Raw genomic sequence first — 57,671 nt, forward strand, 5'->3', positions numbered from 1 at the left:
GGCCATCGAGAGGATCAACGGAAGCGCATGACGCCGTAGGGGTGCGGTGGTTCGGCGGGCGCGGGTTCGTTGTGGCAGGTCGCGCCCACGCGGCGGAGCCGCATATCGATACAGCCCCGCGCCCCTAGGGGGTTACCCGCGCCGCCCTTACGAGGTTGCGGCATTCACTGCTTTCGATGCCTTGCGAGCTGCCACCAGAACCGGGTCCCACACCGGTGAGAACGGGGGCGCGTAACCCAGGTCCAAGGACACCATCTGCTCCACCGTCATCCCGGCCGTCAACGCCACCGCCGCGACGTCGACCCGCTTGCCCGCGCCCTCCCGGCCGACGATCTGGACGCCCAGCAGTCGGCCCGTGCGGCGTTCCGCGAGCATCTTGACCGTCATCAGTGCCGAGTCGGGGTAGTAGCCCGCGCGGCTCGTGGACTCGATCGTCGCCGTCACGTACTGCAGGCCCGCCCTGCGCGCGTCCTTCTCGCGCAGGCCCGTGCGGGCGATCTCCAGGTCGCAGACCTTGCTGACGGCCGTGCCGACCACGCCGGGGAACGTGGCGTAGCCGCCCGCCGCGTTCGTGCCGATGACCTGGCCGTGTTTGTTGGCGTGGGTGCCGAGCGCGATGTGGCGTTCGCGGCCGGAGACCAGGTCGAGGACCTCCACGCAGTCGCCGCCGGCCCAGATGTTCTCGTGGCCGCGTACGCGCATGGCCAGGTCGGTCAGCAGGCCGTCGTGGTCGCCGACGGGGAGGCCGGCGTCCCGGGCCAGGGTGGTTTCCGGACGGACTCCGATGCCGAGGACGACCACGTCGGCCGGGTACTCGGCGTCCTCCGTGGCCACCGCGCGGACCCTGCCGTCGTCACCCGTGAGGATCTTGGTGACCTCGGCGTCGTTGACCATCGTGATGCCCAGGCCCTCCATGGCCTCGTCAACCAGTCGGCCCATGTCCGCATCGAGCGTGGACATGGGCTCGCTGCCGCGGTTGACGACCGTCACCTCGTAGCCGCGGTTGATGAGCGCCTCGGCCATCTCGACGCCGATGTAGCCGGCGCCGACCACCACCGCGCGCCGCCCAGGCGTGCGTGTCAGCGTGTCGATGAGGGCCTGGCCGTCGTCCAGGGTCTGCACTCCGTGGACACCGGGGGCGTCGGCGCCCGGCATGTCGGGGCGGATCGGGCGGGCGCCGGTCGCGATCACGAGTTTGTCGTACGACGTCCAGGACTCGGCACCGGAGTCGACGTCACGCGCGCGTACCCGGCCGCCGGCCACGTCGATCTCCGTGACCTCCGTCCGCATGCGCAGGTCGATGTCCCGCGCGCGGTGCTCCTCGGGCGTACGGGCGATCAGCCGGTCGCGGTCGGGGACGTCGCCGCCCACCCAGTACGGGATGCCGCAGGCCGAGAAGGAGGTGAAGTGGCCGCGTTCGAACGCCACGATCTCCAGCTCCTCGGCGCCCTTCAGGCGCCGTGCCTGCGACGCCGCGGACATCCCCGCGGCGTCGCCGCCGATCACGACCAGTCGCTCTCGCGTACCCGACACATCCCTCGCAGCGCTCATGCTCATGCGAACACGCTACGAGCGCCGGGCATTTCAGTCCTGCCCGCCACCCTGCTCGCGGCCGCCCTCGTCCCCCGCGCGCGTGGGCCGCGGTGCCGGGTGTGCGGTCGGCAGCGGGCCCATCGCGGTCGTCGCGGGCGCGGTGGCCGGGCGACCGGGCAGACGGGGCCGCAGGACCTTCAGCCACAGCAGCACGATCAGCGCCGCCACCGCCGCGAAGGGCAGCACCGCGCCGAACGCCACCGCGATCCAGCGCAGCATCGTCACGAACGCCCCCCAGCCGCCCGCGAGCGCGTCCAGGAAGCCGGGGTCGTCGTCCTTCGCGACCTTCTTCACCGGCGTCTCCGACAGGGTCAGGGTGATCGTCGCCAGACTGGTGCGGTCCTTCAGGGACGCCTGCTGGGCGAGCAACGACTCCAGGTCGGCCTGACGGGTGCTCAGCTCGCCCTCCAGCGTGACCACGTCGCTGAGCTTGGTCGCCTGGTCCATCAGCTCACGGATCCGGGCGACGCTGGCGCGCTGCGACTTGAGACGGCTCTCCACGTCCACGACCTGGTCGGTGACGTCCTGCGCCTTGGCGCTGCGCTCGACCAGCTTGCCCGCGCCCTCCAGTTCGGTGAGCACGTCGGCGTACCTGTCGACGGGCACGCGCAGGACGACGCGGGTGCGCTCGTGGCCCTCCTCGTCGCGTGTGGTGGTCTCGTTGCCGACGTAGCCACCCGCGTTCTCGGTGGTGGCACGGGCCTCGTCCAGGGCCTTCGGCACGTCCTTGACCTGCACGGTCAGCGAGGCCGTACGGATGATGTGGCTCGGGGCGACCTTGGCCGGCGCGGCCTTCCCGCCGCCGAAGCCGCTGTCCGGGGCGCCCTGCCCCGCACTCGCCTGTGGCTCCGCCGCCTGGGCGGCCTCGTCCCCGGCGGCCTTGCTGTCGCCGGCCGAGTCGTTCGCGCCGCTGCATCCGGTGAGCGCGAGCGCGGCGGCCAGCGCGAGGCCGGCCAGGGCCTGGACGGGTCGTACGGAACGTCGTGTGCGCATGTGGCTGTACCCCCGAGGGTCGTCGTCGCGACTGATGCTCCTTCGACGCCGGGGGCAGGCAGAACGTTGGAGGGAAACGGTCCCGATGCGGTCACGGTCGGGACTCGGAGCGGGCACACGGGATGGCGCGCAGCGTGAGCGGTACGGCCCCGGCGGCGCTGTCAGTGGCGTTTGAGAGAGTGGGATCATGCGCGAGCACAGCGAGGACACACGCACCGCGGACGGCCCTGCGGGGCACGGCCATGTCGTCGTCATCGGCGGCGGGATCGCCGGGCTGGCGGCCGCCCACCGGCTGCTGGCCGACGGCAGACGCGTGACCGTCCTGGAGGCCTCGGAGCGGGTCGGCGGCAAGCTGCTGCCCGGGGAGATCGCGGGCGCGCGGGTGGACTTCGGCGCCGAGTCGATGCTGGCCCGCCGCCCCGAGGCCGTCGCCCTCGCCCGCGTGGTGGGCCTCGACGAGCGCCTCCAGCCGCCCGCCACCGCGACCGCTTCGATCTGGACCCGCGGTGCCCTGCGCCCCATGCCCAAGGGGCATGTCATGGGCGTCCCCGGCACCGCCGCCGCCCTCTCCGGCGTCCTGTCCGACGAGGGCCTGGCCCGCATCGAGCGCGACGCCGACCTGCCCCGCACGGAGGTCGGCGACGACATGGCGGTGGGTGAGTACGTCGCGGCGCGCCTCGGCCGCGAGGTCGTCGACCGCCTGGTCGAGCCCCTGCTGGGCGGCGTCTACGCGGGGGACGCGTACCGCATCTCGATGCGCTCGGCGGTCCCGCAGCTCTTCCAGGCCGCGCAGACCCACGACTCGATCACCGAGGCCGTCCGAGAGATCCAGGCCAGGCTCGCGGCCAACCAGCAGACCGGGCCGGTGTTCATGGGCATCGAGGGCGGGGTGGGCTCTCTCCCGCTCGCCGTCGCGGAGTCGGTCCGCGCGCGGGGCGGCGAGATCGTCACCGGGGCCCCGGTGACGGAGCTGCGCCGCGAGGCGCCCGCCGGGTGGCGCGTCGTCGCCGGCGACCGGGTGCTGCACGCCGACGCGGTCGTCGTCGCCGTACCCGCCCCGGCCGCCGCCGGCCTGCTGCGCGCCGAGGCCCCCGAGGCCGCCGCCGAGCTCGACGGCATCGAGTACGCCTCGATGGCCCTGGTCACCCTCGCCTACCGGCGCATCGGCACCGACCTCCCCGCGGGCAGCGGCTTCCTGGTGCCGCCGGTCGACGGGCGCACCATCAAGGCGTCGACGTTCGCCTCCCAGAAGTGGGGCTGGATCGCCGACGAGAACCCGGACGTCGTCGTCCTGCGCACCTCCGTGGGGCGCTACGGCGAGACGGAGATCCTGGAACGGGACGACGCCCAGCTGGTGGACGTCTCCCGGCACGACCTCAGGGCCGCGACCGGCCTCGACGCCACGCCCCTCGAAACCCGTGTCACCCGCTGGACCGACGGCCTGCCCCAGTACCCCGTCGGCCACCACGCGCGCGTGGCCCGCATCCGCGAGCACGTCGCCAAGCTGCCCGGCCTCGCGGTGTGCGGCGCGCAGTACGACGGCGTGGGCATCCCGGCGTGCATCGCGAGCGCGTACGCCGCGGTGGACCAGATCCACGGCGATCTGAGCGCTGTGCAGGAGCTCACCGCCAACCCGGTGCAGAGTCTGCACGGCGGAGCGGGAGAATAGGGGACATGAGTGACGACGCCTCCACCACCGAGTCCGGCAGGATCCCGAACAAGGGCAAGCTGGCCAAGGACCTCAACGAGGTCATCCGCTACACCCTCTGGTCCGTCTTCAAGCTGAAGGACGTGCTCCCCGAGGACCGCGCGGGCTACGCCGACGAGGTCCAGGAGCTGTTCGACCAGCTCGCCGCCAAGGACGTGACGGTCCGCGGCACGTACGACGTGTCCGGGCTGCGCGCCGACGCCGATCTCATGATCTGGTGGCACGCCGAGACCAGCGACCAGCTGCAGGAGGCGTACAACCTCTTCCGCCGCACCAAGCTGGGCCGCGCCCTGGAGCCGGTCTGGTCGAACATGGCGCTGCACCGCCCCGCCGAGTTCAACCGCTCGCACATCCCGGCGTTCCTCGCCGACGAGACGCCGCGCAACTACGTCAGCGTGTACCCCTTCGTGCGCTCCTACGACTGGTACCTGCTGCCCGACGAGGACCGCCGCCGCATGCTCGCCGACCACGGCAAGATGGCCCGCGGCTTCCCGGACGTCCGCGCCAACACGGTCGCCTCGTTCTCGCTGGGCGACTACGAGTGGCTCCTGGCCTTCGAGGCCGACGAGCTCTACCGCATCGTCGACCTCATGCGCCACCTGCGGGCCTCCGAGGCCCGGATGCACGTCCGCGAAGAGGTGCCGTTCTACACCGGGCGCCGCAAGTCCGTGGCCGAGCTGGTCGCCGGGCTCGCCTGATCAGTGCGGGAGCCGGGCGGCGGTGGCCTGAGGACGGCCGCCCGGCTTCGTCTCGGTCTGCTTGGTCAGCTTCTTCGCCCTGCGGTCCTCCGGGCGCTCCGGCTTGGGCTCAGGGTGCCCCTCGCACGCCGCCCGCCGCTCCGGGAGACGCCCCGACAGCAGATACGCGTCGATGTAGCCGTTGACGCAGGCGTTCGGGCCGTACGCGATGCCGTGCGTGCCCGAGTCCCGTTCGGTCACCAGGACCGAGCCCGACAGCCGCCGCTGCATCTCCAGCGCCCCCTCGTACGGCGTGGCGGCATCCCGCTCGGCCGCCAGGATCAGCACCGGCGGCACCTCACCCGGCCCGGTCCGCACATCGAGGGGCTTCTGCCGGGGCATCTGCCAGTAGGCGCACGGCAGGTTCATCCACGCGTTGTCCCAGGTCTCGAACGGCGCCACGCGCGCGAGCCGGGTGTTGTCCCGGTCCCAGACCGCCCAGTCCGTCGGCCAGGGCGCGTCGTTGCACTCCACGGCGGTGTAGACCGCGTTCGTGTTCTCCTCCTCGGCCGCCGACTCCGTCGCCGGCGCGGCCAGCTCGATCAGCGGCTTCGGGTCGCCCTTCAGATACGCCGACAGCACCTGCGCCCGCGCGGGCCAGTAGTCGTCGTAGTACCCGACCTGCAGGAACGCCTCCTGCAACTGCCCGGTCCCGACCTTCCCGCCGGCCGGCTCCACGGCCAGCCGCGCCCGCACCTTCTCGTAGGTGCGCAACACCTCGTCGGGGGTGGCGCCGAGGCCGTACACGGCGTGGTGCTTGGCGACCCACTGCCGGAAGTCCGCCCACCGCCCCTCGAACGCGGCCGACTGCAGGAGGTTGCTGCGGTACCAGATCTGCCCCGGGTCCGGGTTCACCGCCGAGTCGAACACCATCCGCCGTACGTGTGAGGGGAACAGGGTCGCGTACAGCGCGCCGAAGTAGGTGCCGTACGACGCGCCCATGAACGTCAGCCTGTCCTCGCCCAGCGCGGCGCGCAGGACGTCCAGGTCACGGGCGTTGTTGAGGGAGTTGTAGTGCTGCAGCGCGCTGCCGGTGCGCTCGGCACAGCCGCGCGCGTAGGCCTTCGCCTGCGCGATGCGCTCCCGCTTGTAGGGCTCGGAAGGGTACGTCGGCAGGTGCGTGGCGCCCTTGAAGAACTGCTTGGGGTTCTCGCAGGAGATCGGCGCGGACGGTCCCACCCCGCGCGGGGCGTAGCCGACCAGGTCGTACGCCCCCGCCAGCCGCTTCCACGCGGGCAGGACACCGATCAGCGGGAAGTGCAGGCTGGACGCGCCCGGCCCGCCCGGGTTGTAGACCAGGGCGCCCTGTCGCGGGACCCTGCGCTTGCTGTTGTTCGGGTCCTTGTGCGTGGCCCGCATCCGGCTGACGGTGAGTCGGATCTGCTTGCCGTGGGGATTCGCGTAGTCGAGCGGGACGGACACCGTGCCGCACTTCACGTCGTCCGGCAGCTCCAGCTTCTTGGGGCAGGCGCCGAAGGCGATGCCGGCCGCCGCGGCGCGCGCGGCGGCCACCGCCGTGCCGTCCCGCACGTCCGCACGCGGGGCCGCGGCCGTGGTGCTGCCGGCCGGGGCGGTGGAGAGGGCGGTCAGGAGCAGGGCTCCGGCAACCGAGTAGAGGGCTGGAGCTCTCATCGCGTATCCCTTCAGTGCACGGCAGCAACAAAAGGGATATTTCGTTCGTCTGTTGATGAAGGCAAGCACCGCCTGCCGGTGTCGGCGTCAATGCCCCCGATGCGTCATCGACTGCCGGTGCCGTCGTCATCGACCGCCGATGCCGTCGTCATCGACTGCCGTGCCGTCAGCCGCGCCGGTGGAACGCTTCTTGGTGCGGCTCGCGGTGCGCGAAGGCCGCGCGCAGGTCCGGCTCGCCGATCGCCCGTACGCCCCGGACCGCGACGGAGGTGAGATACGTACGGTCGTCCCCGCCCCCCGAGCGCCGGACCAGGGTGCTGAGCAGCCGCTGTCCGGCCGGGGAGGCCCACTGCGCGTACGGGTGGATCTCCATCCGGGCGATGGCGAGGCAGCTCAGCGTGACCACGAAGGGGAGCGCGAACCAGAGGGCGACCAGATGCGCCGGCATGTCCGACGGGGCCGGCGCCAGCAGGGCGACCGCCCCCAGCGCCAGGACGAACAGCGCGGCGAGCCGCACCTGCCGGATCGCGGACGCGACGCCGCCGCGCGCCCCGTCGGGCACGGCGAGCCCCGCGCTGACCAGCCGGTCACCCAGGCTGCCCACCGCGTCGGCGGCGGCCGCCGCGTCCCGCACCGGCTCGATCCGGGACTGGCCCTCCGGCCCGATGGCCCCTATGACCGAGCGCTCCATCTCGTCCCGGCCGCGCGGATCGACCACCGTCGCCCAGCCGGTGTGCGCGAGCAGCAGCCGCCGCTGCCGCGCCATGGAGACGAGCGTCAGGTCGGCGACCCGCCGGGGGCCGCCGGACAGGAACGCGGCCTCGTACAGCGTCAGATCGTGTCCTCGGCCTGCCGTCGCGCCTTTCGTGTCTTTCGCGTCCATGGCCGCGGCGTGTACGGCTGCCAGGCACAGCCGTGTACACGCCGTGCCCGCGACGGCCCAGGCCAGCAGCAAGAGAACCACCCAGAACATGCCGCGTTTCTATGCCAATGGCTCGGCGGAACGCCATGCCTTGTTCACAATCCGGACGGAGAGTTGCCGGTATGTGACGTTCCGGATCGGCGAGTCCGGGACCTCAGGAGCCCTCGGTGTCCTCCGGGCGCGGGCTGGTGGCCGCCGGTGGCAGTGTGTACGTCGGTGACGGGGGCGGGGTCACCGGGACGGCCGGAGCGGGGTCGAGGGTCGGGCCGGGCGGAGCCGGGGCGGGGGTGAGCGGAGGGGTGCTGCCCGCGACCATGTCCTGGGCCAGGGCGTCGAAGTCGACGTAGCCGGTGGCCTCCAGGACCGTGATGTGGTCCAGCACGGTGGAGTTGGCGTCGTCGGCGAGTTCGCGGACGAGGGAGTTGCGCGTACTGGCCCGCACCTGGGCGACGACGGAGAACACCTTGCCGTGCGCCAGCCGCAGGATGTTGGCGAACTGCCGGTCGTACTCGACGCCTTGGGCCGAGTCCAGGGTCGCCAGCCACTCCTGCTGCTGTTCGGTGGGCTCGTTGGGCAGTTGGAGGCTGAGCTTGGCGGCGACGTCGCGCACCCGCTCGTCCAGGAACGTGTGCCCTTCGATGAGGTGCTCGCCGGCCGTCCGTACGGCCGGAGTCGTGCCCTTCTGCCGGGCCTGCTGACCGGCGGGCAACTCCCACAGCCCGGCCAGCCGGACCTTGGTGATGAAGTCGCGGTCGAGGGCGGACAGCGGCCCGTAGCCGGTCGAGACGGTATCGGCGTTCAGCACGTCGAAACCGGTCCCGGACCGGTCGGCGTACGACCAGATCGGGAAGATCATCGCCAGCAGCGTCGCCGTCAGCCCCGTGATGATGAGCCCGGTGCCGCTGAAGATGCCTCGGCCTTTGATGGGTGGTCGCGGTCGCATGGTGCCTCCTGTTGCGGCACCGCACGTTAGTGCGCTTCGAGGGTTGGGTTGGCATATTACTTCGGGGTACTCCGGGTGCTACGCCAACTGCCGTACAGGAGTGAATGGTTGTAAACGGGGGTCGATGCGGGCGAATAGGGGAGTGGGCGTGGGTGCCGTCCCGGGGCAAAGCCGGGCGAAGCGGTCGCTTCGACCGTGCTGAGTCACCGTGGTGTTAATCCACGCACACTCGCAGGGCGACGGCGTCCGGTCGGGGAGGGGCGGAAGGCGTACGCGCAGTGCGCTCAGCGCCGCAGCAGTACCCGGCGCGTGGCCCGCGCCAGCCGTACCCCCGGTCGCCGCGACCGCGGCCTCGGCCCCGACCGCTCCAGCCACCACTCCCGCAACTCCGCCCGCACCCGCGCGTCTTCGAGCCGTCCCTCGGCCAGCAGATACCCGGCGAAGTCCAGCGCGTCACGCCGATAGCCGTCGGTCATCGGGTGCCCGTGCGTGTAGGCGAGGAACGACCGCCGGTACCCGCTCCCCAGGATCACCGGCAACTCCGGCGCGACCTTCGCCACGACGTCCGCCCGCTTCCCGGCGAGCGCCCGCGCCTGCACCCCCAGCCGCACCCGGTCGAACCCCTCGGGCACCGGTGTCCCGGCGACGAGGGCGGACAGCAGGGCGGCCTGTGCGAGGGCCAGTCGCTGCCGGGCGGGGTCGGTGACGGCACCGGTTTGCGCGGCGCCTTCCTTGAGTGACGCCTCCGGTTCCTTGAGCGCCGCCTCCGGTGAGGTTCCCTGGGCGGAGGTCCTTTCGGCGGAGGGTGCTTCCTCCGCAGCGGCGGCCCGTTCCCCGGCCCCCTTCTCCAACGCCCCCCGAATCGCCCCCAACTCCCGCTCCAGCTCAGCCGGTTCGGGGAAGTTCTCGTCGCGCTCCAGCAGGACCCCCGGCGGGGAGACCCGGGACGCGAGGTCGGTCAGGACGTCCAGGACCGGCTGGGGGACCGGGTGCGCGTGGCTGTCGTGCCAGACGCCGTCGCGTTCGAAGCCGCCCGCGACATGGACGTACGCGATGGCCTCCAGCGGCAGCTCGGCGAGCGCCTTGGCCGGGTCCTCGCCCCGGTTGACGTGGTTGGTGTGCAGGTTGGCGACGTCGATGAGCAGCCGTACGCCGGTACGGTCGGCGAGTTCGTACAGGAACTGTCCCTCGGTCATCTCCTCGCCCGGCCAGGAGATGAGCGCGGCGATGTTCTCCACGGCGAGCGGCACGGGCAGCGCGTCCTGGGCGATGCGGATGTTCTCGCACAGCACGTCGAGGGCGTCCCGGGTGCGCGGTACGGGAAGCAGGTGTCCCGCCTCCAGCCGCGGGGACGCGGTCAGCGGGCCCCCGGCCCGTACGAACGCGATGTGCTCGGTGACCAGCGGCGACCCCAGCGCCTGAACGCGCTCGGCGAGCGCGGCCAGCCGCCCGGCGTCGGGCCGCTCCGCGCCGCCCAGGCCGAGCGAGACGCCGTGCGGGATCACGGTCACGCCACGTTCCCGCAGCCGTACCAGCGACTCGGGAAGATGCCCCGGACAGACGTTCTCGGCGACGGTCTCGACCCAGTCGATGCCCGGCATGCGCTCCACCGCGTCCGCGATCTCCGGACGCCACCCGATCCCCGTGCCCAGTCGCTCCATCGTCCCCTCCTCGGCCTCTTCCGTACCCGCTGTCCCGTCTCTCGGACGTGCCGGACGTGACGGGGGTATGGCCCCGCAGGATCGGCCCGAACCCCGGGGCGGACACCTTCAGAGCAACATTTGAGGTTTGCAGGGTCGTACGCGCAGCACACCGGGGATGTTCAAACCGAGCGCCATCGCTGTGAGCCTTGGGGTGGCCGGTCTCGGGCATCGGAGGCCCCGGCCGCGCCCGATCCCCGGAGACTCCTCCTCCGGCCCGAGCGTCGACGTCCGCAGCGAACCGCGTCCCGGCGCCGGGCGATCGAGGCCCGTCGCTCAGCGGAAGGCCAGCGGCCGTCGTACCCGCGGCGGCAGCGAGCCCACACGGTGGTGTCCTTCGGCCACCAGGGTCGGCCCGGGGGCGATCTCCGTGAACCCGGCGTCACGCACCAACGGCAGCCCGGAGGTGGTCAGTTCACGCCAGTGCTCCGGCCGCGCGGTGCGCACGGCCAGCGGAAAGCCCGCCTCGCGCCAGGCGTCCCGCTCCTCGTCGGACAGCTCCCACCAGGCGAGCTGCGCCGCGTGCCCCGCCTGCGCCATCGTCTTGCCGGCCGACATGTCGAGTTCGGGATTCACCCAGAGCACCGGCGCCGACGGATCGGCGGCCGGAGGCGGCTCGGGATCGTCGAGGTCGGTGCCCGAGACCTGCAGTTTCGCCAGTTCCTTGGGCCACCCGTCCAACGGCACGGGAGGAAACACCCGTACCTCGGCCGACCCGCCGGTGACGGTGATCCCCGGCAGCCCTTCCGCCCGCCGCCACTCGGCCCCGCGGGCCCGCCGCACGACCTTCCGGATCCGCGCGTCCTGCCAGTCCCGCATGGCCTGCGCCCACTCGCCGTCGCCGACGGACCGCTCGTCGCTGAGCATGATCAGCACAGCGCGGGCGGCGGTCTCCAGCGCGTCCGTCCGGGCGGGAGGATCCGCCCGCTCGATGCGCACGACGAGGGGCAGCACGAACTGCGGTGCCTGATCGCGGTCATCGGATTCGGACCGGAACGGGCTGTCCTGGGTGGTGGGGCTGTCGGAACTCACGGGGTCCAGTCTGCCAGGACGAAGATCTGAGCGAGGATGTGCTCATGCAACGCGATCTTCGTCTGGACAACGTGGGCCGCCGCTACGGCCTGCGCGGCCCATGGGTCTTACGAGGCGTCCATCTCACCGTGCCCCCCGGCACCCTCATCCGCATAGAAGGCCACAACGGCACCGGCAAGTCCACCCTCCTGCGCCTCCTGGCCCGCATAGACGCACCCTCGGAAGGCCGCATCAGCGGAGCGCCCCGCACCGCGTACGTCCCCGAACGCTTCCCCACCGCCCTGCCCTTCACCGCCCTCGGCTACCTGACCCACCTCGGCGCGGTCCACGGCCTCTCCCGGCCGGCGGCGACCCGTGCCGCCCTGGAGTGGCTCGACCGCTTCGGCGCGGCCGCGTACGCCCGTACGCCGATGGCCCAGTTGTCGAAGGGCAGCAGTCAGAAGGTCGCCGTGGCCCAGGCCCTGCTCGCCGAACCGGAACTGCTCGTCCTGGACGAGGCCTGGACCGGGCTCGACTCGGCCGCCCGCGCGGAGTTGGAGCGAGCCGTCGCCGAACGGACCGCCGACGGCACCGCGGTGGTCTTCGTCGACCACGACCCGCGCCGCCTCGCCGGGGCGCCCGACGCGACGTACACCGTGCACGACGGTGCGCTGAACGTCCGTACCGGCCAAGGGACTTCCCCATCCACCGGCCCGCACGCGACCGTCGTCGTCCAGGGCCCGAGCGGTGCCAGCCTCCCCGCCGAGGCGACCCGCACGGCCACCGCCACGGACGAGCCGACCCCCGGCACCCACCGCCTCACCGTCCCCGCATCCCATTCGGACGTCGTCCTGCGCGCCCTGCTGGCCGCCCACCCGCCGTGGCACGTGGTGAGCGTGAGCCAGGAGACGACCGCCCCTTCCGATCCCTCCGCCCCTTCGGATCTTTCCGCCCCTTCCGCCCCTTCCGAAGCCGAGAGTCGCCGATGACGTCGATGAGAGCCCTCCTCCGCTACCAGGCCGCCCTGCTGGCCCGCTCGCAGCGCTGGCTGCCGCCGTTCATCCTGTACGCCGGCTTCCTCGCCGTCGGCGTGCAGGGCGGCCAGCCCATCCTGGACTCGCTCGGCTACGCGGCCGCGGCCCTGCTGCCCGTCGCCGCCTGGCTGGTGCGGATCTGCGTCACCAACGAGCCGCCCGCCGCCCGCAGTTGCGTCGCCGCGGCCGCCGGTCCGGGGCGGGCGCACCTCGCCGCGCTGCTGGTGGCACTGGCCGGCGCGGCGGCGCTCGGTACGGCGGCGATCGTCGTCCTCACCCTGATCAGCGACCCGGCCAGCGCCGACCACCAGATCCGGGTGCCGCGGCTGCCCGCGGGCGCCGCCGGTCTGCTCGCCGCGCTGGCCTGCGCCCTGCTGGGCACCGCTGTCGGCGCCCTGACCACCTGGCCGGTGCTGCGCTCGACCGGCCGTGCGGTTCCCGCGATGCTGCTGGCGGCCCTGCTGTCCGTGGTGGTGACGGGCTCCCCGGCCCAGGCCGCGGTCAACGGCCTGGTCACCGGCTCCCGGTCGGGCGCGGTCCCCACGCCCCTCCTGCCCCTGGTGGCGGCGGCCGTGTTCACCGCGGCGGCGATCGCCGTGGCCTGCGCCCTGACCTCCCGCAGATCACCCTGATCGCCGGATCACCCGGAACAGGCCGTGCGCTGCGCCTCCTGCCACTCACACACCGGGCAGAGCGTGATCCCCTTGTACGACTCCGGGTACTCCGTGGGCTCCCGGCACAGCACACACTCCGCGTACGGCGGCCCGTCTGCCCTGGGCGGCCTCGTCGCGTCGATCAGGCAGTAGTCGGTCGTGGGCTGCTCCTCACTCATACGTCCAGCGTACGAGCCTCAGCCCCGCCCACCCGCGGCCCCGATCAGCTCGGACACCTTCACGAACCGAAAGCCTCTCTCACGCAGCTCGGGCACGATGCGCCGGACCGCCCGCTCGGTCGTCGGAGCGGCACTGAGCGTGCAGTGCATGACGACCACGGACCCGGCGCGCACCCCGTCCAGCACCTCCTGGGCGACCGCATCGGCATCCGTGGCGAAGGCGTCCCCGCTCACCACGTCCCACTGCACGGCCGTGACGCCGACCGCGGCCAGCGCCTTCAGGGCACGCCGGTCGGAGCAGCCGCCGGGAAACCGGAAGTACGGCATCGCGTCCCGCACGCCCACCTTGCGGAACACGTCGTACGCCCGCTCCACGTCGGCCCGCATCCGTTCCTCGTCGATGGTCGGCAGCCCGTAGCAGTCGTCGGTGAAGGCGTAGTGGCTGTACGAGTGGTTGGCGACCTCGAACAACGGGTCCCGTCCGATGGCCCGGGCCTGCCCCGGATACTCCTCCGCCCACCGCCCCGTCATGAACACGGTCGCCGGCACCTTCAACTCCCGAAGTGCCGCCACAAGCCCCGGATTGTCGAACCGCTCCCCACGATCCGCGCGCGGCCCCTGGTCGGCGGTCATGTCGGCGTCGAAGGTGAGCGCGACGGTCCTGTCCCGGGTCCGGGGACCGTGCTCGAAGACCGGCGCCAGACCGGCCGGGCCGGGAGCGAGGGTCGGTGGCCTGGACAACGGGGCGGCCGGAGACACGGCGGAGGCGCTGGGTGCGGGACGGGGAGCGCGGGACTCGTCGGCCGGGGCGCACGCGGCGAGCACGGCGAGGGCCGCGCCCAGGGCGCAGCCGGCGGTGACGCGTCGTACAAGAGTGATCACCGCAGGAAGATATGAGGATCAAAGGAACAATCCGATGTTCCGACGGGTGTGCCGGGCCGCTGTCACCCGCCCGGCGGGGCCGGCCTGCTCAGTCCGTGCGCGTGCAGCGGCCCGTCGGAGCCGTGGCCGGTGGGCGGCACTGGAAGGCGACGTCGGACGCGTTCGTGCTCAGGTAGCGGCCGATGCAGGTGTTCGGGGTGGTGCGGCCGCGCTCGGCGCAGAAGGCCAGGGCGGCGCGGCCGTCGGTGAAGGGGCCGGGGGCGTAGAACACCCAGTAGCCGGGGCGCAGGGAGGCGTAGTCGCCGCTGCGTACGACGGCCGCCTCCGGCACCGTTCGGCGGATCGTGGCGAGTCTCTGGTCCCGGACGGCGGTGCCCGTGGCGATGGGTTCGGAGTGGAGCTGGGCGATCCAGCGGCCGTCCGGGGTGGGGGAGGCGGTTGCGGTGGTGGGGGTCGGGCTCGGTGGGGGAGTGGTGGGCTGCTGTCTCGTCGGGGTGGGGGCGGATGTCGAGGCTTTCGGGCTGGGTGTGACAGCTGCCTTGTCGTCGCCGTCGGTGCCGCCGGGGCGCAACGCGAACACCAGAGCCGCGGCCGCGCCGATCGCCAGCGCCGCGGTCGCGGCCACCACGAGAGGTGTACGGCGTCGTCGGCCGGGCACCTGCTGCGGCGTCGTCGGACGCGGGGTGTCCAGTTGGGTGGGCGTGGGTGACGGCACCGGCGTCGGCTGCGGGGCGACGGCCGTCAGCGTCGGCAGGGTCCAGTGCGGTGTCGCCCCTGTCTCGACCTGCGCCAGCATCGCGTCCAGCCGGGCGGCGTCCGGGCGGGCCGCCGGATCCCGTACCAAAAGGGCCTCGAGCACCGGCGCCAGCGGGCCCGAGCGGGCCGGTGGCGGGAGCGGGTCGTCGATCACGGCGGCCAGGGTGGCCAGCGTGGTGGGGCGGCGCATGGGGCTGACGCCCTCCACGCACACGTACAGGACCACGCCCAACGACCACAGGTCGGCCGCCGGATCGTCCTCGTGACCGCGGATCCGCTCGGGCGCCATGTACTCGGGCGAACCGACGAGTTCGCCGGTGGCCGTGAGGCCGGTCGTGCCCTGCAGGGCGGCGATGCCGAAGTCGGTGAGGACGGCGTCGCCGTCGGGGCGCAGCAGGATGTTGGCGGGTTTGACGTCCCGGTGGTGGATGCCCGCCGCGTGTGCGGCACGCAGCGCGGCGAGCACCTGGCGGCCGACGCGGGCCGCCTCCGCCGGGGTCAACGGGCCCTCGCTCAGCCGCTGCTGGAGCGAGGTGCCCGGCACCAGCTCCATCACGATCCACGGATGCGGGTCGGCGTCCACGATCTGATGGACCGTCACCACATGCGGATGGCTGAGCCGGGCCAGCGCCCGCGCCTCCCGCATCACCCGCTCGCGCACCACTCCGACCGTGTCCGCGTCGGACCGCACCGCCTTGAGCGCGACCTCGCGGTGGAGCACCGTGTCGCGAGCCCGCCACACGGTGCCCATTCCTCCGCTGCCGAGCCGCTCCACCAGCTCGAAACGGCCGTCGACGAGGTCCCCCGGTGCGTTCATGCCGCACAGGTTAGAGGACGCACCGCAAGGACCGGAGAGGAGGCTTCCGCTCGGCGGCCCTGAGGCGGAACGCCTACCTTCGCCAGGGTCCCGTCACCGCGAACGTCGTCCCCGGCGTGTAGCAGTTGACGTACATCGTCCCGCCGTCGGGCGAGAAGGTGACGCCGGCGAACTCGCCCCACTCCGGATCCTCGGGCGTGCCAAGGTTCTGGGCGTTGCGCGCCATCGCGTACACCTCGCCGCGTCGCGTCACGCCGTAGACGTGCTGGGCGCCGTTGCCGTCCTCGCACACCATCAGGCCTCCGCTGGGGGCGAGGCAGATGTTGTCCGGGGACTCGCCGGGCAACTGGACGTCCGTGTCCGGGCCGAAGACGATCACCAGGGTCAGGCGGCGCGCGGCGGGGTCGTAGCGCCAGATCTGGCCGTAGTGGTCCGCCGCCGAGCCGTCCGAGCTACGGGCGAAGGAGGACACGAAGTAGACGCTGCGGCCGCCCCAGTAGCAGCCCTCCAGCTTCTGCGCGTGGGTGATGCCCTTCGGGCCGAAGTCCTGGAAGCGGATCGGGGTCTGGGCGGCGAGGGGGTCCGGTACGTCGACCCACTCGATGTTCTCGAAGCTCGCGCCCGTCTCCTGGATCGAGGAGAGGTCGGGTACGCCCGGCACGCGCATCGCCTGGAGGCGGCCGCCCGCACGCAGCGAGCCGAGACCGCCGTGCGGCGCGTGGGGCAGGAAGCGGTAGAAGAGGCCGAAGGGCTTCTCGAAGGCGTCCTCGGTCTCGTAGACGATGCCGTTCCGTGGGTCCACCGCGATCGCCTCGTGCTGGAAGCGGCCCATCGCGGTCAGCGGGACCGCGCCGGAGCGGTAGGGGTTCGCCGGGTCGACCTCGAAGATGAAGCCGTGGTCCTTGGTGTAGCCGTTGGTGCCGGCCTTGTCCTCGGTCTCCTCGCAGGTCAGCCAGGTGCCCCAAGGCGTGGGGCCGCCCGCGCAGTTGACGGCCGTACCGGCGATGGCGACGCGCTCGGACAGGACGTGGTTACGGGAGTCCAGCGTCAGCGCCGTACAGCCGCCCTTGCCCGCCGGGTCGTAGGTGAGGCCCGCGACGGTCGGGACGGGGATCTTCGCGGTGTTGCGGTTCTCGTGGTTGCGCACCAGGTGGACGCGGCGGCCGTGGCCGCCGGCCGAATACCCGGCGAGGGCGGTCATGCCGTCGTGGTTGGAGGGGACCGGGCCCTCCCCGGAGCGGAGCCGGTCGCCCTCGCGGGAGAGGACGCGGTAGCGGAAACCTTTTGGCAGATCGAGCAGACCGTCCGGGTCGGGGATCAGCGGGCCGTACCCGGTGTGGCCCAGGTTCTGCGCGGCGGCGGTGCCCGCGAAGAGTTCGGAGAGGTTTCCGGCGAAGGCGATCGAGACGCCCAACGCGCCGGTACGGGCTAGTAGCTGACGACGCGTCGACGCTGTTTCGGACATGGGACAACCTTCCTGCTGGCGGACAGGAACTGTGATCCCGCCGTGTCTATCACCTGGTGCGGGTCCCGTGAACCACGCGCGTAGCGTGTGTCACTTCCGCTCGGGCCGCCCGTCGGTGTCCACGGTGGACTCCTCGACGGCGACATGCCCGGAGAGGGGATCGACGGCGGTCTGCTCGGGAGCCGGTTCGACGGCGGTCTTCTCGACGGCGGTCTGCCTGCCGGCCTGCTCGGCCGCGTGGTCCTGCGGCGGCTGGGCGGCCCCTCTCTCCAGGAACCGCAGCAGCTCCACCGGGATCGGCAGCACCAGCGTGGAGTTCTTCTCCGCCGCCACCGCCATCACCGTCTGCAGCAGGCGCAGCTGGAGGGCGGAGGGCGCGTCGGCCATCTGGTGCGCGGCCTCGGCCAGCTTCTTGGAGGCCTGGAGTTCGGCGTCGGCGTTGATGACCCGGGCCCGCCGCTCGCGGTCGGCCTCCGCCTGTCGGGCCATGGAGCGCTTCATCGACTCGGGCAGCGACACGTCCTTGATCTCGACACGGTCGATCTGCACGCCCCAGCCCATGGCCGGACTGTCGATCATCAGCTCAAGGCCCTCGTTGAGCTTCTCGCGGTTGGACAGCAGATCGTCCAGATCGCTCTTGCCGATGATCGAGCGCAGCGACGTCTGCGCCATCTGGGAGACCGCGAAACGGTAGTCCTCGACGTTGATGATCGCGGCCGCGGCGTCCACGACCTTGAAGTACACGACCGCGTCGACCCGCACGGTCACGTTGTCGCGGGTGATGCCCTCCTGGGCGGGCACGGGCATCGTCACGATCTGCATGTTGACCTTGTGCAGCCGGTCCACCGCGGGAACGATCAGCGTGAACCCCGGCGGGCGCACGGTGCCTCGCAGACGTCCGAGCCGGAGGATCACCCCGCGCTCGTACTGCTTGACCACGCGTGCGGCGGCCGCGAGATACACCAGTCCCGCCGCGCCGACACCCACGGCCACGCCCAGCAGCTCCTCGACCATGACGACCTCCTCGCCGAGAGGCCCGTTCCGTATGCACCTGTAACGATATGCCCGGTGTCTGGTCCGGGGCCATGGACGGCCCCGGACCAGGGGTCATACCTCAGCAGGTGTCATACGCCGGTCAGGGCGCCGTGACCCGCACCGGGTCCGTGCCCGCCGCGCTGTGCCGCTCGGCCCAGTTCTCCAGGGCCGTACGGCAGGCGTGGTCGAGGTGGTGCAGGCCGGACAGGTCCAGCTCCACCGGGCGGTCCTGCGGGAGGGCCTCCAGGCTGTCGAGGATCTTCGGCAGCCTGAGGAAGGTCGCGTTGCCCGACAGGTACGCCTGGATGGGACCCGCGCCCTTGTCTATGATCTCCAGCTTTATGTGCGAGGCCTCCCAGGCGGTCTTGGCGATGGACAGGGCCAGACCGATGAGCACGCCCTCGAACATGTTCACCGCGACGATGGAGAGGGCGGTGACGACGAGGATCAGGGCCTCGCCCCGGTGGCCCCGCCACAGGGAGACGATCCCGCGGAAGGGGATCAGCTTCCAGCCCGAGTAGACCAGGATGCCGGCCAGCGCGGGTATCGGGATGAGCGCCAGCGTGGCCGGGAGCAGCGCCGCGAACAGCAGCAGCCACACGCCGTGCATGACCCGGGACGCCTTGGTCTTGGCACCCGCCTGGACGTTGGCGGAGCTGCGCACGATGACCGCGGTCATCGGCAGCGCGCCGAGCGCACCGCAGACGGCGTTGCCCGCGCCCTGCGCCATCAGCTCCTTGTCGTACTCGGTGCGCGGCCCGTCGTGCAGTCGGTCCACGGCCGCGGCGCTGAACAGCGACTCGGCCGAAGCGATGAGCGTGAAGGCGATGATCGTGCCGATCACCCCGACGTTCGCGAGCTCGCCGAAGGCGCTCAGGGACGGCGGCTGGATGGAGCCCAGCAGGCCCTTGACCTCAACGGTGGCGACGGGCAGCGAGAACGCCGCGGCGGCGGCCGTCGTCAGCCCGACCGCGGCGAGCGGACCGGGGATGGTGCGCACCTTGCCCGGCATCCGCTTCCACAGCACGAGGACGGCGATGGTGCCGGCGCCGAGTGCGATCGAGGCGAGCGCCCCGGTGTTCCCGACGGCCTGGACGAGTGCGCTCGGCAGCCCGGCTATTTTCTCCAGACCGGAGGCGGGCGCCTTGGCGTCCGCGACCGAGTAGAGCTGTCCGGCGATGAGCACCAGGCCGATACCGGCCAGCATTCCCTCGACGACCGAGACCGAGATGGCCCGGAAGTAGCGCCCCAGCTTCAGGGCACCCATGAGGAGCTGGAGCAGGCCGGTGGCGAGCACGAGCACACCGAGGACCGGCAGCCCGAACTCCTGCACGGCCTCGAAGACCAGCACGGTCAGACCGGCGGCGGGCCCGGAGACCTGAAGGCTGCTGCCGCGCATCAGCCCGGTGACGATGCCGCCCACGATGCCGGTGACGAGCCCGAGCTCGGCCGGGACACCGGAGGCGACGGCCACGCCCACGCACAGCGGCAGCGCGACCAGGAAGACGACCAACGAGGCGGCGAAGTCCTGCCGCAGGTGAGGGTATTTGGTCATCATGCCGATCACAGCGCCTCGAACGCGTCGGTCTCGGCACTGTGGGCGCGCACGGCGCCCTTGTGCACCTCGTAGTACCAGCCGTGCAGGGTCAGTTGACGTTCCTTCAGCTTCTTCTCGATGAACGGGTACGAGCGCAGCCGCAGCAACTGCGTCAGCACATGGGCCTGGACGCCCTCGGCGACCTCCGGGTCCTCGACGGCACCGGTCGGGCGCGGGGTGGCGTGCGAGAGCCAGTCGCGCACGGCCGGTACGGCGTCCAGGTCGTCGCCGCGCACCAGCGCGCCGACGGCCCCGCAGTGGGAGTGGCCGCAGACCACGATGTCGCTGACGCCGAGGACCTCCACGGCGTACTCGATGGTGGCCGCCTCGCTGGTGGGGTGCTCGGAGGCGTACGGCGGAACGATGTTGCCCGCGGTGCGCAGCTCGAAGAGCTCGCCGGGACGGGCGCCCGTGATCAGGGCCGGAACGACCCGGGAATCGGAGCAGGTGATGAACAGAACCTGGGGGGACTGACCGGCGGCCAGCTGGGCGAACTCCTCAGGGCGCTGTCCGAACGAACGGGCGTTGTCGATGAGGGGCTGCATATGTGGTGACTCCTCCTGGCGCGCCGCAGTGGCGCGTCGGGGCTTACATGACAGAGGTGGGGGGTGTGACTGCTCTGCTTCTCAGCAGCGGAAGACCTGAAGTGCGGCCGGAGTGTGGGACACCGGGGGTCTCGACGTGCGCTGGTTCGCGGCGCCGGTTCCGGCCGGCTCGTGCGTGGCCGCGGGGTCCCGGGTGAGCAGGGGCCGACAGGGCGCCTCGGGCCCGGAGTCGGCGATACGCAGACGGTCGCGGGTGCGCAACGGATCGGTCGGGTCCCCATCGCCCGACGGTATGCAGTGGCGGGACGTGAGGGTTTCGTCGCGCAGCGCCTTCCCGGAGAGCTTGAATCCGGGCTGGGCTTTGGCCTCTGCCTGACTGACTGTGTGCGCGTCTGCGAAGTACGCGGTAGGTGCGAAGAACTGGAGGGCGAGCAGGACGGCGGCGAGGATCGAAACCACGGCCCGGGCCGTCGTACCTCGGAACATGCGCCCCCCTCCCGTCAGTCCACACCTCTTGCGCGAGCCAACACTTGGTCAACCGTTGGTCAAGAAACACATTAGCCCGGCAAAGTTGTTTGCAGGGTTAACTTAACGTTTCAAGCTGAAGAGAGCCTGAAACGCGTGGGTGGGATGGCCAAAACTCCCCCTTGACCAGGGGGAGTTGGCGGGTTAGGGCGTCAGGCGCCGACGACACCCTTCGCGTCGCGCGCGAGGGCGGTGAGGCGCGAGATGGCGCGGAAGTACTTCTTGCGGTAGCCGCCCTTCAGCATCTCCTCGCTGAAGAGCTTGTCGAAGGGCATCCCCGAGGCCAGGACGGGCACTTCGCGGTCGTAGAGCCGGTCGGCGAGGACGACGAGACGCAGGGCCGTCGACTGGTCGGGAATCGGCTGCACGTCGGTCAAGCAGACCGCCTTGAGCCCGTCGGTCAGCGCGCCGTAGCGGCTGGGGTGGACCCGGGCCAGGTGGTCCAGCAGGTGCGGGAAGTCGTCGAGCGAGGCGCCCTCGGTGGCGTACGCCGCCTTCGTCACCTGTTCGTCGGAGTACGGCGCCGGCGCCTCGGGCAGGCCGCGGTGGCGGTAGTCCTCGCCGTCGATGCGCAGCGTGCGGAAGCGGGCCGACAGGCCCTGGATCTCGCGCAGGAAGTCGGCCGCCGCGAAGCGGCCCTCGCCGAGCTTGCCGGGCAGGGTGTTGGAGGTGGCGGCGAGTGCGACGCCCGCGTCGACCAGCTTGCCCAGCAGGCTGGAGACGAGGACGGTGTCGCCCGGGTCGTCCAGTTCGAACTCGTCGATGCACAGGAGGCGGTGACCGGAGAGGGTCTGCACCGTCTGCTGGAAGCCGAGGGCGCCGACGAGGTTGGTCAGCTCCACGAAGGTGCCGAACGCCTTGAGGGACGGCTCGGCCGGGGTGGCGTGCCAGAGGGAGGCGAGCAGGTGGGTCTTGCCGACGCCGTAGCCGCCGTCGAGGTAGACGCCGCGGGGCCCGGCCGGGGTCTTCGGCGCCTTCGACCGGCCGAACCCGAGGAAGCCGCGCTTGCCGGCCTTCCCGGCACCGCTGGCGTGCGCACCGCCGAGCCCGCCCGCGAAGGTCTCCAGCACACCGACCGCCTCGGTCTGGCTGGGCTGGTTCGGGTCCGGTATGTACGTGCTGAAGCGGACCGAGTCGAAGCGCGGCGGCGGCACCATCTCGGCGACCAGCCGGTCCGCGGGGACGTGCGGCTCGCGGGCGCACAGGGACAGCGGGCTCGCTTCGGCTATCGGGTGCGTACCGGAGGCGGCGGAGGAGGACGACACGGTTCACCATGCTAAGCGCCGTGCCACACTCCATGACATGCGACGCCTGTTCCCTGTGACCGACGAAACAGCAGCGAGGGCCTCCGGCGGTTCGGCCGGGGATGACGGGTCCGGAGTTGTCGAAGGGGGGCCTGTGGCCGGAGCCCCCGGTGGAGGCGGTGTGCGTGGGGATTCCGTTGATGCCGCAGGTCCCGGCGTGGCCGGCGGAGCTCGTGAGGAGCGAGGGGCGGGAATGGGTGCGGCGCGTCCCGTCTCCGCGGGCACCGGAGGAGCGGGACGGACCGACGGCCGTCGGGAGGAAGCCGGGGGCGCTGGGTCGGCCCCTGCGGGCGGTCGCCCGAGCGGCGAGGCCGGCGGCGGCGCATCCGGTGGCGGCCCGGCGGGCGGAATGGTCGAGGGCGGTGCCCCGGCGGACAGGTTGGCCGGGGGCGGTGGCCCCGCGGGCGGGGTGGACGAGAACAGTGGCCCGGCGGTCGGGGTGGCCGGGGGCGGTGGGCAGGCAGGTGTGGCGGCCGGGGGCGGTGGTCCCGCGGGCGGGGTGGCCAGGGGCGGTGGCCCCGCGGACGGGACGGCCGAGGGCAGTGGCCCGGCTGACGTCGGCGCCGAGGGGTTCGGTGGGTCCGAGCGCGGGGCTCGCCGTGACGCCGTTGCCGGAGCCGGCTTCCCCGGCGCCGATCTGGTCGACCGGGAGTGGAGTCTCGCCGAGCTCGCCGTCGCCTATGCCTACCCCCGCCCGGCGCCCGGCGGCCGGCAGCCGTGGTTGCGGGCCAACATGGTGTCCACGCTGGACGGCGCCGCCCAGCACGACGGGCGTTCGCAGCCCATCTCCTGCGCGGCCGACATGCGGATCTTCGGCACGCTGCGGGCGCTGGCGGATGTCGTGATCGTGGGTGCCGAAACGGTCCGTCAGGAGGGGTACCGTCCGGCACGCGCGCGTGCAGAGTTCGCGGAGGCGCGCGAGGCGGCGGGGCAGGGGCCCGCACCGGCCATCGCGGTGGTCAGCGCGAGCCTTGAGCTGGACTACACCCTTCCGCTCTTCACCTCGCCCTCGGTGCCGACCCTGATCCTCACGGGCGCCGCCGCGGCCCCGGATCGGATCGCGGCGGCGGAGAAGGCGGGCGCGCGGGTGGTGATCGCCGGTGACGGCGTCGGCGTGGACCCCGTCCGTGCCGTCCAGGCCCTCGCCGAGCTCGGCCACACCCGGTTGCTGACCGAGGGCGGGCCGCGGCTGCTCGGCCAGCTGGTGGCCGCCGGTGTGCTTGACGAGCTCTGTCTGACGATCTCCCCGATGCTGACCGCCGGTGACGCCCAGCGCATCGCCGGCGGGCCGTCGGTGGCGGTCCCCGAACGGTTCGAGCTGGCGTCCTTGCTGGAGGAGGACGGCTTCCTGTTCGGCCGGTACCGGCGGAGGTGAGGTTGGTCCGGACTGGGTTCTCTGGACGCCGTGGTCCTGAAAACGGCGGAATCCACCGTTCCGTTTAGCTTCCGCCGGGCACACTAAAAATCGCAGTCCCCGTGCGAGCACGGGGCAGGATGGTTTCCGCAGAAGGGGCGCCCGGTGTTCACAAGCGTTTTGATGATCGAGAAGGCCCTGACGTCCGCCGACGTGGAGTTCGTCACCACCTTGCACGGGGACGAGGAGGTCTCCTTCCACGTGCTGCTCCAGCCGCGGGGCGAACAGGCCGACCGGCTGTTGCGCGCCATCGACGACATCGCGCTCGGCGAGCTGGACGAGGCCGTACGGGAAGGGAAGACACCCGAGGGCGAGGAGGCGATGAGTACGGGGGAGCGGGCGCTGGAGGTGTCGCTCACGGCCCTGCGCGGGGCCGGGGCGGAGGCCGAGGGGCGGCTGCTGGAGGATCATCCGCTCGACGCGCTGAGGGCCGTGGTGGACGAGGTCGGTGCGGATGAGGTCATCGTGTTGACCGACCCCCACTACGTGGAGGAGTTCTTCCATCGGGACTGGGCGTCGAGGGCTCGGCACAAGGTGGGGGTGCCGGTGCTGAAGCTGTTCTCGCACAGCAAGGCGTAGGGGTCTGCGGGGGAGCGCCGTAGGAGGTGAGGAGGGTTGCCGGCCGCGGGCTGTCCGTGGCTGGTCGCGCCCACGCGGCGGAGCCGCAAATCGATACAGCCCGCGCCCCTGGGCGTTGCGGTCACCGCCAGCTAATAGGCTGAGGGCTCATCGTCGTACCGCATCTGGGGAGAACACACATGGCACCCGGCATTCCCTCCGCCATGGACCGACCGCACTTCATCGGCATCGGCGGGGCCGGGATGTCGGGGATCGCGAAGATTCTCGCGCAGCGCGGGGCCGCGGTGGCCGGCAGTGATGCCAAGGAGTCCGGGACCGCCGAGGCGCTGCGGGCGCTGGGTGTGACCGTGCACATCGGACATGCGGCGGAGCACCTCGCCGACGACGCGAGCTGTGTCGTGGTGTCGTCGGCGATCCGGCAGGACAACCCCGAGCTGGCCCGCGCCGCCGAGCTGGGCATCCCGGTCGTGCACCGGGCCGACGCGCTGGCCGCGCTGATGGACGGGCTGCGTCCGATCGCGGTCGCCGGTACGCACGGCAAGACGACCACGACGTCGATGCTGGCGGTCTCCCTGACCGAGCTGGGCCTGAAGCCGTCGTACGCCATCGGGGGCGACCTGGACGCCCCCGGCTCGAACGCCCTGCACGGCGACGGGGACATCTTCGTCGCCGAGGCGGACGAATCGGACCGCAGCTTCCACAAGTACGCGCCCGAGGTCGCGATCGTCCTGAACGTCGAACTCGACCACCACGCCAACTACGCGTCGATGGACGAGATCTACGAGTCCTTCGTGACGTTCGCCGACCGGATCGTCGACGGCGGCACTCTGGTGATCTCGGCCGACCAGGACGGGGCGCGGGAGCTGACCCGGCGGGTGTCCGGGACCGTGCGGACGGTGACGTACGGCGAGGCGGAGGACGCCGACGTCCGCGTCCTGTCCGTGCTGGCGCAGGGGCTGAAGAGCCAGGTCACCGTCCTGCTGGACGGCCAGGAGATCACCTTCGGGGTCTCGGTCCCCGGCCGCCACTACGCCCTCAACGCGGTGGCCGCCCTCGCGGCGGGCGCGGCCCTGGGCATCCCGGCCGCCGAGCTGGCCCCGGCGCTGGCCGCCTACACGGGTGTGAAGCGGCGGCTCCAGCTGAAGGGCGAGGCCGCGGGAGTCCAGGTCATCGACTCCTACGCCCACCACCCGACCGAGATGACGGCCGACCTGGAGGCCATGCGCGCGGCCGCCGGGGACGCCCGGATCCTGGTCGCCTACCAGCCCCACCTCTTCTCCCGCACCCAGGAACTGGGCAAGGAGATGGGCGAGGCCCTCGCCCTCGCCGACTCCTCGCTGGTCCTGGACATCTACCCGGCCCGCGAGGACCCGATCCCCGGCGTCACCAGCGACCTGATCATCGAGGCGGCCCGGGTGGCCGGCGCCGAGGTGACGGCCGTGCACGACAAGTCCGAGGTTCCCGCGCTCGTCGCGGGAATGGCGAAGCCCGGTGATCTCGTTCTCACCATGGGCGCGGGCGATGTCACCGACCTCGGCCCGCTCATCCTGGACCGCCTGTCGAAGTGAGGGACGAGGACCCATGTCGTACGACGTCGAAAAGCCGGACGAGCAGTGGCGCGCGGAGCTGACCCCGGCCGAGTACGCCGTCCTCCGCCAGGCCGGCACGGAGCCCGCCTTCACCGGTGAGTACACCAACACCAAGACGACGGGCGTCTACTCCTGCCGCGCCTGCGGCGCCGAACTCTTCACCTCCACCACCAAGTTCGAGTCCCACTGCGGCTGGCCGAGCTTCTACGATGCACGCAACTCCGATGCGGTGGAACTTATCGAGGATCGGTCGCACGGGATGGTGCGGACCGAGGTGCGGTGTGCTCGGTGTGGGTCCCACCTTGGGCATGTGTTCGAGGGTGAGGGGTATCCGACGCCGACGGATCAGAGGTACTGCATCAACAGCATCTCGTTGCGGTTGACGCCGGACGAGGACTGAGGAAGGTTCCTCGGAGGGTCAGCACTCCACCCCGGCAAGAGCCAAGTGGCGTGCCAGATCTGTGCGGGAGCGGAGGTCGAGTTTGCGGTAGATCCGGGTCAGGTGGGCCTCCACGGTCTTGCGCGACAGGAAGAGGGCTGTCGCCGCCTCCGCATTGCTGAGGCCTTTGCCGATCGCGCGCGCCACCTGGAGTTCCTGCGCCGTCAGGAGTTCCACCCGCAAGGATCCCGGTGCTTCGTGTCCTGTGGCGGCGAGCTCCGCACCAGCGCGCACCTGCCACGAGGCGGCGCCCAACACGGCGAAGGCCCGGTGAGCGGACCTGAGAGGTTCCCGGGCCGCGGCCGGGCGGCGCAGGCGGCGCAGTACCGCACCGGCCGCCAGCCGAGTTCGCGCCAGTTCGAAGGGCATGTCACGACACGCGTGGTACTGCTCCGCGACGGTCAGCCATTCCTCGGCCCGGTCGGCGGACTCGGCGAGCATGGCGCGACACCGCGCATGGGCCGCCGCGGGCCACGCCAGCGCCGTGGCCCCCGCGCGCTCCTGCAGCCAGATGGTCAGTTCAGTCGCCCGCCGCCGGTTGCCCGCCCGGATGTGCGCTTCCGCGAGATCCGCGACGAAGCTCAGCAGGTTGGGGTTGGTCAGCCCGGTCTCCGCTGCCAGGGTGAACGCCCGCTCCAGCCGGGCCTGACAGGAGCGCAGATCCCCCACGGCCAGCGCCGCCGAACCGAGGGCCGCCTCCGCGAAGACGTCGAGGCTGCGGATAGCGCGGCCGCAGCGCTGTTCGTACTGAGCGACGAGTTCCTCGGCGGCCGTCCGGTCCCCGCGCAGCCCGCCCAGCCTGGCCAGAAGGGTCAGCGCATAGCCAGTCGTGGCCACGTGCCCCAGTTTCCGGGACCAGCGCAGCGCCTCGTCGCCGAACGCCCGAGCCGCGTTCCAGTCTCGCCACGACTCCATGGCACAGCGGTTCACCAGGGCGGGCGGCAGCAGGGACCGGACGTCGTCGCGCCTGGCCCGGTCGATCACGAAGTCGAGCACCTCACGGGCCGCGTCGTCCTCCTCCACCCAGGACAGCGCCATCCCGATCTGAGTGACGAGGAACCCCTCCTCCGGCAGCCGTTTCCCGCGCGGCTGATGGGTACGCGCCGCGGGCAGCAGAAGGGCGCGGGCCTCGGACACGCGTCCCGCCCACGCATGTGTCACTCCGCTCACCGCGGCGGCGAGCCGCCGCAGCTCTGGGACCGGCCCGGCCAGGTCGGAGCAGCGCGCCGCGGCGGTCGTCGCCGCTGTGATCCGCCCGTCCATAAGCGCCGGCCCGGCCGCTGCCCCGTGCAGTGCGCAGGCCCGCGCCCGGTCGACGGGTTCGACCGCCCGTGCCGCGGCGGTCAGGAGTTGGAGTGCGCGGCCGGGCATCCCCAGTCGGCCGCAGGCCTGTCCCCGCAGCAGCTCGATGTCGGCGGTGAGCGCCGGGTCGGTGCTCCAGCGCAGTGCCTGGTCGCACCAACGGGACGCGTTGCCGGTGTCACCGCTGTGCAGAGCGTCCGCGGCCGCGTGCAGCAGCCGTACCGCTCGGTGCGGCCCGGTATCGGACAGGTCCGCGGCCCGGTACCAGGCCCGGGCTGCCCTGCCGAGGGCGCCGCGTCCTTCCTCCCGGCGGGCCGTGTCGTCGAGGGCCGCGGCGAGGATGGCGTCCGGCCCGGCCACGGCCGCGGCCAGATACCAGGTGCGCAGCTCACCCGACGAGGCCTCGGCCCAGACCCGGTATGCACGCAGCCGCTCGGTGGTCGGGCAGCGCCCCAGGACCAGCGGCCGCAGCACCGGGTGCCGCAACTCGTACGCCCCCGCCACGGCCCGTACCAGACCGGCCTCCTCCGCGGCATCGAGCGCGCCCAGGGACAGCCCGGCCAGGTCCAGCACCCGTTCCAGTGCCGCCATGTCGGTCGACATCCCGGTTGCCAGATACAGCAGGGCCTGACGGGTCGGGGCGGGAAGGCCGCGCAGGAGCCGCTGCCAGGCCTGCTCCACCCGTGGTCCCGGCGCCGGCCAGGCTTCGTCCCACGATGGGACGCCGGACCCCGGAGCCTGATTCAGCACCTTCGCGTACTCCACCAGCACCAGCGGATTTCCCCGGCTCAGCGCCACGATCCGGTCCGCCGGGAGGGCGGACAGATCCGGCGCGTGGCGACGCAGCACCTCCCAGCTCGCGTCCTCGTCCAGTGGATCGAGCACTAGGTGCGGTACGCCCTCCCAGCCGTCCTGGCGCTCGAGCCCCTCTCCCGCCGCCATCACCAGAACGACGGGCTCGGCGGCCACGCGACGCGCCACGAACTGCAGGACCCTGCGTGAAGCGGGATCCACCCGGTGCACGTCGTCGACCACGACCACCACCGGCTCGGTCCGCCCGGCGGCGGACAGGACGCGCAGGGCACCCGCACACACGGCGTAGGGGTCGGCGTCATCGGCGTCCGACAGAGCGAAGCACGCTTCGAGCGCTCGCCGCTGCCGAGGTGGCAGCCGGTCGAAATGCGGGCGGAGCGGCAGAAGAAGGTCGGCGAGGACCGCGTAGGGGATCAGCGCCTCCGACCCGGCACCGCGCGACCGGAGCACCCGAACGCCCGCACGGTCCGCGGCGGTGTACTCCAGGAGCGTGCTCTTGCCGATGCCCGGCTCCCCGTACACCAGCAGCGCCGCACCACGGCGGGGTGCGCTCTCCAGTAGCCCGTCGATGAGCCGGTACTCCCGCCGCCGTCCCGGCGGTAGGTCTGATGCGTTCCCTCGCGGCACCGGATCGCTCATGACAGCCCCGCCCCCGTCCCCGTCTCGGCACACACCGGCGCCGCCCCGTTACCAGATTGCCCGCGCGCGCCGGCGAGCGCCGCCGGTGTAGGGAGTTCCCGCGTAGCTCTGCTGCACGGAAAGGAGTTGGGTGTGCCGCGAACGGCGTACCCGGCCCGGCGCACGGTGCGCGACGACCTTTGGGAGGGGACCAGCCATGCCCGAGGCCACGCACGAGGGGGCGCCCGAAGCCGCCCGGCAAGACGCCCCCCTCGCGCCACCGACGGTCTCGTTGCCCAAGGGCGGCGGCGCGATCCGTGGCATCGACGAGACCTTCACCACGATGCCCGCCACCGGCACCGGCACGCTGACGATCCCGCTCGCCCTCAGCCCCGGCCGGCCCGGCGCCACCCCGCAGCTGGCCCTCACGTACAACTCCGGTACGGGCAACGGACGATGGGGCATCGGCTGGGACCTCGCCCTGCCCTTCGTCACCCGGCGGACCGACCGCGGGGTGCCCCGGTACCGGGACAACGCCCCGGACTCCGACGACCACCTTTTCCTCGGTCAGGAACTCGTCCCCGAACTGCAGGCGGCCGGCGTCCGGCGTGCGGCGACCGTCCGCGGCCGCTGGCGCGTTGAACGCTATCGGCCTCGCGTGGAGGCGGCGTTCACCTGCATCGAGCGCTGGACCGACACCGGGACCGGGATCGCCCACTGGCGCACCATCAGCCGCGACAACGTCACCACGCTGTACGGCACGAGTGGCGGGAGCCGGATCACCGACCCCGACGACGCCCGCCGCGTCTTCACCTGGCTGCCCTCCGAGAGCCACGACGACAAGGGCAACGCCGTCCTGTACCGGTACAAGCCCGAGGACGCGGCCGGCGTGGACCTGCACCGGTCCCATGAGCGGGGACGGCGGCCGCGCGGGACACAGCGGCACATCAAGCGGATCCTGTACGGCAACCGGACACCGTACGTGGCGGGCGAGCCGCTGACCGATCGTACGGACTGGATGTTCGAGGTGGTCTTCGACTACGGAGAGCACCACGTCGAGGCCCCCTCCCCGCAGCCCGCGCCCGGGCGGGCCTGGGCCTGCCGCCGTGACCCCTTCTCGACCTACCGTGCCGGTTTCGAGATCCGCAGCCACCGCCTGTGCCAACGGGTACTGATGTTCCATCACTTTCCCGACGCCGCCGACGTCGGGCGGGACTGCCTGGTCCGCTCCATGGACTTTGCCTACCGCGGGGACCCGGTCCAGGGCGAGCCCCGCGGTTCGCTCCTCGCCTCGGTCACCGTCCACGGCTACTCCAGGCGTCCCGGCGGCTACCGCAGAAAGTCCCTCCCGCCGCTGGACCTCGCCTACAGCACGACCGAGGTCAGCGACGAACTGCGCACCCTGGACCCCGGCAGCGCCGCCCACCTGTCGCCCGGCGCGACGCAGTGGGCCGATCTTCAGGGCGAGGGACTGGCCGGTGCTCTCGTCGAGGTGCCGGACGGCTGGCTGTACAAGGCCAACCTCGGGCCGCTGCAGACCGACGGCACCGCCCGGCTGGCCCCCGCGGTGCCGGTGCCGACCCGTCCGACGACCGGGCGACACGGGCGGCTCGCCGACCTCGCGGGCGAAGGGCGGCCCCAGCTCGTGGACTTCACGCGCCCAGTCGCCGGGTTCCACACCCGGACTGCTTCGGACGGCTGGTCGCCCTTCACCCCCTTTCGCTCGCTGCCTGACATCGACTGGGCTGACCCGAACCTGCGACTGCTCGACGTCACCGGGGACGGCCGCCCCGACGCCGTACTGACCGGTGACGAGGGGCTGACGTACTACCCGTCACTGGGCGAGGAGGGCTTCGGACCGCCGTTGCACGTCCCGTGGGCGCGCGACGAACGGGCGGGCCCCCGGCTGCTGTTCAACGACGGCACCCAGACCGTCTTCACGGCCGACATGTGCGGCGACGGCCTCGCGGCCCTGGTGCGCATCCGCAACGGCGAGATCTGCTACTGGCCGTGCCTCGGGGGCCGCTTCGGCGCGAAGGTCACCATGGACGACGCCCCGTGGTTCGACACCGCCGAACGGTTCGACCCCCGCCGCATCCGGCTCCTCGACACCGACGGCAACGGCTGCGCCGACGTGTGCTACCTGGGCCCCGACTCGGTCCGCCTCTGGCTCAACCAGTGCGGCAACCGCTGGGACCCGCCGCGCAGGCTCGCCGCGCTGCCCCGCGGCACGGGCTCCGCCGACGTCACCGTCACCGATCTGCTCGGCAACGGCACCGCCTGCCTGGTCCTGACCCCGACCGGTCCGGACAGCGGTCGCGCCGACGTGCGTTACGTCGATCTCATGGGCGGCACGAAACCCCATCTGCTGACGGAGATACGCAACAACCTCGGCGCGGAGACCCTCGTCGACTACGCCCCGTCGACGAGGTACCACCTCGCGGACCGGGCCGCGGGAACCCCCTGGGCGACCCGGCTGCCGTTCCCGGTCCACGTCGTCGCCTCGGTCCGCACCCGGGACCGGATCGCCGGCAGCGTCTTCACCACGCGGTACTCGTATCACCACGGGCACTACGAGGACCGCGAGTTCCGCGGCTTCGGCCGCGTGGACCAACTGGACACCGAGAAGTACGACGTCCTGCCCGGTTCCGGACCGCCGCCCGCCAACGTCGACGCCGCCTCCCACGTCCCTCCCGTGCTGACCCGCACCTGGTACCACACCGGCGCTTTTTCCCGCGGCAGCCAGGTCTCCCGCCAGTACGAGAGCGAGTACTACCGCGAACCGGGCCTGCCCGCCGAGGACCTGCTCCTGCCGGACACCGTGCTGCCCCGCCCCGACATGGCACCGGCCGACGAGCGGGAGGCCCGCCGGGCGCTGAAGGGGTCGGTGCTTCGCCAGGAGGTCTACGCCCTGGACTCCGGCAGCGGTGTGCCGTACACGGTCTCCGAACGCAACCACACCATCGAACAGTGGCAGTCGGTGGCCGCCGGCAACCGGTACGCCGTGACGTCCGTGCACGCGCGCGAGACGGTCGAGTTCCACTACGAGCGCACGACGGACCCCCGGGTCAGCCACACCCTGACGCTGAGGACCGACTCCTACGGGAACGTCCTCGCCGCCGCCGCGATCGCCTACGGACGGCGCGCCGATGCCGCGGACCTCCCGGCCGAGGACCAGGCATGGCAACGGCACACCCACGTCACCTGCACCGAGACCGACCACACCCGGCCCGTTGAGGAGGCGGACGCCTATCGCGCCCCGCTGCCGTATGACGCCCGCACCTACGAGCTGTACGGCGTCGGCTCGCCCGTACCGCGCCACCGGCTGCTGTCCTTCGGCGCAGTCGAGGCCGCTTGCGCGGCCGCCGCGACCGCGCCCGAGGCGCCCTACGAGGACGACCTCGGCACCGGAGTGCTCGCCGGAGCGGTACGACGGCGGCGGATCGAGCATGTCCGCACCCTGTTCCGGCGCGAGGACCTGGACGACGGCCAAGGGGCCCTCCCGCTCGGCCGGACCGGGCCGCGGGCGCTGCCGTACACCACCCTGAAGCTGGCCCTGACCCCCGGCCTGATCACCCACGTGTACCGGCGCGACGGGAAGGACCTGCTGACGGCCGCGGACCGCGCCGCGATGCTCGGCACCGAGTGCGGCTACCAGGACGAGGCGGGCGACTGGTGGCTGCCGTCGGGGCGGGTCTTCTACTCCGACAACCCCCAGGACCCGCCCGACGTTGAACTGGCCACAGCACGGCGGCAGTTCTTCCTGCCGACCCGGTTCCGCGACCCGTTCGGACACGACAGCCTCGTGGACTACGACGACGACGCGCTGCTCGTCCGCCGGACCCAGGACCCGGTCCGCAACGTCGCCACGGCGGACAACGACTACCGGGTCCTCAAGCCCCGTCTGGTCACCGACGCCAACGGCAACCGCACCGAGGTCGTCTTCGACAGCCTGGGCCTTGTCGCCGCCACCGCGGTCATGGGCAAGGCGACCGAGTCGCTCGGCGACTCGACGGCACGGCTCACCGCCGACCTGACCGACAGCCAGGTCGCGGACCATCTGCGCGACCCGCTCGCCGACCCGCACACGCTGCTCGCCGGGGCCACCACCCGCCTCGTGTACGACCTGTTCGCCTACCACCGCACTCGTGGATCCGCCCGCCCTTCCCCACCCGCCGTCGCGACGATCAGCCGTGAGACCCACACGTCCGCACTGACCGCCGGGGAACGGACCGCCGTCCAGCACCGACTGGTCTACGGCGACGGGTTCGGCCGCGAGATCCAGACCAAGGTGCACGCGGAGCCCGACGCGGCGGGAGCACCGCAGTGGGTGGGCTCCGGCTGGACCGTCTTCAACAACAAGGGCAACCCGGTACGCCGCTACGAACCCTTCTTCAGCCCGCGGCCCGGCTTCGAGTTCGAGAAGACCGTCGGCGTCGGCGCGATCCTGCTCTACGACCCGTTGCAGCGGGTCGTCGCCACCGTGCACCCGGACCACACCTACGACAAGGTCGTCTTCGACGCCTGGCGGCACACGACGTGGGACGTCAACGACACCGTGCTGCGTGCGGACCCCCGCTCCGACCCCGACGTGGGCGCGCTGATCGCCCGGCTGCCGCGGGACGACGTACTGCCGACCTGGTACGCGATGCGTTCGGGCGGCGACCTCGGGCCCCTTGAGCAGGCCGCGGCCACGAAGGCGGCGGCCCACGACGGCACCCCCTCCCGCACCGACCTCGACGCGCTCGGCCGGATCTTCCGTACGGAGACGCTCTCCGCGAAGAACACCGCGCACACCGCGCACATCGCGCGACAGCGCCTCGACATCGAGGGGAACGTACGCGAAGTACACGATGCGCGGGGCCGGTTGGTCATGGCCTACGCCTACGACCTGCTGGGCCAGCGGATCCGGACGGTGAGCATGGAGGCGGGGACGCGGTGGACGCTCCCCGACGCGACGGGCCGACAGCTGTACGGCTGGGACAGCCGGGGGCACAGGGTGCGCACGGTCCATGACGCTGCGCGGCGGCCGGTGGAGGTGTGGCTGCGCGACACGTCCGGTGCGGACACGCTCACCGACCGGACGGTGTACGGCGAAGGGCAGGGGGCGGGGGCGGGTTCAGGCGCGAACCTGCGGGGCAAGCCCTACCGGGTCCATGACCAGGCGGGTGTCACGACCTTCACCGGCTACGACTTCAGGGGCAACCTCGTGGCCTCCCGGCGTGCCCTGGCCGCGGTCTACCGAACCCTCCCGGACTGGTCGGCGAACCCGCCCCTGGAACCGGAGTTCGCCGCGGCGACCACGGTGTACGACGCGCTGAACCGCCCCGTGGCCGTGACGACGCCGGATGGCAGCACGACTGTCGTCGCCTACAGCGAGGCGGGTCTGCTGGAGAGCGTGTCCGTGTCGGTGCGGGGTGCGGCGCTCTCGACCCTGGTGAAGAACGCCGACTACAACGCCAAGGGGCAGCGGACCCGGGTCGAGTACGGCAACGGGGCGGCCACGGACTACACCTACGACGAGCTGACCTTCCGGCTGCGCCGACTGCACACGCGGCGCGGCGGCAAGGCCTACCAGGACCTGTCGTACACCTACGACCCCGCCGGGAACATCACCGCCGTCCGGGACGACGCGCAGCAGACGGAGTTCTTCCGCAACGTCCGGGTGGAGCCGGAGGCGGGGTTCACCTACGACGCGCTGTACCGGCTGGTCGAGGCCACCGGCCGTGAGGACCTCGGCCTGCTCGCGGCGGGCACGATCGCCCCGCTGACGGACCACCCCGGCGACCGCAACCTGCTGGGCCGCTACACCGAGTCCTACGTCTACGACCTCGCGGGCAACCTCGTCCGCCTCACCCACGTCGGCAGCGACCCCGCCCACCCCGGCTGGGTCCGGCTCTTCGGATACGAGGAGCAGAGCGCCCTCGACGCGTCTGTGCACAGCAACCGTCTGTCCTGGACCCGCTTCGAGAACTCGACGGAGAAGGAGCCGTACACGTACGACGCGCACGGCAACACCACGACCATGCCGCACCTGCCCGTGATGACCTGGGACCACCGCGACCAACTCCACTCCACGGCCTCGACGGTGACCGCACCGGGCGCAGCCCCCACCACCACGTACTACGTGTACGACGGTTCGGGCGCCCGCGTCCGCAAGGTGACGGAGTCACCGTCCGGGAAGCGCCTGCACGAACGCGTCTACTTGGGCGGTGTCGAGCTCTACCGCATCTACGACCCCAACGGCACGACCGTGACGCTGGAACGCCAGACCCTCCACGTCATGGCCGACACCCACCGCCTTGCGTTGATCGAAAGCCGCACCACGGGAAACGACGGCTCCCCGGCACGGCTGACCCGCTACCAGTTCGGCGACCATCTCGACTCCGCCGCACTGGAATTGAGCGACACCGGCCGGGTCATCTCCTACGAGGAGTACCACCCGTACGGCACGACGTCCTACCGGGCGACCGGCAACCGCACCGACCCGCCGAAGCGGTACGGCTTCACGGGCCGGGAACGGGACGAGGAGAGCCGGCTGGGATATCACGGGGCTCGGTATTGCGCGGGTTGGCTGGGGAGATGGACCAGCACCGACCCGGCACACATCTCCGACGGCCTCAATCTCTACGCATATGTGCGAGGAAACCCTGTACGGAACGTGGACCGGGACGGTCGGCGGTGCATAGAGGGCGAAGGCCTGGTCTGTCTCACCTACCGGATGGATGACACGCTCGGAAAGCGCCCGTCGTACATCGTTCAAGTGACGGGTGTCGAAAGCATGGGCTGGCCCAAGAGCTTCCGGGGAGGGCGAGCATACGTGGGGACGTTGGTCGACATTCAGTACCCGAAGTCGAAAACTGAAGTCGAGGTCGTTCCCCCGTCCGAGCCGCCCGCTCCTCGGCCCGAGGTCTCCGAGAAGAAGGCCCCGGTCCGGCCGAAGTCCGCCGTCCGTACGCCCACGAAGCCGGACAAGCCGGTGGCGCGCGCACCCGTGGAACCGGAGAAGCGGGCGAGCGAACCGCCCGGGCCCGAAGCAGCGGACCCGCTTTTCGTGCCCATTTCTGACAAGGAATGGGAAGAGGGTAAGAAGAAGCTGCTGGAGGAGCACGAAAAGGGACTGAAGCTCATTCACGAGAAGCTCATCGAAGACATCAAGAAGTCGATGGTTACCGAATTTCCGGAAAACGTATCCAAAGGGATGGGATACATCGGGTCGGCGTGCCGTTTCCTGCCGTGTGGTCCTTACGGAAAGCTGGCGGAAGGCATAGGTCTGGCAGGAGATGTGATCGGCATCCTGGGAACGGCCTACTACGAAGGTCTGGACGCCGGCGGCGGCAAGCTGGGCAGAAATGTGGCAGGCCGTGCCGTTGAAGCCGCGGTGAAGAAGAAGCTGCTGGCGAAGGACCTCCCGGAACCGCTCGCCGAGGAAATCGCCTCCCGGATCGCCGGCCTCTTCGACGACCTGCTGGGAGACGCGGTCGAAAAGGGAATCCGCGGAGTGCTCCCGCATCCTGAGGGCCCTCCGCTTCCTGCCGCTCCACGGTCACCGAACCAATGACGAACTCGACGAGGAGGCTCGGCATGGCGACGAGCGATGTACCGGACGCGCGGGCCGAACGGACCGCCCGCGGCCGGATCCTGCTTGACTCGGGGCAGCCCGCCACTGAACTCGGCCTCCGGCTGTATGGGCACGGCTTCGGCGACGAGGTGTCCGTGCTCGCCGAGACTCGCACCGGCCACCTGGGGGAGTACACGTTCACCTACGAACTCGCCGATGCCACGCCCAGGGTCAACGTCGAAGTGAGAGCGGTCGACCGGTCCGGTCGGGAAGTCTCCCTCTCGCACATCAAGTTCGACGCGGCCGAGGAAGAAGTACTGAACCTCGTCGCCCCACAGCGGTTGCAGCCGGCCGGCATCGAGTACACGCGGCTGCTCGCCGATGTCACCGAGCATCTCGGGGATCCCGTACGGCTCGTAGGGGCCCGGGAGGAGGAAGGGCGGCAGGATCTTCGGTACTTGCGGAGGGTCAGCGGGTGGGACGCGCGGATTCTGGCGCTTGCCGTGCGGGTTGAGGAGATGCACGTCGATCCGCGGGTCGAGCTGCCGCGTGAACTGCTCTACGCGCTGGTGCGTACCGGGTTGCCCAGTGATCGGGAGCGGCTTGCTCTTCTCGGGCCGGAGGTGGTGCGGGATGCCGTGGCGAAGGCCGTAAAGGAGGGACTGGTGCCGGCGGACACCGTTCGGCAGGTCGGGCGGTTTGCGGCCTTCGCCGAGCGTGCCCGACGGGAGCTCAAGACGCCCGGCACCTCATCGACGTACGGCGAACTGCTCACCGCCTCCGGGCTGTCGCAGGCAGACCAGGATGCCTTCTTCCCGGTATGGGCACGCCACACCGGTACGGCGAAGGAGCTCTGGGGCGCCGCCGAGCGGGCCGGTGTCAGTGCGCCGGGTGTGCGGCGGCTTCGGCTTCAGGGTCGGCTCGCCCATCTGACCCGCAACAACGCGCCCCTCGTCCAGTCCGTCATGCGCACCCTCGACGGCCCGGACGACCTGCCCCGCCTCGTCGACGAGGGGTTCTACAAGGCGGACGTCTGGCTGGAGCGGCTCAACCGGCTCGCCGACAGCAACAAGAACCGGCTAGGCGACCTCGTACCCCCGGCCTTCGAGGGCCGTGACCTCGCGGACCGGCTGGCCGCGTACACCGGCGACCTGGCCGCCCGGATCAGGCTGGAGTACCCCTCCCATGTCGTACGGGCGATGCTGCGCGGCGACGAGGTGCGGCTCGGGCGTCGGCACGGTGAACTCAAGCGTCCTGTCATGGAGTTCCTAGACCGGGCCCTGCCTCTCGGGTACCGCTTCGGGGAGACGCCCTTCGACCGGTTCGTCGCCGACCACCGCCGCGAGCTCGGTGACGTCGGCGGCGTGGCCGTGGACGGAGCCAAGGTCCTCCACCGGCTGTATCAGGTCGCCCCCTCGCACGAAGGCCTCGCCGTGCTCGCGGAAGCGGAGTACACCGCTGCCCAGGACGTGGCCGCCACCGACCGTGCCGTCTTCGTCTCGCGGCACGCGGACAGCCTGGGCGGCACCGCCGTCGCCGAACAGGTGCACCACAGGGCGGAACAGATCTCGGCCGTGACCACCGAGGTCGTCACCGCCTTGCGTACCCTGGACAGCGCCCCCCTGCTGACCGCCCTGTCCGGTACCGCCGCAGACAAGGAAGCCGCCAAGTCCCGTATCGGCAAGCACTATCCGGCCCTGCAACAGCTCTTCGGCTCGTTCGACTTCTGCGAGTGCGACCACTGCCGCTCCGTCCTCGGCCCGGCCGCCTACCTGGTCGACCTGCTCCAGCTGATCAACCTCGGCGACGCGGAGTGGAAACGCCACACCGACGCCTGGTCCCGGGCCCACGAGGGCCGCAAGTATCCGTACGTCAAACCCTTCGACGCCCTCGCCGCACGCCGCCCCGACATCCAGCACACCCCGCTCACCTGCGAGAACACCAACACCCTGCACTCCCAGACCGACCTGTTCAACGAGATCGCCGAGTTCTGGGTCGCCGAGGGCGGGCATCTCACCGACCGAAGTGCGCGCGACACCGGCGAAGCCGTGACGGAGGACCTGCTCGCCGAACCGCAGAACGTCATTCCCGAGGCCTACGCGAAGCTCGCGGCCGCTGCCCACCCGCTCACGCTGCCCTTCGACCTGTGGACCGAGACCGTACGCCGTTTCCTCGGCCACCTCGAACTCTCCCTGGCCGAACTCGCGGAGGCGTTCCGGACCAGGCCCGAGCTGTTCCCGCCGGCCGGCAAGCCCTACGGCCGGGCCGCCGTACTGGCCGAACAACTCGGCCTGAGCCCCGCGGAACACCGTCTGCTGACCGGCCCCGACAACATCTGGTTCGAGCTGTACGGGTACGGCACCGAGGGCGAGGCCAGCGCGGCGCTGCTGTCGGCCAAGACTTTGGCGCGCCGGCTCGACGTCACGTACCGCGAACTCGTCGAACTGCTGCGCACCGCCTACGTCAACCCCGCGCTCCACCGGGCCAACGGCCAGGACGGGGCCCGCGGACGCGTCGGGATCGTGTTGCGCCGCACCGGCGTCTCCCTCACTGACGTGTTCCGGTACTTCGCCCACCCCGGCTACCTCCCCTTCGACGCACGCCAGAAGGCCGACTTCGAGCAGCGCCTCGACGCCGCGACCGCGCGCTATGCCTCGGCCCGCCCCGCGTTCGATGCCAAGGCCTGGCTCACCGAGGCATGGGCGGCCAAGGACATGCACGCCGTCCTCGTCCTCGCCGATCCCAGTCCGGGCTGCGACTTCGAACGGACCGAGCTGCGCCGAGCGGACCTCGCGGAAGCGGGCGCAGACGCGTTCCACCGGCTCAACCTCTTCGTACGGCTGCGACGGCGGCTCGGCCTGCCGGTGCGCGAACTCGACCTGGCATTGAGCGAGTTCACCCCGCCGAACGCGGCGACCGTAGCGGACGGAATGCGCACCTGCCTGGTCCACCTTGCGCGCCTGCAGACACTCCACAAACGGTTCGGCAGCAGGCCCGGCGACCGCGTCCGGCTGCTCGGTCTGTGGGCCCTGCTCGCGGTCGGCGGCGGGCGGCCCCCGTACGAGGAACTGTTCCTCAACCCGAGCGTGCGCGCGGTGGACCCGGTCTTCGACCACCCTGCGGGCCGATATCTGAGCGCGCCCGGCACGAAGATCGCGGAGCATCTGCCAGGGCTGCGGGCCGCGCTCGGCCTCACCGCGGCGGACATCGAGGCCGTCCTCGCCGACGACGGCCGGAGCGCGGCCACCGCGGACCTCACCCTCGACACCGTCTCCCTGCTCCACCGGCACCGGATTCTCGCCGAACGCCTGGGCCTGACCGTCGAGGAGCTGATCGCTGCACGGCGGGCCACCGGAATCCCGCCCTTCACCGCCATCCCTTCGGACCCCCTCGCGGACGACGCGGCGGACCCCCTCGCACAGACCACCCTGCGGTTCACCGACGCGCTCGACGCGACCTCCACCGCCGGCTTCACCCCCGCCGACCTGGACCATCTCCTGCGCCATCGCGCCGACCCGATCGGCCCGCACCGCCCCGACCCGGGCGCACTGCTCACGCTCGTGCTCGAACTGTCCGGCGGAATCGCCCGCATCCGCGCCGAGCACCCGGCATCCCCGGCCACGGCACAGGAACTCGTCGACGCCTTCGTCGTGGAGCGGCTGACCGCCGCGCTCCCCGCCGACGCCGACATCGTCACCGCCCTGACCGGCGATGCGCGACTGCTGGCGCTGGACGGCGCCCGGCTGGTGGACGCGTTCACCGCGGCGGCAGACACCGGCGTGACCCGCACGCTCCACGCCTCCCCGGACACCACGGGCCCACCGGTCGGAGCCGAGCAGACCGTACCCGAGCCGAACACCTCCGGCATCGACACGACTGTCTGCGACAGCGCCCGGTTCAGCGGCTACCTCCAGGTACCCGCCGACGGCACCTACACCTTCCGCGCCCACCCCGCGCGCGCCGACGCCCCCGTCGTACTGCGCATGCCGCACTTGGCCGACCCGGTCCTGCCCGGCACCGGCACCGTCGAACTCCGCGCCGGCGTCCCCTACGCCTACACCGTCGAGGTGCACCGGCTCACCGCCGGCCACACCAGGCTGCTCATCAGCGGCGCCAACGCGGCCGATGAGCCACTCACCTCGCTGCGTCTGCACCCCGCCGCCTCGATCGCCCGCGTCGACCGCGCGCGCGTCCTGATGACCAAGGCCACTCGCATCGCCGCCGGATTGCGCCTCACCGGGCGCGAGATCCGCCATGTCCTCACCCACCGAGGGGACTTCGCTGGCCTGGACCTCGCCCTGCTGCCGACCCGCCGCGACGACCCGGCCGCCGCTCCACCGGAGAAGCTGTTCCCCGCACTCCTCGCGCTCGTCCGCTATGGAGCGCTGCGCACGGAGCTCGGCGCCTCCCCGGACGACCTCGTCGACATCCTGGAACGTACCCGGCGTTCCGTACCGCAGGGCACGGACCGCGCGGTGCTGCGCACCGCGGTGGTCGCCGACGTCTGTGACCGGCTCGCCGCACTGCTGCGCCGCCCACGCGGCTCCGTGCAGGCCGTCGCCGAGCGGCTGGGCCTGTCGGCCGACGACGCGTCCGACCCGACAGTGATCCAACTGCCGGGCCTGGCCCGGCCGGAGGGGCTGCGCAGGTTGTGGACCGCGCTGCGCCTCACCGAGCGGATCGGCGCCACGCCCACCGCCCTCGCCGACTGGGCGCGCATGGTCGAGGGCGACCCCGAGCACGGCCGGCAGACGGCCAAAGCCTTGCGGGACACGGTCCGGGGCCGGTTCGGCACCGCCGCCTGGCGCGCGGTGGCCGGGCCCCTCAACGACGAACTGCGCAGGCTCAAGCGGGACGCGCTCGTCGCGTACATCATGCACACGGACGGCTTCGCCACCCTGGAGGAGGTGTACGAGCACTTCCTCCTCGACCCCGGCATCCAGCCGGTGGTGCGCAACTCCCGTATCCACGCGGCGATCGCCGCCGTGCAGCTGTTCATCCAGCGCTGTCTGATGGACCTGGAGGAGACGGTCGAACCCGCCGCCGTCAACAGCCGCTGGTGGACCTCGCACATGAGCCGATACCGCGTCTGGGAGGCCGCCCGCCGGATGTTCCTCCATCCCCAGCGCTATCTCGCCCCCGAACTGCGGACCGACCGCAGCCACCTCTTCGACGAGGCACAGAACCTCCTCCTGCAGGGGGACGTCGACGAGGACCTCGTGGAGCAGGCGTTCCTCGGCTACCTCCAGGGGCTGGAGCGGATCGCGAAGCTGGAGATCGTGTCGCTGTGCCGGGAGATCCTGCCCGGTCCGCCGCCGACCCACGTCCTCCACGTCATCGGCCGTACCGCCGCCGCGCCGCACGAGTACTTCCACCGCACCTACACCCCCGCCTCCGGGGGCTGGTCCGCCTGGCGGCCTGTCGGTGTGCCGATCGAGGGCGACCATGTGGTGGCGGCGGTGTGGCGCCGGCGGCTGCACCTGCTGTGGGTGACCTTCCTGCCCTCGGCCGAGTCCAAGGGGTTCGCCGCACCCGCTCAGGGGGAGAAGGCGCCGAACTTCGAGGGCATGGCCAAACAGACCCCCGGGGAAACCACGCAGAACCTGGTCCGGGCCCAGCTCAGCTGGATCGAGCGGGTCGACGGCCGCTGGTCGGACCGGCGCGGCGGAGCCTTCGGCCAGGCCGTTCAACTGGCCGCACCTCTCGGCGCCGAGGCCGCCGCCCGCGTGACCATCCACGTCACCTATGACACGGCCGGCGGACGGGACGCCCTGAAGGTCAACTTGGGTGCACCGGTTGACGGGGCGTTCCGCCTCGTCAACAAGAGCGTCCCGCCGCGTTGGGAGGGCGCGCAGAAGAAAGTCGCCTCCGTTTACACGGTCGGTTCGGCCGGCACGCCGACCGCGGACCGGGGGGCAGGGGCGCTGTCCCGGTCGACCCATCTCGTGCTCAGCAAGGACGGAGAGAGCTACCCGGCCGACCCGCTCAGCAAGGAAGTGCTGGGCACGGGCGGTGAGTTCGCCCTGGTCCGCTGCACCAACCCGCCGGAGTTCGAGGACCCCTTCCAGGGGCATCCTGTGGGCCCCTTCTTCTACAGCGACAACCCGCACTCCTTCCTGGTGGAGGTGGAACCCCGGCTCGTCGAGTACGACTTGTGGGTCCTGCCCGCTCCGCAGCCCGAACTCCAGCTGTCCCGTGACCTCCTGCGGGACTTGCCCGTCAAGGTGTTCATCCCCGTGGACCTGGGCGTCTTCGACCCCGAAACGGTCAAGTCGATCAGCCCCTATGCCCGCAACAGCCTGGCCGTCCGCCGGGACTGGCTGGTCAACCCGTCGACCGTCCTGCGCTACGGCGACCGGCTGGTCGGCCAGGACGGCGGTCTCGACCTCAAGGTGGTGCAGGCCGTCACGGCCACCCCGGAAACCCGGCAGATGATCGGAATCGCCCCGGGCAGCCAGGCGGTCCCCGGCAGCAGCGTCCTCGTCGGCAAGCCGGGCCTGGTCGCGGAACAGAAGTTCACCGTGCCCACCCAGGGCGTCACGATCATCGGCGGCTCGGGAGTCAGCGCACCCGCCCTCGCCCACCTGGACCGGGAAGAAGGCATACGGCCATGAGCGCGTCGCAGAAGGCCTACCAGGAACTGCACCGGCGGACGGACCTGCTCTACCGGTTCACCTCGCACAGCCACCCCTACGCCGGCGAACTGCTCAGCCGCTGCGTGGAGGGCGGCGTGGACGCCGTCCTGCGCACCGACACCGCCCGACCCCCGCTGCGCGCGGACATCTTCGGCCCCCACGAGTACGACCCCCGGCCCGTCGTCGGCAAGCCGTACCCCGTCCAGGAGCTCGACTACACAGGACCCTACGGCGTCTACAACGAGGAGCTGTTCTTCCACCTCCCCTTCACACTGGGGCTCCACTGCAGCCGCAATCAGCACTTCACCGAGGCACGCCGCTGGTTCTCGTACGTCTTCGACCCCGCCGCCGACGGCGAGGAACCGCTGCCCCGGCGCTACTGGCAGTACGAGAGGTTCCGTCGCACCGAGGTCCAGTCGATCGAGGAGATCCTCGTCAACCTCGCGAGCAAGGCCGACCCCGCGCTGCGCGAGGAGACCCTGCGCAGCATCGAGGCCTGGCGCAACGACCCCTTCCAGCCCCATGCAGTCGCCCGCGTCCGCCCGTCCGCCTACATGATGGCCACCGTCTTCGCGGTCCTCGACAACCTGATCGAGGCGGGCGACCAGCTCTACCGGCAGGACACCCGCGAGACCGTCAACGAGGCCACCCAGTACTACGTCCTCGCCGCCCAACTCCTCGGACCGCGCCCGCAGTCGGTGCCCCGCAAACAGGCGACGCGGCCCCAGTCGTACGCCCAATTGCGAGCCGACCTCGATGAGTTCGGCAATGCCCTGCGCGCGGTCGAGACGGACATCCCGTTCGCGGCGGCCGACCCCGCCGCCGTCGACGGAACCCCGCCGCACCGGGCCGCCGACGGCCAGGCGCAGGCCCTCGCCGGACTGGGCACCTCGCTGTACTTCGGCGTGCCGCGCGACGACAAGCTGCTCGACTACTGGGACCGGGTCGAGGGCCGTCTCTTCAACATCCGCAACAGCCTGAACATCCAGGGCACCTTCCGTCAGCTGCCCCTCACCGCACCCCGTCTCGATCCGGCCCTGCTCGCCCGCGCGTCGGCCACCGGCGTCGACGTGGGGGCTGTGGCGAGCGGTGCGAACCAGCCGCTGCCTCTGGTGCGCTTCCGTTTCCTGGTCCAGAAGGCCACGGAGCTCTGCCAGGAGGCCAGGTTGCTCGCCGGTGCCCTGCTCGCCGCGGTGGAGAAGGGCGAGGCCGAGACGCTGGCGGCGCTGCGCGCCCAGCACGAGACCGCCCTTCTCGGGCTGGGCGAGTCCCTGCGCTACGCCCAGCTCCAGGAGGCGAAGAAGGCGACCGAGGGGGTGCAGAAGTCATTCGATCTGATCGTCCAGCGGTACACGCACTACGGCCGGATGCTGGGCCTGAAGCCACAGGAACTGACCGTCGCCCCACTGGATCCGCTGGAGCCGACGACGCTGGAGGAACGGAGTTTCCAGGCGGCAGAGCCCGCTGTTGCTCCCGTCGAGATGCAGTACGGCGCCGTCGTCGACGAGGGCGGCAAGCGGGCGCTGTCGGCCGAGGAGCAGTCCGAGTTGAACCTTCTGGACCTGGCCCAGACGGTTCAGGACGCGGTGAGCAAAGCGGACGCAATGGCCGCGGCGATGCAGCTGATCCCCACCTTCGGGGCCCGGTTCGAGCCCTTCGGCGCGGGCGGCACCATCTCCTTCGGCGGGTCGAATCTCGCCGGGATCTACAGCGGGCTCGCAGCCTCCGGACGTGGCCTGGCCGGAGGCCTCTCGCACGCCGCGAACCGGACGGCGAAGCTCGGCGCCTACGACCGCCGACGGCAGGACTGGGCCCTCCAGTTCAACCTCGCCGCGGCCGAACTGAACCAGGTGTTCAAGCAGTGGCGCGCCGCGCAGCTGCGGGAGTACATCGCCGCACGGGAGCTGGCCCACCACATCAAACAGCGCTCCCAGGCCGACGAGGTCCAGCGGTTCCTGGCCGGCGACACCGGCGCCAAGACGACCACTGCCGCCTTCTGGGCCTATCAACGCCGCGAGATGCGGGGCCTGTTCTCCTGGGCCTTCGATCTGGCCCTCGAAGTGGCCGGCAAGGCTGAGCGCGCGCTGCGGCACGAACTCGGCCGCGACGACGTCTCGTTCCTCTCCTCGGACTATCTGGCCGGCCCCGAGAAACTCCTCGCCGGCGACCGCCTGGCACTGGACATCAAGCGGATGGAGGTGGCCTACCACGAGCTCAACGAGCGCGAGTACGAGATGGTCCGGCACGTCAGCCTGGCCCGGACCGACCCGCTCGCGCTGATGCGGCTGCGGGCGACGGGGCAATGCTCCCTGTCCCTGCGCGAGGAAGACTTCGACGCGGACGCCCCCGGACAGTTCTTCCGCCGCATCCGTACCGTCGCGGTGAGCGTGCCGGGGGCTCCTCCCTACGGCACCGGGGCCAATCTCAAACTGACCCTGGTCGGCAGCACCATCCGCACCAGCACCGCGCTGGGCGGCGGCTACGCCCGGGGTGAGGACGACTCGCGGTTCAGCGACCACTTCGGTGCGGCGGAGGCCGTCGTCGCCTGCGAAGGCGTGCGCGACACCGGGCAGGACGCCCGGGACGACGAGCGGCTGAAGAAGTTTGAACGAGCCGGTGCCATCAGCGAATGGGAACTCGAACTGCCCCACGAGGTAAAGCAGTTCGACCACTTCACCCTCGACGACGTACACCTGCACATTATGTACACGGCCCGAGAGGGTGGCTCCGCCCTGCGCAAGGCAGCGGTTGACCACCTGAAGACCAGCCTCGCCGAGGGAACCGGCCCCGGCTCCGTCCGGCTGCTCTCTGTGGCGGCCACGTTCCCCGACCGCTGGGCCCAGTTCCTCAGCGACACGGACGACCGGCCTCGTCTGGCACTGCCGCTGCGAGCTGAGCACTATCCGTACTGGAGCGAGGGGCGCCTGGGGAAGATCGTCCGAGTCGAACTGCTGGCGCGGGCGGGCAAGGGCTTCCGGGTCTTCGCCAGTCGGGCGGCGGATGCTGAGCCCGACCTGATCTCGGCACCCCTCGGCACCGAGGTCCGAACCGGTGATCTCCACCACGTGCCTCTTCCCACACCGATCTCACCCGAAGATCAGGACTTCGTCCTCTACTTCGACAACAACGCGTTGAAAGATCTCTGGATCGCACTCACCTGGGCCAACTAAGCCTGAGTAGAGGTGGGCACCGGCGCGTTGGCCGTTGGTCCGTTACCAGTCACCGACCCTAGTGAGAGTGTGCGTACACGAAGCACGGAGACTGGCCGTCCTTCTACGACCCGAAGGACACCGACGCGGTGGAGCTCATCGAGGACCGCTCGCACGGCATGGTGCGGACCGAGGTGCGGTGCGCCCGGTGCGGGTCGCATCTCGGGCACGTCTTCGAGGGTGAGGGGTATCCGACGCCGACGGATCAGCGGTACTGCATCAACAGCATCTCGCTGCGGTTGACGGCCGACGAGGGCTGAGCCGCGGGTATCCCGGGTCATAGGGGGCCGGAGCCCGCTGGTGGAGGGGGCTCCGGGGACGCCGGCGTGAAGGTGAGCCCCTGGGGAGAGAAGCCTCGCCACAGGTAGCTGGTCAGGTGAGCGCCTGCCGTCGGCTCCGCGTCGGGATCCGTGGGCGTGGGGAATCGGAGGCTCGTGTACACCGCGAGCCTGTGGATGTCGAAGGAGGCCCTGACCACTTGGGCGAACGCCTGGGCCCGGGGGATGACGAAGACCTGGTGGACCACTGGTGGGCCGAGCACGGCCGGAATCAGTACGAGCCAGCTCCATGGCAGCCACACCAGGGTCGCGGCCAGCGCGACGACGACGGAGACGCTCTGGTCCAGACTGCGGCGGCAGACGCCGAGGGCGTCCCGGGTGGTTTCGGGCAGCACAAGCCAGAGCGCGGGCCACACGATGACGGCGTCGAGTCCGTACCGCTCCTTGGGGTAGGTCTCCGACGAGCGGAGGATGTTTCCGACGCGCGTCGGCATCGTCGAGACTTCGTCGGCGGGGAACTCGTGCACCAGTTGGTCCAGAACCACCTGCCGATGGTCCGAGATCGCTGACGCAGCCACTTCCTTCGAGGGAGTGGGAGTAGGACCAGAAGCCGCCGTGGCTGCCGGACGGGAGTCGTCGAGCCGCCGCCACTCGCCGTACCACTCACGCTGCCGGTCGATGGCTCGGGCGATCAAGCGGATTCTGAACGGCCGCAGCCAGAGCCAAGGGGGCCAGTAGCCTTCCAGCAGACGCAGCAGCGGCCGGGCGAGCTGGTCCATGAGGACCGAGGTGCCGATCAGCAGCGCGGCGGCGACGACCAGCAGGGCGAGGAGTGTCACCGCGTCCTCGCGCCGCAACCAGGCACGGACGTCGACGTCGGGATGTGCCAGCCACCACGTGAACGCGCCGATGACCCAGAAGACGACAGCCGGGGCGCGGATCAGGGTGAGCCATTTCGACGTGGTGTCCTTGCCGACGGACTCGAGCAGGGTGCCGAACACTACTCGGCCCTCACGAGAGCTTTGCCACAGGTCGGGCAGGGCGGGACGAACTCGCCGCGGCGCAGGAGATAGCGGGTGTAGTCCCCGTTGGGGCAGGTGAAGCGCACGCCCGGTTGGCGTCCCGGATCGCCGGACAACGTGACGGGGCCGGAACCGCGGCTCACCTGTCCGACGACCTCCGGCGGGATCAATCCTGCCGCGAGGAACTGACCCACCCAGTCGATCAGTCGGTCGTCGCTCGCGAAGACTTCCTGCAGTCGGCTGAGTCTGTCGAATTCCGACCGCGTCGAGAGCAGGGCCGTCGCCAACAACTCGTCGACTTCCGTGGCACCTTCGCTCAGCAGGTCGGTGAGGAAGGGGCGGACTTCGCGGGCGGCCGCGAAGAGGGGATCCTGGTCTTTCATCCCTTGCCGTCCCCGAAGTTCGCGTCAAGGTTCTGGATCGCCGCGGGATGGCCTTCGCCGGCGGCGCGGCTCCACCACAGGCGGGCCCCTTCGGGGTCCTCGTCGAGCAGCAGGCCGCCGAGGTTGACCATCGCGTCGGTGCTGCCGGCCGCCGCGGCGCGGCCCCACCAGAACTTTGCCGTGCTCAGGTCGCCGTCGACGGCCGCGCACGTGCCTACTTCGAACATGCAACTGGCGTCGCCCCGGGCGCTACCCGCCCTGAACCAGCGACGTGCCGCATCCTCGTCGTCATGGAGTCCCCGGCAGATCGCGCCCAGCAGGTACATGGCGTCGGCCAGACCCTCGTCGGCGACTCCGCGCAGGAGCGGCTCGGCCGCTGTCAGGTCGCCCTGGTGGAAGTAGCACGCGCCGAGCAGGAACCTGGCGGTCTGGTGACCGGTCCGTGCCAGCCGTCGGAGCTGCTGGACGGCCTCCCGGTCGTGTCCGGCATCGAGCAGTTCCAGGGCTTCGCGTAGTTCGTCGGCTAACTCCGCGCGAGGGACGTCACCGGACGAGTGAGGGTGTGCGCCTGAGTCCGACGGCCGCCGTCGGCGGAAGGGCGACCGTAATCTGGTCCACCGCAGCATGACATGGCAGCATATCCGATATGACGGGAAACCGGCAGGTTGGGGGCGCCGGGGATGCGGTGGAGCGGGCCCTTTCCGAATGTCGAGCGGCTGACAGCCTGTTACAGCGATGGCAAGAGGCCATGGCCACGCACGACTTGGTGCGACAGGTACTGGCAGAGGACTTGCTGGACGAAGCGATCGAGAGATACGGCGCGGCGGTACAACTCGCCGGTTCGTCGGAGCCGTTGAGGGGACGAGCCGTCCACGGTTATGCGAACGCCGTGGTTTTGCTGTGCCGCAGGGAGCGGCAGATGAACTCGAAGCTGACGCCTGCCGAGGCCGACGGCCTTGAGGTCGTCGCCACCGGCAGGCTCGACAAGGCCGAGTCCTTGTTGCGGGAGGGGCTCACTCGCGGAGTGGGACTCCCCTTCGCGCTTCAGCTCGTCGACGTGCTGATGGCGGACTGGGGCCTGCGCGCTCGCCCTCGGACGCTGGTCGAAGCCCTGACCGTGGCTCGTGAGAGCATCCGCCAGGCCTCGGTGCTGAACGATGCGGCCGGCACCGCAGGGTTGACCGGTGAGGACGCACAAGTACTTCATGCCGACACCCGGTTCGCGCTGGCCCAGGTCCTCGCGGCTCGGCCTCCGGATCCGTCGGAGCCGGACGCGGCCGAGGCCGCGGCCGAGGCCTTCCGGTCTGCTTGCCGGTCCTCCGGCGGGTTGGATTACACGATGAGCCGCGGCATCGCCCATGAATGGGGGCAGTGGGCGCTGCTGCGGGGGCGGTGGAACGACGTGATCGAGGCTTTCGGCCACGTCGAGTCGCAGCTGACGAACGCCGGCCATGCGGGGCTGCGGCCCGACGGCCTCCTGCACGAACTGTTGAGCATGAACTCGGTCGTGACATCGTCGGGCGTGACCGCGATCGTGACGGATCTCGCATTCGCCAGAGGTATGGCCGGTCGCCCGGAGGAAGCGATCGAGGGCCTGGAGGCGGCTCGTGGAATGGTCTGGGCGGCGGCGTTGTCCCGGCCCCGGACATCTCGGAGCGACCTGGCGTGGTTGCGCCCGGCGGTCGCGGACCTCACCGGGCGCATGCCTGATGCAACGCTCGTGTTCCTGGTGCCCGGCTCCGTGGCCGGAGTCGCCCTCGTCGCCCGGCACGGCGAGGCTACGCGGACCGAGCTCCTCCCCGAACTGACCTCGGCCGCCGTCGAGTTGCACCTCGGTATGTTCTTCGGTGCGCTCAAAGCACGTCGTGGCCGAACCGAGGACAGGGAAGTCCCGGTCGTGGGCGACGAAGGGCTGGAGACGTGGACACCGCAGACTCGACTGGAGGTATCGACGTCGTGGCTGTGGAACGCCGTCATGAGGCGGGTCATGGCTCATGCCGTCGGCAGTCGCCGGGTCGTTCTCGTGCCCACGGGGCTGCTGGTGGCCGCTCCGCTGCATGCCGCTTGGCGTTCTGAGCCAGGGGGGCGTCGTCGCTACGCCCTGGACGACGCGGACATCGTCTATCTGCCCATGGCCACCATGGCGCCCTCGTCATCCGCGGAATCGATCAGTACCCAGTCCGGGATTCTCGTCGTCCAGGAGCCATGGCCGGTCTCGGCTCCCCGCCTCGACATGGCGGAGTCCGAGGCGGCGGCCGTTGCCCGCACCTTCCCGAACGCGACTGTGCTGCCGCACGAGCAGGCCACGCAGGAAGGGGTCCTGGAGGCACTTACGGCCCACCCGTTGGCGCATCTGATCTGCCACGGCCGCGGTGATGCCGCGTCTCCGCTCGACAGTCACCTACTCATGAGCAACGACCAGCGGCTCAGAGTGGCGGACTTGTTGGAGCGTGATCTCTCCGGTCTGCGCCTGGCCGTGCTGTCGGCATGCGAATCCGCGGAAACATCCACGTACATGCCCGAGGCCGCGGTCAGTCTGCCCGCGGCCCTGCTGTCCGCAGGGGCAGGCGGGGTCCTCGGCACACTGTGGGAGGCCGACGACCGGGTCACGGCGTTGATGATGGCCGCCTTCTACCGAAACCTCGCCGGCCGAGCGGGCTCACCCGCCGATCCCGCGCACGCGCTGAGGGAGGCGCAGACGTGGGTGCGAGACAGCACCAATGCCATGAAGCGCGAGGCCTTCCCCGACTTGGTCCGGCCTCCGGCAACGAGTTCCGAAGGGGCCATGGCGCTGTGGGGGGCCGCACGGACGCCGCTTGTGCAGTGGGCGGGATTCGTCTACAGCGGCCTGTGACGTCCGTCGTCCGTCCAAGTGTCCAAGTGCCCCTGGGTGCGCCCCGTTCGGCAGACGGAATGGTTCCTTTGATTTGGTGCCGGACAGGTGGAGTGATTCCGTACGGCACAGTTGGTGTCCGCAGGGTTTTCAACAACTGTGTATACCCTGGACGTTGGCACTTGTTGGCGCTACTTTCAGGATCCTCGACGAATACCCATCGGGACGTCGAATCAATGTGATCCCGCAGAATGCGAGGCCAGGAATGCCGAGCATCAGCATCAATGTGATCCGTGTGGGGTCGGAAAACTTCACATCCTCCGACCTCTCCGAGATTCTGAAAGCCGTCAATTTCACTCGCTCCACGTACGCCTCGGTCGGCGTGACGCTCGCCCGTGTGGAGCACTACATCATCCCGTTGGCGCGCGCCATGGGCCGGGATGTGATCGACAGCAACGATGAGGCGGTCGCCCTCACGGACGAGTGGACGGTGCAGAACAACGCCGTCGACGTCTTCTTCGTGAAGACCTATGTCGGCTCCGTGGCCGGGCTCTCGCCGGTCGGAGGCCCCTGCAACAAGGACGCCAAGGGGATGGACGGCGCTGTCGTCGAACTGATCCCCGGCATCACCGGCCACATTCTGGCCCATGAAATCGGCCACTACCTCGGGCTGCCTCATCTCAACAACGACTCCACCAACCTCATGTTCCCCAGTGTCCCGAACGGTGGGAATCTCTCCACGAGTCAGGGGAACACCATGAAGGGACACTGCTTCATCGAGTAGTGGTCCACCGGCAATAGATCGGCAAGGTGACCAAAAATGGTCCGGGTTGAAATACCCGAGCGTGACAGGCAGAAAAGCCTTCTGTCGGAGGCTGCCACCGGTGGAGTGGAACGCATCCCTCCTTCTCTGGCAGTCGACCTGCTGGCCGAACTGGAGATATCCGAACAGGAACGGAGTGAGGCTCTCCAGGCTGTCCTCCGCAATTCGCGGACCGAATCTCCGGTCAAGGCTCTTGTGATCCATTCTCTGGCGCGGCTCAGGGGGAGCGAGGCCGTGCCGGACATCCTCGATGCTCTCCGCGGCGCTCCCGAGCAGGATTCCGCGGTGGCCGTCGCCGTGGCCACCGCCCTGGGACGCGTGGGCGGCGCCGAGCAGGTGGGCACGGTCCGTGGGCTGGTCGATTCCACCTCCCATGAACGGGTCCGCCAGGTCGCGCGGTTCGCGACCAATCTCCTGGCCCACCGTCATGGCCTCGCCGACCAGGTGGTGGAGTTCCCCGAGGCAAGCCTTCAGCCGCGACCCGAGGCCACCGGCGCCTCGGTGTTCCGGTCCACGGCGTCGGGGCAATTCCGTAGGCGCGAGTCCCTCGGCGCGGCGCGCCACGACCTGCCCTGGTTGAGCGAGGACCAGGACTCCTACGAGATCCAGTGCGGCCGCCAACTGCTGACGGTGCTGGTACCGCGCGGCATCACCGGCAAGGACGGCATCGCGCAGCTCACCGCGAGGCCGCTCGTCGCCGCGGTGATCACCGCGCGGAAGGAGTCGTCGGGCGAGTCCTTCGCCTCGCTGCTGGTGCTGACCCATCCGGGCAAGGGCGGCGTCGAGGCGATGGTGAGCCGGCTGAAGGGCGAGCCCTTCCTCCTGGGCAAGGGCACCGTCGAGCGCGACGAAGCGGTCTTCGAGCTGGACTCCGTCCAGGCTCCCGGACTGCCCGCGGTGTCCGTGAGGATCAGGCTCGACCGCGGACAGCTGGAGATCTCCGGCGTCTCCTCCCAGCGGAAGGTGGCCGGGACAGCGCCCGAGCGGGTGGCCGAGGACGAGGGCCTGTAGCGAGGGCCCACCGCGCACGACGCACACCATGCACATCGGCACAGAGGGATGCCAGGACAGCCCGTCCTGGCATCCCGTGCGCGAGCATGCCCAGCAGTGGACTCCGGTCGCGCTGGCACGGTGGATGCGGGTGTTCCTAGACTCGTAGGAGGTGTCCGGACCCGGCGGTCAGGGGCTGCGGGAAGGCGGTGTCGCTGCGTGCCGTACGTCGCTGTGAGTGCGATCAGCCATCCCGGGCTGCTGCGTGAGCGGAACGAGGACAGCCTCGTCGTCGGGCCATGGACGCTGTGCGCCACCGTGACCGAGAATCCGCAGACGCTGATCTTCCCGCTCGGCACGCCCCTGGTCGTCGCCGTGGCCGACGGGCTCGGCGGACATCCCGGCGGGGACGTGGCCAGCGCTCTGGTCGTCCGGCAGATCGCGTCCCTGGGGCCCGCGCTGAGCAGCGAGGTCGCCGTCCGGGAGGCACTGAACGTCTGCAACCGGGCCGTGTTCCAGGCCGTCGGCGGTGAGCAGGGAGCCGACCTCGTCGGTATGGGGACGACGGTCGCCGGGGTCGTCGTACAGTCCGGCTCGCTGTGCGTGTTCAACGTGGGCGACAGCCGGGTCTTCGCGGCCTCCCCCGACGGGCTGCGGCAGCTGAGCGTCGACGACAGCCCGCCGCACCCGGCCGGGCAGACCACGGCCCTCGTCACCCAGTGCCTGGGCGGCTCGCCCACCTACCGCGCCGTCGACCCTCATGTCACCTCCGAGACCATGACGCCGGGCGAGCGCTACCTCATCTGCTCGGACGGCCTGACCGACCCGGTCGCCACGGACGTACTGGACGAGATCCTGCGCAAGCACGACGACGGCCGCGCGGCCTTCGAGCTGTGGAAGGCCGCCATCGAGGCGGGCGGGCCCGACAACATCACGGTGGCGGTGGTGCGGGTCGAGGAGGAGTAGCGGGCGGCCACGCGCGGCGCCGCCGGCTCAGAGGATCTTGCGCTGGACCATGATCGACAGCACCAGCGCGCCCGGCAGCAGGGGTATCCAGACCGTCAGGACGCGATAGCCGATGACGGTGGCCGCGGCGAGGCCCATCGGGGCGCCGAAGGTGACCATCATGAACACCAGCGCCGCGTCCACGGGGCCGATGCCGCCCGGTGCGGGCACGGCGCCCACGGCGGTGCTGGCCAGGAGGAGGGCGAGGGCCACCTGCGTCCAGGACAGCGGCAGGCCGAGCGCGAAGCCGACCGAGGCGATCACGCTCGCCTGCAGCAGCGGGGTGGCGGCCGCCCCGCCCCAGAGGGCGAGGACGCGGCTGGGCCGGGTGTGCAGGATCCGGGCGTCGGTCAGGGCGGTGCGTACGAAGCAGACGAGGGGGCGGCGCAGCGGTCGTACGGCCGCCGCGAGGATGCCCGCCGTGCCGACGGCCGCGGTCACGCCCACGGCCACCAGCGACAACGTCCGCCTGTCCGGGACGAGTTCGCCCAGGTGCAGCAGGTCGGGGAAGGCCACGAGGAAGCCGAGCAGTACCACCGTCTTCGCGATCGGTTTGACCAGCGAGTACAGGGCGAGCGAGGCGGTGCCCCGGGCCAGGGGTATGCCCTGGTTCTGCAGGAAGCGCAGGGTGACGGCGTGGGCGCCGATGCTCGCCGGCAGCACCTGGTTGGCGGCGCCTGCCGCGAACTGCGACGCGAGCAGCGGGCCCGGTGGCAGCCGTTCCGGCAGGGCGCCCTGGCGGACGACCGCGGCGGTCACCCAGCCCATGCAGGTGAAGAAGAGGCCGGAGAGCAGCCACCACGGGTCGGCGGAGGCGAGCCGGGTCGCCCCGTCGCGGAAGGTGTGCCAGTCGGCCGCCGCCCAGGCGCCGATCAGCAGGAGCGGGAGCAGGGCCAGCGCGTGGCGGGTGAGGAGGGCCGGGGAGAAGCGGGTGGGGCGGGCCGGGGAGAAGGGGGAGTGGGCCGGAGCGGGGGCGGCCGTGGCGGGCAGCGGTCCGGGGAGATCGCTGAGCGGGAGCGAGGACACAGCGCGGTCGTCCTTCCGCGTCCCACCCGCGCGGACGCGGGGCGGACGGCTAGAGGGCGAGGCAGGAGGGGACGACGGAAACGTGCCCGTTCGACGTGACGCCGTGGTGTCCGGGAGCGGAAGCGGTGTCGGCGGGTGGGCGACGTGGTCCATACGGATACTGCCCGCGCGCTCCCGCCTTCACGCTCACCGCATCCAGTGCCCTCCGCTGCTCCACCCCAGAAAACGCCGAGCGCGCCCCCCGTCCGCCGTCCCGTCGGCGTCGAAGCCGCCGCCCTCGGCGACCAGGGCCAGACCCGCCAGCGCGGGGGCCAGTCGGGTCGTGACGTGGGCGGGGTGGCGGGCCGTCTCCTCGGACAGGTCGGCGATGAGCCGTCGCTGTTCGTCGGGTGGGCACAGGGACAGGTGGAACAGGGTCTGGCGCCAGGCGTACGCCGCGTCCTTGAGGGTGCCCAGAGGGCGCGGGTTGTCGTGCAGACGCCCGGTCAGCCGGCACACCGTGCCGAAGCTGCGGCGCGCCAGGTCGGCCCAGCCGGGTCGCGGGGCGATGCCCACCCGGTGGACCAGCGCCCGTCCCCTGCGGGAGCCCGGCGAGCCGGCCCAGCACCAGTTGGGCCAGGGCATGGTGGGGGGGGAGCGCCGCCTGCTCGGCAAGGCCGGCCAGACCGTGCCCTGGGCCATGGAGGAGCGCTACAGCCACGCCGGGTACGCGCCGTCCTGGAACAGCTGGCGGACGCCGTGCGGAAGGCCAGGAAGCTGTCCGCGTGACGCGCCGCTGACGGGGTTCTCACGAGGTGCTGAATCAGCCATCCATCAGACGGTTGACTTCCGGCTGGCCGAGCCAGAACATTGCGGGGGTGAGCCACTTCGAGCATGTCGCCCTCGGGTCGACCACCGAACTCCCCGTCGACCTGGACGAAGCCGCCCACCGCTGTCTCGTCGCCGGGTTCGACGGGGCCACGAGCGTGCCGGACACCCTCAAGGAGCTCATCGACCGCGGCCTCGGCGGGGTCATCCTGTTCACCCGCAACATCCGCGACGCGGAGCAGGTACGGCGCCTCACGGACGAGCTGCGGTCCATCCGCCCCGACCTTCTCGTCGCCATCGACAACGAGGGCGGCGGCATCGGCCACCTGGTCGCCGCCGGTGCCCCCGAGGTCCCCGGCTCCTACGCCCTCGGCGTCGTCGACGACCCGAGCCTCACCGCCCGCTGCGCCGACGCGCTGGCCGGGCACCTGGCCGGCCTCGGCATCACCGCCTCCTACGCCCCCGTGGCCGACCTCCAGCACCGGCCGGACAACCCGATCGTGCGCACCCGCTCCTTCGGCGCCGACCCCGAGCTCGCCGCCCGCCATCTGCGCGCCTGGATCACCGCCACCGAGGCCCGCGGCATAGCCTCCTGCGCCAAGCACTTCCCCGGCCACGGCGGCACCGTCACCGACAGCCACCACGGCATGGCCGTCGACCCACGGCCGTACGACGAACTGCGCGCCGACCTCGAACCGTTCCGCGCGGCCGTCGCCGCGGGTGTGCCGATGCTGATGAGCGCCCACGTCGTGTTCCCGGCTCTCGACCCCAACCGGCCCGCCACCCTCAGCCGCCGCGTCCTGGGCGACCTGCTCCGCCACGACCTCGGCTTCGACGGCGTCCTCGTCACCGACGCGCTGGAGATGAGGGCCATCGCCGACCGGTACGGCGAGACGGCCGGCGCGCGCATCGCCCTCGCCGCCGGGGCCGACCAGGTCATCGTCGCCGTGGGGGACCTGGACGTCACGCTGGCCTGCCGGGACGCGGTGCTCGACGCGCTGCGGACCGGCGTGCTGGCTCAGGAGCGGATCGAGGAGGCCGCGGGGCGGGTACGGCGGCTCGCCGCGCGCTATGCGACCCCACCCGCCGACGTCGCCGGCTGGGACGCGCAGGCCGGACTCGCGGCCGCGCGTCGCGCCGTACGGAGCCGCGGCGTACCGCCCGCCGCACGCGGCGCCCACGTCGTCGACCTGTTCCCACCGCCGCACCCCGCGCTCAACTGGGGCGGCGAGGATCTGCTGACCGAGGTCCGCGCACTCGACCCCACGGCGACGGGGACGGCCGTGACCGGGGAGTGCGGCGCGGACCCGGACGCCCTCGTCGAGGGAATCCTGCACCGCTGCGGCACCGCACCGCTGGTCGTCGCCACCTGCGACGCCGGGCTGCATCCCTGGCAACTGCGGCTGCGGGAGGCCGTGTTGGCCCGCAGGCCCGACGCCGTACGAGTGGACACGGGACTGCCGGAGGGCGGGGCGCTGTGCTCGTACGGGCGGGGCCGGGTGAACCTGCGGGCGGTCGCCGAGGTCGTGGCGGGCGTCGCCCACAGCTGAGGCGCGCCCACCGGGTCATGGCTACGGCGCTCAGGACGGGCGTACGACCTCCTTGATCCCCCTCGCCGCCAGGTTCCCCGTGTCCTCCGCCCGCCCGGCCAGGACCACCGCCGGACGGACACCGTCCGCCCGCAACCGCATCCACGCCTCGAAGTACGCCCCGCCCGGACCGGACACCGACCGCGTCCCCGGAGTGCAGTCCAGGACCAGGGCCGTGGCGCGGGGCTCGGGTGAGGGGGGTGCGGCGCGCAGGTCGGCGACGGTCTCGGCGAGGGCCTCGGCGATCGGCTTGGGGCGGCCCGTCGAGTCGAACAGGCCCAGGGTGTACTCCAGTTCCGGGAAGTCGGCCAGCGACCGGTCCACGTCGTGCGAGCACCACCAGGTCACGCCCCACAGCCCCGCGCACTCGGCCGCGTTCCGTACGGTGGCGCGCGCGAAGTCGGGGGCGTCGGCGGCCGGGATGTGCGGTTCGGGCGCGCCCGTCTCCTGGACCCAGACGGGGCGGGCGGGGTCGGTGGCGTATGCCTTGGCCAGTTCGGTGCCGTACTCGGCGAGGTGCCGGACCTGTGGGGAGCGGGGGCCGTAGCGGCGGGCGCAGTCGCCGGAGAACACCCACGGGTGGACGGTGGTCAGGTCGCCCTTGCGGGCCGAGGCCTCCGGGGTGAAGGGGTGGTCGTCGCCGTACCAGGCGGCGTCGTAGGCGGAGTGCGTGACCAGGCCGCCGTGCTCGCCGAGTCCGTCCCGGGCGGCGGCCAGCAGGGTGT

At 71.4% G+C, this 57,671-nt stretch carries 40 protein-coding genes and 2 pseudogenes (2 of these 42 cut by a window edge); 19 read left to right on the top strand and 23 right to left on the bottom strand.

Annotation, left to right across the window (positions count from 1 at the left end):
* Nucleotides 1-31, top strand: the 3' portion of a protein-coding gene (locus ABD932_RS03980; protein WP_345008661.1) for a hypothetical protein. Its footprint begins 302 nt before the window's first position; 31 of the gene's 333 nt are visible here — the last part of the coding sequence; the start codon falls outside the window, past its left edge; its stop codon occupies nucleotides 29-31.
* 116 nt (nucleotides 32-147) lie between these two features.
* Here the strand turns inward: ABD932_RS03980 and ABD932_RS03985 are convergent, their stop codons facing one another.
* Nucleotides 148-1,557, bottom strand: a complete 1,410-nt coding sequence (locus tag ABD932_RS03985) for an FAD-dependent oxidoreductase (protein WP_345008662.1) — start codon at nucleotides 1,555-1,557, stop codon at nucleotides 148-150.
* A 27-nt stretch (nucleotides 1,558-1,584) separates the two neighbouring features.
* Entirely contained in the window at nucleotides 1,585-2,586 is a 1,002-nt protein-coding gene (locus ABD932_RS03990) for a DUF4349 domain-containing protein (RefSeq protein WP_345008663.1), read from the bottom strand.
* Between the two features lie 187 nt (nucleotides 2,587-2,773).
* Here ABD932_RS03990 and hemG point away from each other — a divergent pair, with 187 nt between their 5' ends.
* Both hemG and hemQ read left to right on the top strand, forming a co-directional pair.
* Nucleotides 2,774-4,255 carry a protoporphyrinogen oxidase gene (gene hemG / locus ABD932_RS03995; RefSeq protein ID WP_345008664.1) on the top strand — a complete coding sequence of 494 codons (1,482 nt, stop codon included), beginning with the start codon at nucleotides 2,774-2,776 and terminating at the stop codon, nucleotides 4,253-4,255.
* Nucleotides 4,256-4,260: 5 nt separating this feature from the next.
* Entirely contained in the window at nucleotides 4,261-4,992 is a 732-nt protein-coding gene (gene hemQ / locus ABD932_RS04000; RefSeq protein ID WP_345008665.1) for a hydrogen peroxide-dependent heme synthase, read from the top strand.
* Here the strand turns inward: hemQ and ABD932_RS04005 are convergent, their stop codons facing one another.
* The 5 genes from ABD932_RS04005 to ABD932_RS04025 form a co-directional block, all read right to left on the bottom strand.
* Entirely contained in the window at nucleotides 4,993-6,663 is a 1,671-nt protein-coding gene (locus ABD932_RS04005; RefSeq protein WP_345008666.1) for an alpha/beta hydrolase, read from the bottom strand.
* 166 nt (nucleotides 6,664-6,829) lie between these two features.
* Nucleotides 6,830-7,636 carry a TIGR04222 domain-containing membrane protein gene (locus ABD932_RS04010; protein ID WP_345008667.1) on the bottom strand — a complete coding sequence of 269 codons (807 nt, stop codon included), beginning with the start codon at nucleotides 7,634-7,636 and terminating at the stop codon, nucleotides 6,830-6,832.
* A gap of 103 nt (nucleotides 7,637-7,739) precedes the next feature.
* Complete coding sequence (locus tag ABD932_RS04015) at nucleotides 7,740-8,528, bottom strand: DUF4142 domain-containing protein (RefSeq protein ID WP_345008668.1); 789 nt, start codon at nucleotides 8,526-8,528, stop codon at nucleotides 7,740-7,742.
* Nucleotides 8,529-8,812: 284 nt separating this feature from the next.
* Nucleotides 8,813-10,189 carry an MbnB/TglH/ChrH family RiPP precursor modification enzyme gene (locus ABD932_RS04020; RefSeq protein ID WP_345008669.1) on the bottom strand — a complete coding sequence of 459 codons (1,377 nt, stop codon included), beginning with the start codon at nucleotides 10,187-10,189 and terminating at the stop codon, nucleotides 8,813-8,815.
* Between the two features lie 315 nt (nucleotides 10,190-10,504).
* A complete protein-coding gene (locus tag ABD932_RS04025) occupies nucleotides 10,505-11,260 on the bottom strand; it encodes a peptidyl-tRNA hydrolase (RefSeq protein ID WP_345008670.1) in 756 nt (251 codons plus the stop codon).
* Between the two features lie 44 nt (nucleotides 11,261-11,304).
* Between ABD932_RS04025 and ABD932_RS04030 the strand changes: the two genes are divergently transcribed.
* Complete coding sequence (locus tag ABD932_RS04030) at nucleotides 11,305-12,228, top strand: ABC transporter ATP-binding protein (RefSeq protein ID WP_345008671.1); 924 nt, start codon at nucleotides 11,305-11,307, stop codon at nucleotides 12,226-12,228.
* Between the two features lie 5 nt (nucleotides 12,229-12,233).
* Entirely contained in the window at nucleotides 12,234-12,905 is a 672-nt protein-coding gene (locus ABD932_RS04035) for an ABC transporter (protein ID WP_345008755.1), read from the top strand.
* An 8-nt stretch (nucleotides 12,906-12,913) separates the two neighbouring features.
* Here ABD932_RS04035 and ABD932_RS04040 read toward each other — a convergent pair whose 3' ends face one another.
* The 9 genes from ABD932_RS04040 to zapE form a co-directional block, all read right to left on the bottom strand.
* The gene (locus tag ABD932_RS04040; RefSeq protein WP_215158679.1) at nucleotides 12,914-13,105 is read right to left on the bottom strand and encodes a hypothetical protein; all 192 of its coding nucleotides are present in this window, start codon (nucleotides 13,103-13,105) and stop codon (nucleotides 12,914-12,916) included.
* An 18-nt stretch (nucleotides 13,106-13,123) separates the two neighbouring features.
* Complete coding sequence (locus tag ABD932_RS04045) at nucleotides 13,124-13,987, bottom strand: polysaccharide deacetylase family protein (RefSeq protein WP_345008672.1); 864 nt, start codon at nucleotides 13,985-13,987, stop codon at nucleotides 13,124-13,126.
* Nucleotides 13,988-14,075: 88 nt separating this feature from the next.
* A complete protein-coding gene (locus ABD932_RS04050) occupies nucleotides 14,076-15,560 on the bottom strand; it encodes a serine/threonine-protein kinase (protein WP_345008673.1) in 1,485 nt (494 codons plus the stop codon).
* A gap of 73 nt (nucleotides 15,561-15,633) precedes the next feature.
* The gene (locus ABD932_RS04055) at nucleotides 15,634-17,025 is read right to left on the bottom strand and encodes a PhoX family protein (protein WP_345008674.1); all 1,392 of its coding nucleotides are present in this window, start codon (nucleotides 17,023-17,025) and stop codon (nucleotides 15,634-15,636) included.
* A gap of 90 nt (nucleotides 17,026-17,115) precedes the next feature.
* On the bottom strand, nucleotides 17,116-18,039 hold the full coding sequence (locus ABD932_RS04060) for a slipin family protein (RefSeq protein ID WP_345008675.1): 924 nt from the start codon (nucleotides 18,037-18,039) through the stop codon (nucleotides 17,116-17,118).
* A 121-nt stretch (nucleotides 18,040-18,160) separates the two neighbouring features.
* Nucleotides 18,161-19,618, bottom strand: a complete 1,458-nt coding sequence (locus ABD932_RS04065; RefSeq protein ID WP_345008676.1) for a SulP family inorganic anion transporter — start codon at nucleotides 19,616-19,618, stop codon at nucleotides 18,161-18,163.
* 5 nt (nucleotides 19,619-19,623) lie between these two features.
* Complete coding sequence (locus tag ABD932_RS04070) at nucleotides 19,624-20,202, bottom strand: carbonic anhydrase (RefSeq protein WP_345008677.1); 579 nt, start codon at nucleotides 20,200-20,202, stop codon at nucleotides 19,624-19,626.
* Between the two features lie 81 nt (nucleotides 20,203-20,283).
* Complete coding sequence (locus tag ABD932_RS04075; RefSeq protein ID WP_345008678.1) at nucleotides 20,284-20,688, bottom strand: hypothetical protein; 405 nt, start codon at nucleotides 20,686-20,688, stop codon at nucleotides 20,284-20,286.
* 191 nt (nucleotides 20,689-20,879) lie between these two features.
* Nucleotides 20,880-21,992: a cell division protein ZapE gene (gene zapE / locus ABD932_RS04080; protein ID WP_345008679.1), complete on the bottom strand. Its 1,113-nt coding sequence runs from the start codon at nucleotides 21,990-21,992 to the stop codon at nucleotides 20,880-20,882.
* 676 nt (nucleotides 21,993-22,668) lie between these two features.
* On the opposite strand from zapE, the gene ABD932_RS04085 reads away from it, so the two are divergent.
* The 4 genes from ABD932_RS04085 (at nucleotide 22,669) to msrB (ending at nucleotide 26,013) form a co-directional block, all read left to right on the top strand.
* Nucleotides 22,669-23,406 (top strand): pyrimidine reductase family protein, encoded by a 738-nt coding sequence (locus tag ABD932_RS04085; RefSeq protein WP_345008756.1) that lies wholly within the window; start codon nucleotides 22,669-22,671, stop codon nucleotides 23,404-23,406.
* A gap of 144 nt (nucleotides 23,407-23,550) precedes the next feature.
* The gene (locus tag ABD932_RS04090) at nucleotides 23,551-24,024 is read left to right on the top strand and encodes an indole-3-glycerol phosphate synthase (RefSeq protein ID WP_175647639.1); all 474 of its coding nucleotides are present in this window, start codon (nucleotides 23,551-23,553) and stop codon (nucleotides 24,022-24,024) included.
* Between the two features lie 179 nt (nucleotides 24,025-24,203).
* Nucleotides 24,204-25,592, top strand: coding sequence for a UDP-N-acetylmuramate--L-alanine ligase (murC, locus tag ABD932_RS04095; protein ID WP_345008680.1), 1,389 nt, complete (start codon nucleotides 24,204-24,206; stop codon nucleotides 25,590-25,592).
* Between the two features lie 13 nt (nucleotides 25,593-25,605).
* A complete protein-coding gene (msrB, locus tag ABD932_RS04100) occupies nucleotides 25,606-26,013 on the top strand; it encodes a peptide-methionine (R)-S-oxide reductase MsrB (protein ID WP_345008681.1) in 408 nt (135 codons plus the stop codon).
* An 18-nt stretch (nucleotides 26,014-26,031) separates the two neighbouring features.
* On the opposite strand, the gene ABD932_RS04105 is transcribed toward msrB, so the two are convergent.
* Nucleotides 26,032-28,806, bottom strand: a complete 2,775-nt coding sequence (locus ABD932_RS04105) for a helix-turn-helix transcriptional regulator (RefSeq protein WP_345008682.1) — start codon at nucleotides 28,804-28,806, stop codon at nucleotides 26,032-26,034.
* A 196-nt stretch (nucleotides 28,807-29,002) separates the two neighbouring features.
* Between ABD932_RS04105 and ABD932_RS04110 the strand changes: the two genes are divergently transcribed.
* The 4 genes and pseudogenes from ABD932_RS04110 to ABD932_RS04125 all read left to right on the top strand — a co-directional run.
* Complete coding sequence (locus ABD932_RS04110; protein ID WP_345008683.1) at nucleotides 29,003-36,346, top strand: SpvB/TcaC N-terminal domain-containing protein; 7,344 nt, start codon at nucleotides 29,003-29,005, stop codon at nucleotides 36,344-36,346.
* Between the two features lie 23 nt (nucleotides 36,347-36,369).
* A complete protein-coding gene (locus ABD932_RS04115) occupies nucleotides 36,370-42,960 on the top strand; it encodes a neuraminidase-like domain-containing protein (protein ID WP_345008684.1) in 6,591 nt (2,196 codons plus the stop codon).
* Nucleotides 42,957-46,151: a Tc toxin subunit A-related protein gene (locus tag ABD932_RS04120; protein ID WP_345008685.1), complete on the top strand. Its 3,195-nt coding sequence runs from the start codon at nucleotides 42,957-42,959 to the stop codon at nucleotides 46,149-46,151. Before ABD932_RS04115 ends, ABD932_RS04120 begins: the two co-directional genes overlap by 4 nt.
* Before the next feature lie 83 nt (nucleotides 46,152-46,234).
* A pseudogene (locus ABD932_RS04125) lies at nucleotides 46,235-46,450 on the top strand (peptide-methionine (R)-S-oxide reductase); the annotation flags it as partial.
* A 17-nt stretch (nucleotides 46,451-46,467) separates the two neighbouring features.
* Here the strand turns inward: ABD932_RS04125 and ABD932_RS04130 are convergent.
* From ABD932_RS04130 to ABD932_RS04140, 3 genes are read right to left on the bottom strand one after another with little or no spacing between them, the layout of a single operon-like run.
* Nucleotides 46,468-47,469, bottom strand: coding sequence for a hypothetical protein (locus ABD932_RS04130; RefSeq protein WP_345008686.1), 1,002 nt, complete (start codon nucleotides 47,467-47,469; stop codon nucleotides 46,468-46,470).
* Nucleotides 47,469-47,873 carry a hypothetical protein gene (locus ABD932_RS04135; protein ID WP_345008687.1) on the bottom strand — a complete coding sequence of 135 codons (405 nt, stop codon included), beginning with the start codon at nucleotides 47,871-47,873 and terminating at the stop codon, nucleotides 47,469-47,471. The genes ABD932_RS04130 and ABD932_RS04135 overlap by 1 nt, the downstream gene beginning before the upstream one ends.
* Nucleotides 47,870-48,100: an SEL1-like repeat protein gene (locus ABD932_RS04140; protein ID WP_345008688.1), complete on the bottom strand. Its 231-nt coding sequence runs from the start codon at nucleotides 48,098-48,100 to the stop codon at nucleotides 47,870-47,872. Before ABD932_RS04140 ends, ABD932_RS04135 begins: the two co-directional genes overlap by 4 nt.
* A gap of 63 nt (nucleotides 48,101-48,163) precedes the next feature.
* Here ABD932_RS04140 and ABD932_RS04145 point away from each other — a divergent pair, with 63 nt between their 5' ends.
* The 5 genes from ABD932_RS04145 to ABD932_RS04165 all read left to right on the top strand — a co-directional run bounded on the left by ABD932_RS04145 (nucleotide 48,164) and on the right by ABD932_RS04165 (nucleotide 53,485).
* Nucleotides 48,164-48,388 (top strand): hypothetical protein, encoded by a 225-nt coding sequence (locus ABD932_RS04145; RefSeq protein ID WP_345008689.1) that lies wholly within the window; start codon nucleotides 48,164-48,166, stop codon nucleotides 48,386-48,388.
* A 233-nt stretch (nucleotides 48,389-48,621) separates the two neighbouring features.
* Nucleotides 48,622-50,727, top strand: coding sequence for a CHAT domain-containing protein (locus ABD932_RS04150; protein WP_345008690.1), 2,106 nt, complete (start codon nucleotides 48,622-48,624; stop codon nucleotides 50,725-50,727).
* Between the two features lie 244 nt (nucleotides 50,728-50,971).
* On the top strand, nucleotides 50,972-51,490 hold the full coding sequence (locus tag ABD932_RS04155; RefSeq protein WP_345008691.1) for a zinc-dependent metalloprotease family protein: 519 nt from the start codon (nucleotides 50,972-50,974) through the stop codon (nucleotides 51,488-51,490).
* Nucleotides 51,491-51,526: 36 nt separating this feature from the next.
* Nucleotides 51,527-52,540 (top strand): HEAT repeat domain-containing protein, encoded by a 1,014-nt coding sequence (locus ABD932_RS04160; protein WP_345008692.1) that lies wholly within the window; start codon nucleotides 51,527-51,529, stop codon nucleotides 52,538-52,540.
* Nucleotides 52,541-52,738: 198 nt separating this feature from the next.
* Nucleotides 52,739-53,485, top strand: coding sequence for a PP2C family protein-serine/threonine phosphatase (locus ABD932_RS04165; protein WP_345008693.1), 747 nt, complete (start codon nucleotides 52,739-52,741; stop codon nucleotides 53,483-53,485).
* A gap of 27 nt (nucleotides 53,486-53,512) precedes the next feature.
* Here ABD932_RS04165 and ABD932_RS04170 read toward each other — a convergent pair whose 3' ends face one another.
* Both ABD932_RS04170 and ABD932_RS04175 read right to left on the bottom strand, forming a co-directional pair.
* The gene (locus ABD932_RS04170) at nucleotides 53,513-54,550 is read right to left on the bottom strand and encodes a lysylphosphatidylglycerol synthase transmembrane domain-containing protein (RefSeq protein ID WP_345008694.1); all 1,038 of its coding nucleotides are present in this window, start codon (nucleotides 54,548-54,550) and stop codon (nucleotides 53,513-53,515) included.
* A 186-nt stretch (nucleotides 54,551-54,736) separates the two neighbouring features.
* Nucleotides 54,737-55,117 (bottom strand): annotated as a pseudogene (locus ABD932_RS04175) (hypothetical protein); the annotation flags it as partial.
* A 290-nt stretch (nucleotides 55,118-55,407) separates the two neighbouring features.
* On the opposite strand from ABD932_RS04175, the gene ABD932_RS04180 reads away from it, so the two are divergent.
* Nucleotides 55,408-56,907, top strand: a complete 1,500-nt coding sequence (locus tag ABD932_RS04180) for a glycoside hydrolase family 3 N-terminal domain-containing protein (protein WP_345008696.1) — start codon at nucleotides 55,408-55,410, stop codon at nucleotides 56,905-56,907.
* A 30-nt stretch (nucleotides 56,908-56,937) separates the two neighbouring features.
* On the opposite strand, the gene ABD932_RS04185 is transcribed toward ABD932_RS04180, so the two are convergent.
* Nucleotides 56,938-57,671, bottom strand: the 3' portion of a protein-coding gene (locus ABD932_RS04185) for a glycoside hydrolase 5 family protein (RefSeq protein WP_345008757.1). Its footprint extends 487 nt past the window's final position; the window shows 734 of its 1,221 coding nt (coding positions 488-1,221); the start codon falls outside the window, past its right edge — the gene reads right to left on this strand; the stop codon is at nucleotides 56,938-56,940.

This window comes from Streptomyces shaanxiensis (assembly GCF_039537145.1).
In the GTDB taxonomy this organism is placed as follows: Bacteria; Actinomycetota; Actinomycetes; order Streptomycetales; family Streptomycetaceae; genus Streptomyces; species Streptomyces shaanxiensis.

What these genes read in the sequence shown, in the direction of transcription:
- ABD932_RS03985 (WP_345008662.1), bottom strand. Translation starts at nt 1,557, where the DNA reads ATGAGCATGAGCGCTGCGAGGGATGTGTCGGGTACGCGAGAGCGACTG.
- ABD932_RS03990 (WP_345008663.1), bottom strand. Translation starts at nt 2,586, where the DNA reads ATGCGCACACGACGTTCCGTACGACCCGTCCAGGCCCTGGCCGGCCTC.
- hemG (WP_345008664.1), top strand. Translation starts at nt 2,774, where the DNA reads ATGCGCGAGCACAGCGAGGACACACGCACCGCGGACGGCCCTGCGGGG.
- hemQ (WP_345008665.1), top strand. Translation starts at nt 4,261, where the DNA reads ATGAGTGACGACGCCTCCACCACCGAGTCCGGCAGGATCCCGAACAAG.
- ABD932_RS04005 (WP_345008666.1), bottom strand. Translation starts at nt 6,663, where the DNA reads ATGAGAGCTCCAGCCCTCTACTCGGTTGCCGGAGCCCTGCTCCTGACC.
- ABD932_RS04010 (WP_345008667.1), bottom strand. Translation starts at nt 7,636, where the DNA reads ATGTTCTGGGTGGTTCTCTTGCTGCTGGCCTGGGCCGTCGCGGGCACG.
- ABD932_RS04015 (WP_345008668.1), bottom strand. Translation starts at nt 8,528, where the DNA reads ATGCGACCGCGACCACCCATCAAAGGCCGAGGCATCTTCAGCGGCACC.
- ABD932_RS04020 (WP_345008669.1), bottom strand. Translation starts at nt 10,189, where the DNA reads ATGGAGCGACTGGGCACGGGGATCGGGTGGCGTCCGGAGATCGCGGAC.
- ABD932_RS04030 (WP_345008671.1), top strand. Translation starts at nt 11,305, where the DNA reads ATGCAACGCGATCTTCGTCTGGACAACGTGGGCCGCCGCTACGGCCTG.
- ABD932_RS04035 (WP_345008755.1), top strand. Translation starts at nt 12,234, where the DNA reads ATGAGAGCCCTCCTCCGCTACCAGGCCGCCCTGCTGGCCCGCTCGCAG.
- ABD932_RS04040 (WP_215158679.1), bottom strand. Translation starts at nt 13,105, where the DNA reads ATGAGTGAGGAGCAGCCCACGACCGACTACTGCCTGATCGACGCGACG.
- ABD932_RS04050 (WP_345008673.1), bottom strand. Translation starts at nt 15,560, where the DNA reads ATGAACGCACCGGGGGACCTCGTCGACGGCCGTTTCGAGCTGGTGGAG.
- ABD932_RS04055 (WP_345008674.1), bottom strand. Translation starts at nt 17,025, where the DNA reads ATGTCCGAAACAGCGTCGACGCGTCGTCAGCTACTAGCCCGTACCGGC.
- ABD932_RS04060 (WP_345008675.1), bottom strand. Translation starts at nt 18,039, where the DNA reads ATGGTCGAGGAGCTGCTGGGCGTGGCCGTGGGTGTCGGCGCGGCGGGA.
- ABD932_RS04065 (WP_345008676.1), bottom strand. Translation starts at nt 19,618, where the DNA reads ATGATGACCAAATACCCTCACCTGCGGCAGGACTTCGCCGCCTCGTTG.
- ABD932_RS04070 (WP_345008677.1), bottom strand. Translation starts at nt 20,202, where the DNA reads ATGCAGCCCCTCATCGACAACGCCCGTTCGTTCGGACAGCGCCCTGAG.
- ABD932_RS04075 (WP_345008678.1), bottom strand. Translation starts at nt 20,688, where the DNA reads ATGTTCCGAGGTACGACGGCCCGGGCCGTGGTTTCGATCCTCGCCGCC.
- murC (WP_345008680.1), top strand. Translation starts at nt 24,204, where the DNA reads ATGGCACCCGGCATTCCCTCCGCCATGGACCGACCGCACTTCATCGGC.
- msrB (WP_345008681.1), top strand. Translation starts at nt 25,606, where the DNA reads ATGTCGTACGACGTCGAAAAGCCGGACGAGCAGTGGCGCGCGGAGCTG.
- ABD932_RS04105 (WP_345008682.1), bottom strand. Translation starts at nt 28,806, where the DNA reads ATGAGCGATCCGGTGCCGCGAGGGAACGCATCAGACCTACCGCCGGGA.
- ABD932_RS04110 (WP_345008683.1), top strand. Translation starts at nt 29,003, where the DNA reads ATGCCCGAGGCCACGCACGAGGGGGCGCCCGAAGCCGCCCGGCAAGAC.
- ABD932_RS04115 (WP_345008684.1), top strand. Translation starts at nt 36,370, where the DNA reads ATGGCGACGAGCGATGTACCGGACGCGCGGGCCGAACGGACCGCCCGC.
- ABD932_RS04120 (WP_345008685.1), top strand. Translation starts at nt 42,957, where the DNA reads ATGAGCGCGTCGCAGAAGGCCTACCAGGAACTGCACCGGCGGACGGAC.
- ABD932_RS04135 (WP_345008687.1), bottom strand. Translation starts at nt 47,873, where the DNA reads ATGAAAGACCAGGATCCCCTCTTCGCGGCCGCCCGCGAAGTCCGCCCC.
- ABD932_RS04140 (WP_345008688.1), bottom strand. Translation starts at nt 48,100, where the DNA reads ATGTTCGAAGTAGGCACGTGCGCGGCCGTCGACGGCGACCTGAGCACG.
- ABD932_RS04145 (WP_345008689.1), top strand. Translation starts at nt 48,164, where the DNA reads ATGGAGTCCCCGGCAGATCGCGCCCAGCAGGTACATGGCGTCGGCCAG.
- ABD932_RS04150 (WP_345008690.1), top strand. Translation starts at nt 48,622, where the DNA reads ATGGCCACGCACGACTTGGTGCGACAGGTACTGGCAGAGGACTTGCTG.
- ABD932_RS04155 (WP_345008691.1), top strand. Translation starts at nt 50,972, where the DNA reads ATGCCGAGCATCAGCATCAATGTGATCCGTGTGGGGTCGGAAAACTTC.
- ABD932_RS04160 (WP_345008692.1), top strand. Translation starts at nt 51,527, where the DNA reads ATGGTCCGGGTTGAAATACCCGAGCGTGACAGGCAGAAAAGCCTTCTG.